This window comes from Mangrovimonas spongiae, assembly GCF_003944795.1.
Lineage (GTDB): Bacteria > Bacteroidota > Bacteroidia > Flavobacteriales > Flavobacteriaceae > Mangrovimonas > Mangrovimonas spongiae.
Genome location: NZ_RWBG01000006.1, coordinates 57,672 through 115,342 on the forward strand (window position 1 = coordinate 57,672; position 57,671 = coordinate 115,342).

58 protein-coding genes (2 of these 58 cut by a window edge) are annotated in these 57,671 nt (G+C 33.6%); 27 read left to right on the forward strand and 31 right to left on the reverse strand.

The annotated features are described in order from the left end of the window. Nucleotides 1–928 carry the 5' portion of a serine hydroxymethyltransferase gene (locus EJA19_RS12240; RefSeq protein WP_125468667.1) on the reverse strand. Its footprint begins 344 nt before the window's first position, so the window shows 928 of its 1,272 coding nt (coding positions 1–928); it begins with the start codon at nt 926–928; its stop codon lies beyond the left edge, outside the window. Nucleotides 929–1,038: 110 nt separating this feature from the next. Here EJA19_RS12240 and fahA point away from each other — a divergent pair, with 110 nt between their 5' ends. Next, complete coding sequence (gene fahA / locus EJA19_RS12245; RefSeq protein WP_125468668.1) at nt 1,039–2,331, forward strand: fumarylacetoacetase; 1,293 nt, start codon at nt 1,039–1,041, stop codon at nt 2,329–2,331. 59 nt (nt 2,332–2,390) lie between these two features. On the opposite strand, the gene EJA19_RS12250 is transcribed toward fahA, so the two are convergent. Beyond that, nucleotides 2,391–2,852: a VOC family protein gene (locus EJA19_RS12250; RefSeq protein ID WP_125468669.1), complete on the reverse strand. Its 462-nt coding sequence runs from the start codon at nt 2,850–2,852 to the stop codon at nt 2,391–2,393. An 80-nt stretch (nt 2,853–2,932) separates the two neighbouring features. After that, nucleotides 2,933–3,319, reverse strand: coding sequence for a bacillithiol system redox-active protein YtxJ (ytxJ, locus tag EJA19_RS12255; protein WP_125468670.1), 387 nt, complete (start codon nt 3,317–3,319; stop codon nt 2,933–2,935). A gap of 132 nt (nt 3,320–3,451) precedes the next feature. Between ytxJ and clpB the strand changes: the two genes are divergently transcribed. The 7 genes from clpB to EJA19_RS12290 all read left to right on the forward strand — a co-directional run bounded on the left by clpB (nt 3,452) and on the right by EJA19_RS12290 (nt 10,032). Continuing rightward, nucleotides 3,452–6,061 carry an ATP-dependent chaperone ClpB gene (gene clpB, locus EJA19_RS12260; protein ID WP_125468671.1) on the forward strand — a complete coding sequence of 870 codons (2,610 nt, stop codon included), beginning with the start codon at nt 3,452–3,454 and terminating at the stop codon, nt 6,059–6,061. A gap of 287 nt (nt 6,062–6,348) precedes the next feature. Continuing rightward, on the forward strand, nt 6,349–7,011 hold the full coding sequence (gene deoC, locus EJA19_RS12265) for a deoxyribose-phosphate aldolase (protein ID WP_125468672.1): 663 nt from the start codon (nt 6,349–6,351) through the stop codon (nt 7,009–7,011). An 81-nt stretch (nt 7,012–7,092) separates the two neighbouring features. Beyond that, complete coding sequence (gene deoC / locus EJA19_RS12270; RefSeq protein WP_206075178.1) at nt 7,093–7,761, forward strand: deoxyribose-phosphate aldolase; 669 nt, start codon at nt 7,093–7,095, stop codon at nt 7,759–7,761. A 3-nt stretch (nt 7,762–7,764) separates the two neighbouring features. Then, the gene (deoD, locus tag EJA19_RS12275) at nt 7,765–8,463 is read left to right on the forward strand and encodes a purine-nucleoside phosphorylase (RefSeq protein WP_125468674.1); all 699 of its coding nucleotides are present in this window, start codon (nt 7,765–7,767) and stop codon (nt 8,461–8,463) included. Between the two features lie 54 nt (nt 8,464–8,517). Then, nucleotides 8,518–8,976, forward strand: a complete 459-nt coding sequence (gene smpB, locus EJA19_RS12280) for an SsrA-binding protein SmpB (RefSeq protein WP_125468675.1) — start codon at nt 8,518–8,520, stop codon at nt 8,974–8,976. Between the two features lie 4 nt (nt 8,977–8,980). Then, nucleotides 8,981–9,520 (forward strand): hypothetical protein, encoded by a 540-nt coding sequence (locus EJA19_RS12285; protein ID WP_125468676.1) that lies wholly within the window; start codon nt 8,981–8,983, stop codon nt 9,518–9,520. Next, a complete protein-coding gene (locus EJA19_RS12290) occupies nt 9,466–10,032 on the forward strand; it encodes a DUF1648 domain-containing protein (RefSeq protein WP_125468677.1) in 567 nt (188 codons plus the stop codon). Before EJA19_RS12285 ends, EJA19_RS12290 begins: the two co-directional genes overlap by 55 nt. Here EJA19_RS12290 and EJA19_RS12295 read toward each other — a convergent pair. Next, a complete protein-coding gene (locus EJA19_RS12295; RefSeq protein WP_125468678.1) occupies nt 10,029–10,670 on the reverse strand; it encodes a protein-L-isoaspartate(D-aspartate) O-methyltransferase in 642 nt (213 codons plus the stop codon). The two genes, EJA19_RS12290 and EJA19_RS12295, sit on opposite strands and share 4 nt — an antisense overlap. Before the next feature lie 136 nt (nt 10,671–10,806). Here EJA19_RS12295 and EJA19_RS12300 point away from each other — a divergent pair, with 136 nt between their 5' ends. From EJA19_RS12300 to miaA, 7 genes are all read left to right on the forward strand, one after another. Beyond that, nucleotides 10,807–11,766 (forward strand): Gfo/Idh/MocA family protein, encoded by a 960-nt coding sequence (locus tag EJA19_RS12300; protein WP_125468679.1) that lies wholly within the window; start codon nt 10,807–10,809, stop codon nt 11,764–11,766. A 60-nt stretch (nt 11,767–11,826) separates the two neighbouring features. Beyond that, nucleotides 11,827–12,714 (forward strand): 3-hydroxybutyryl-CoA dehydrogenase, encoded by an 888-nt coding sequence (locus EJA19_RS12305; RefSeq protein WP_125468680.1) that lies wholly within the window; start codon nt 11,827–11,829, stop codon nt 12,712–12,714. A 94-nt stretch (nt 12,715–12,808) separates the two neighbouring features. Then, on the forward strand, nt 12,809–14,047 hold the full coding sequence (locus EJA19_RS12310; RefSeq protein ID WP_125468681.1) for a DUF1015 domain-containing protein: 1,239 nt from the start codon (nt 12,809–12,811) through the stop codon (nt 14,045–14,047). A 14-nt stretch (nt 14,048–14,061) separates the two neighbouring features. Further along, nucleotides 14,062–14,718 carry a YggS family pyridoxal phosphate-dependent enzyme gene (locus tag EJA19_RS12315; RefSeq protein WP_125468682.1) on the forward strand — a complete coding sequence of 219 codons (657 nt, stop codon included), beginning with the start codon at nt 14,062–14,064 and terminating at the stop codon, nt 14,716–14,718. Between the two features lie 59 nt (nt 14,719–14,777). After that, nucleotides 14,778–16,139 (forward strand): 3'-5' exonuclease family protein, encoded by a 1,362-nt coding sequence (locus EJA19_RS12320; RefSeq protein WP_125468683.1) that lies wholly within the window; start codon nt 14,778–14,780, stop codon nt 16,137–16,139. Between the two features lie 44 nt (nt 16,140–16,183). After that, nucleotides 16,184–17,050 (forward strand): ion transporter, encoded by an 867-nt coding sequence (locus EJA19_RS12325; RefSeq protein ID WP_125468684.1) that lies wholly within the window; start codon nt 16,184–16,186, stop codon nt 17,048–17,050. After that, a complete protein-coding gene (gene miaA, locus EJA19_RS12330; RefSeq protein WP_240640291.1) occupies nt 17,001–17,960 on the forward strand; it encodes a tRNA (adenosine(37)-N6)-dimethylallyltransferase MiaA in 960 nt (319 codons plus the stop codon). The genes EJA19_RS12325 and miaA overlap by 50 nt, the downstream gene beginning before the upstream one ends. Nucleotides 17,961–18,019: 59 nt before the next feature. Here miaA and EJA19_RS12335 read toward each other — a convergent pair whose 3' ends face one another. The 16 genes from EJA19_RS12335 to EJA19_RS12410 all read right to left on the reverse strand — a co-directional run bounded on the left by EJA19_RS12335 (nt 18,020) and on the right by EJA19_RS12410 (nt 37,215). Continuing rightward, nucleotides 18,020–18,733, reverse strand: coding sequence for a response regulator transcription factor (locus EJA19_RS12335; protein ID WP_125468685.1), 714 nt, complete (start codon nt 18,731–18,733; stop codon nt 18,020–18,022). A 4-nt stretch (nt 18,734–18,737) separates the two neighbouring features. Beyond that, nucleotides 18,738–20,249 carry a sensor histidine kinase gene (locus EJA19_RS12340; protein WP_125468686.1) on the reverse strand — a complete coding sequence of 504 codons (1,512 nt, stop codon included), beginning with the start codon at nt 20,247–20,249 and terminating at the stop codon, nt 18,738–18,740. A 113-nt stretch (nt 20,250–20,362) separates the two neighbouring features. After that, nucleotides 20,363–20,953, reverse strand: coding sequence for a dephospho-CoA kinase (gene coaE, locus EJA19_RS12345; RefSeq protein WP_125468687.1), 591 nt, complete (start codon nt 20,951–20,953; stop codon nt 20,363–20,365). Beyond that, nucleotides 20,950–21,918 (reverse strand): YbbR-like domain-containing protein, encoded by a 969-nt coding sequence (locus tag EJA19_RS12350; protein ID WP_240640292.1) that lies wholly within the window; start codon nt 21,916–21,918, stop codon nt 20,950–20,952. Before EJA19_RS12350 ends, coaE begins: the two co-directional genes overlap by 4 nt. Next, the gene (locus tag EJA19_RS12355) at nt 21,915–22,922 is read right to left on the reverse strand and encodes a glycosyltransferase (RefSeq protein WP_125468688.1); all 1,008 of its coding nucleotides are present in this window, start codon (nt 22,920–22,922) and stop codon (nt 21,915–21,917) included. Before EJA19_RS12355 ends, EJA19_RS12350 begins: the two co-directional genes overlap by 4 nt. Before the next feature lie 110 nt (nt 22,923–23,032). Continuing rightward, on the reverse strand, nt 23,033–24,850 hold the full coding sequence (locus EJA19_RS12360) for a T9SS type A sorting domain-containing protein (protein ID WP_125468689.1): 1,818 nt from the start codon (nt 24,848–24,850) through the stop codon (nt 23,033–23,035). Nucleotides 24,851–25,062: 212 nt separating this feature from the next. Next, nucleotides 25,063–26,472, reverse strand: a complete 1,410-nt coding sequence (locus EJA19_RS12365; protein ID WP_125468690.1) for a T9SS type A sorting domain-containing protein — start codon at nt 26,470–26,472, stop codon at nt 25,063–25,065. Between the two features lie 235 nt (nt 26,473–26,707). After that, nucleotides 26,708–29,713: a T9SS type A sorting domain-containing protein gene (locus EJA19_RS12370; RefSeq protein ID WP_125468691.1), complete on the reverse strand. Its 3,006-nt coding sequence runs from the start codon at nt 29,711–29,713 to the stop codon at nt 26,708–26,710. Between the two features lie 181 nt (nt 29,714–29,894). Further along, nucleotides 29,895–30,713, reverse strand: coding sequence for an enoyl-ACP reductase FabI (locus EJA19_RS12375; RefSeq protein WP_125468692.1), 819 nt, complete (start codon nt 30,711–30,713; stop codon nt 29,895–29,897). Between the two features lie 41 nt (nt 30,714–30,754). Continuing rightward, a complete protein-coding gene (gene recN, locus EJA19_RS12380; RefSeq protein ID WP_125468693.1) occupies nt 30,755–32,407 on the reverse strand; it encodes a DNA repair protein RecN in 1,653 nt (550 codons plus the stop codon). Nucleotides 32,408–32,446: 39 nt separating this feature from the next. Further along, a complete protein-coding gene (gene porD / locus EJA19_RS12385; RefSeq protein ID WP_125468694.1) occupies nt 32,447–33,334 on the reverse strand; it encodes a type IX secretion system protein PorD in 888 nt (295 codons plus the stop codon). Then, nucleotides 33,327–34,538, reverse strand: coding sequence for a bifunctional phosphopantothenoylcysteine decarboxylase/phosphopantothenate--cysteine ligase CoaBC (gene coaBC / locus EJA19_RS12390; protein WP_125468695.1), 1,212 nt, complete (start codon nt 34,536–34,538; stop codon nt 33,327–33,329). The genes porD and coaBC overlap by 8 nt, the downstream gene beginning before the upstream one ends. 9 nt (nt 34,539–34,547) lie before the next feature. Continuing rightward, nucleotides 34,548–34,877, reverse strand: a complete 330-nt coding sequence (locus EJA19_RS12395; protein ID WP_206075177.1) for a DNA-directed RNA polymerase subunit omega — start codon at nt 34,875–34,877, stop codon at nt 34,548–34,550. An 11-nt stretch (nt 34,878–34,888) separates the two neighbouring features. Continuing rightward, a complete protein-coding gene (locus tag EJA19_RS12400) occupies nt 34,889–35,701 on the reverse strand; it encodes an outer membrane protein assembly factor BamD (RefSeq protein ID WP_125468697.1) in 813 nt (270 codons plus the stop codon). 115 nt (nt 35,702–35,816) lie between these two features. Further along, nucleotides 35,817–36,695 carry a 4-hydroxy-tetrahydrodipicolinate synthase gene (gene dapA, locus EJA19_RS12405; RefSeq protein ID WP_125468698.1) on the reverse strand — a complete coding sequence of 293 codons (879 nt, stop codon included), beginning with the start codon at nt 36,693–36,695 and terminating at the stop codon, nt 35,817–35,819. Then, the gene (locus EJA19_RS12410) at nt 36,688–37,215 is read right to left on the reverse strand and encodes a DUF6913 domain-containing protein (RefSeq protein ID WP_125468699.1); all 528 of its coding nucleotides are present in this window, start codon (nt 37,213–37,215) and stop codon (nt 36,688–36,690) included. The genes dapA and EJA19_RS12410 overlap by 8 nt, the downstream gene beginning before the upstream one ends. A 62-nt stretch (nt 37,216–37,277) precedes the next feature. On the opposite strand from EJA19_RS12410, the gene EJA19_RS12415 reads away from it, so the two are divergent. Next, nucleotides 37,278–38,039, forward strand: coding sequence for a 5'-nucleotidase C-terminal domain-containing protein (locus tag EJA19_RS12415; RefSeq protein WP_125468700.1), 762 nt, complete (start codon nt 37,278–37,280; stop codon nt 38,037–38,039). Between the two features lie 3 nt (nt 38,040–38,042). Then, nucleotides 38,043–38,960: a bifunctional metallophosphatase/5'-nucleotidase gene (locus tag EJA19_RS12420; RefSeq protein WP_125468701.1), complete on the forward strand. Its 918-nt coding sequence runs from the start codon at nt 38,043–38,045 to the stop codon at nt 38,958–38,960. Here the strand turns inward: EJA19_RS12420 and EJA19_RS12425 are convergent. The 5 genes from EJA19_RS12425 to EJA19_RS12445 all read right to left on the reverse strand — a co-directional run bounded on the left by EJA19_RS12425 (nt 38,957) and on the right by EJA19_RS12445 (nt 44,086). Then, nucleotides 38,957–39,712: a hypothetical protein gene (locus tag EJA19_RS12425; protein ID WP_125468702.1), complete on the reverse strand. Its 756-nt coding sequence runs from the start codon at nt 39,710–39,712 to the stop codon at nt 38,957–38,959. The two genes, EJA19_RS12420 and EJA19_RS12425, sit on opposite strands and share 4 nt — an antisense overlap. A gap of 165 nt (nt 39,713–39,877) precedes the next feature. After that, nucleotides 39,878–40,600 (reverse strand): hypothetical protein, encoded by a 723-nt coding sequence (locus EJA19_RS12430; protein WP_125468703.1) that lies wholly within the window; start codon nt 40,598–40,600, stop codon nt 39,878–39,880. 107 nt (nt 40,601–40,707) lie between these two features. After that, nucleotides 40,708–42,708, reverse strand: a complete 2,001-nt coding sequence (gene ligA, locus EJA19_RS12435) for an NAD-dependent DNA ligase LigA (RefSeq protein WP_125468704.1) — start codon at nt 42,706–42,708, stop codon at nt 40,708–40,710. 14 nt (nt 42,709–42,722) lie between these two features. Next, complete coding sequence (prmC, locus tag EJA19_RS12440) at nt 42,723–43,598, reverse strand: peptide chain release factor N(5)-glutamine methyltransferase (RefSeq protein ID WP_125468705.1); 876 nt, start codon at nt 43,596–43,598, stop codon at nt 42,723–42,725. Next, nucleotides 43,595–44,086 (reverse strand): GNAT family N-acetyltransferase, encoded by a 492-nt coding sequence (locus EJA19_RS12445; RefSeq protein WP_125468706.1) that lies wholly within the window; start codon nt 44,084–44,086, stop codon nt 43,595–43,597. Before EJA19_RS12445 ends, prmC begins: the two co-directional genes overlap by 4 nt. Nucleotides 44,087–44,109: 23 nt before the next feature. Between EJA19_RS12445 and ribD the strand changes: the two genes are divergently transcribed. Genes ribD through EJA19_RS12465 form a run of 4 tightly spaced genes read left to right on the forward strand, consistent with a single transcriptional unit; the run spans nt 44,110 to nt 47,188 of the window. Then, a complete protein-coding gene (ribD, locus tag EJA19_RS12450) occupies nt 44,110–45,114 on the forward strand; it encodes a bifunctional diaminohydroxyphosphoribosylaminopyrimidine deaminase/5-amino-6-(5-phosphoribosylamino)uracil reductase RibD (protein WP_125468707.1) in 1,005 nt (334 codons plus the stop codon). Then, nucleotides 45,107–45,718, forward strand: a complete 612-nt coding sequence (locus tag EJA19_RS12455) for an HAD family hydrolase (RefSeq protein ID WP_125468708.1) — start codon at nt 45,107–45,109, stop codon at nt 45,716–45,718. Before ribD ends, EJA19_RS12455 begins: the two co-directional genes overlap by 8 nt. A gap of 3 nt (nt 45,719–45,721) precedes the next feature. After that, nucleotides 45,722–46,573 (forward strand): EamA family transporter, encoded by an 852-nt coding sequence (locus EJA19_RS12460; protein ID WP_125468709.1) that lies wholly within the window; start codon nt 45,722–45,724, stop codon nt 46,571–46,573. Further along, complete coding sequence (locus EJA19_RS12465) at nt 46,574–47,188, forward strand: IMPACT family protein (RefSeq protein ID WP_125468710.1); 615 nt, start codon at nt 46,574–46,576, stop codon at nt 47,186–47,188. It begins immediately after the preceding gene. Here the strand turns inward: EJA19_RS12465 and EJA19_RS12470 are convergent. Then, a complete protein-coding gene (locus tag EJA19_RS12470) occupies nt 47,185–47,580 on the reverse strand; it encodes an acyl-CoA thioesterase (RefSeq protein ID WP_125468711.1) in 396 nt (131 codons plus the stop codon). The two genes, EJA19_RS12465 and EJA19_RS12470, sit on opposite strands and share 4 nt — an antisense overlap. 184 nt (nt 47,581–47,764) lie before the next feature. Here EJA19_RS12470 and dnaA point away from each other — a divergent pair, with 184 nt between their 5' ends. The 4 genes from dnaA (at nt 47,765) to EJA19_RS12490 (ending at nt 51,830) form a co-directional block, all read left to right on the forward strand. Then, nucleotides 47,765–49,192 carry a chromosomal replication initiator protein DnaA gene (gene dnaA, locus EJA19_RS12475; protein WP_125468712.1) on the forward strand — a complete coding sequence of 476 codons (1,428 nt, stop codon included), beginning with the start codon at nt 47,765–47,767 and terminating at the stop codon, nt 49,190–49,192. A gap of 1 nt (nt 49,193) precedes the next feature. After that, the gene (locus EJA19_RS12480; RefSeq protein WP_170160060.1) at nt 49,194–49,646 is read left to right on the forward strand and encodes a low molecular weight protein-tyrosine-phosphatase; all 453 of its coding nucleotides are present in this window, start codon (nt 49,194–49,196) and stop codon (nt 49,644–49,646) included. A gap of 70 nt (nt 49,647–49,716) precedes the next feature. Further along, complete coding sequence (locus tag EJA19_RS12485) at nt 49,717–51,114, forward strand: PQQ-dependent sugar dehydrogenase (RefSeq protein WP_125468713.1); 1,398 nt, start codon at nt 49,717–49,719, stop codon at nt 51,112–51,114. Then, on the forward strand, nt 51,114–51,830 hold the full coding sequence (locus EJA19_RS12490) for an SAM-dependent methyltransferase (protein WP_125468714.1): 717 nt from the start codon (nt 51,114–51,116) through the stop codon (nt 51,828–51,830). The genes EJA19_RS12485 and EJA19_RS12490 overlap by 1 nt, the downstream gene beginning before the upstream one ends. Before the next feature lie 6 nt (nt 51,831–51,836). Here EJA19_RS12490 and EJA19_RS12495 read toward each other — a convergent pair whose 3' ends face one another. From EJA19_RS12495 to dapF, 5 genes are all read right to left on the reverse strand, one after another. Continuing rightward, nucleotides 51,837–52,526 carry a peptidoglycan-binding protein LysM gene (locus EJA19_RS12495; protein WP_125468715.1) on the reverse strand — a complete coding sequence of 230 codons (690 nt, stop codon included), beginning with the start codon at nt 52,524–52,526 and terminating at the stop codon, nt 51,837–51,839. 108 nt (nt 52,527–52,634) lie between these two features. After that, nucleotides 52,635–53,543 carry a DUF2279 domain-containing protein gene (locus EJA19_RS12500; RefSeq protein WP_125468735.1) on the reverse strand — a complete coding sequence of 303 codons (909 nt, stop codon included), beginning with the start codon at nt 53,541–53,543 and terminating at the stop codon, nt 52,635–52,637. A gap of 5 nt (nt 53,544–53,548) precedes the next feature. Next, on the reverse strand, nt 53,549–54,592 hold the full coding sequence (gene mltG / locus EJA19_RS12505) for an endolytic transglycosylase MltG (protein ID WP_125468716.1): 1,044 nt from the start codon (nt 54,590–54,592) through the stop codon (nt 53,549–53,551). 3 nt (nt 54,593–54,595) lie between these two features. Next, nucleotides 54,596–55,117, reverse strand: a complete 522-nt coding sequence (locus tag EJA19_RS12510; protein WP_125468717.1) for a GNAT family N-acetyltransferase — start codon at nt 55,115–55,117, stop codon at nt 54,596–54,598. Beyond that, on the reverse strand, nt 55,111–55,884 hold the full coding sequence (dapF, locus tag EJA19_RS12515) for a diaminopimelate epimerase (protein ID WP_125468718.1): 774 nt from the start codon (nt 55,882–55,884) through the stop codon (nt 55,111–55,113). Before dapF ends, EJA19_RS12510 begins: the two co-directional genes overlap by 7 nt. A gap of 147 nt (nt 55,885–56,031) precedes the next feature. On the opposite strand from dapF, the gene EJA19_RS12520 reads away from it, so the two are divergent. Beyond that, the gene (locus tag EJA19_RS12520; RefSeq protein WP_125468719.1) at nt 56,032–57,441 is read left to right on the forward strand and encodes a trypsin-like peptidase domain-containing protein; all 1,410 of its coding nucleotides are present in this window, start codon (nt 56,032–56,034) and stop codon (nt 57,439–57,441) included. 139 nt (nt 57,442–57,580) lie between these two features. Then, a protein-coding gene (locus EJA19_RS12525) for a glyceraldehyde-3-phosphate dehydrogenase (RefSeq protein ID WP_125468720.1) crosses the window boundary here: on the forward strand, nt 57,581–57,671 show its beginning. It continues 1,358 nt past the right edge of the window; the window shows 91 of its 1,449 coding nt (coding positions 1–91); it begins with the start codon at nt 57,581–57,583; its stop codon lies off the right edge, out of view.

Below are 57,671 nucleotides of genomic sequence, written 5' to 3' on the forward strand. Positions count from 1 at the left end.
CCACAAAAGCTTCGGCCATAGCTTTGGCATTCTTTTGTACTTGCAATGTATAATGCATAAAATCATCGGTTAATGCTTCGCCAAAAGCAATAGCTTTAGCCGCAATAATATGCTCTAATGGTCCACCTTGATTGCCAGGAAATACAGCAGAGTTTAATAATGTTGACATTTTCTTCAACTTGCCACTCTTAAGCTTAAGTCCAAAGGGGTTTTCAAAATCTTTTCCCATCATAATCATACCACCTCGTGGTCCACGAAGTGTTTTATGTGTTGTAGTTGTTACAATATGACAATGTGGTAACGGGTCGTTTAAAATACCCTTAGCAATTAATCCTGCTGGGTGAGAAATATCGGCCATTAAAATAGCACCTACCTCGTCTGCTATCTCACGAAAACGTTTAAAATCCATATCTCTAGAATAAGCCGATGCCCCTGCTATAATTAATTTAGGGCGCTCCTTTTTAGCAACTTCTTCTACATGATTATAATCGATTATCCCTGTTTCTTTTTTTACACCGTAAAATACCGGATTGTAAAGTTTTCCTGAAAAATTAACAGGAGAACCATGCGTTAAATGGCCACCATGAGATAAATCGAAGCCAAGAATGGTGTCGCCTGGTTTTAAACATGCGGCAAAAACCGCCGTGTTAGCTTGACTTCCAGAATGAGGTTGCACATTTACATATTCTGCGTTAAAAAGCGCTTTAGCCCTATCGATAGCTATTTGCTCTACAACATCTACAACCTCACAACCGCCATAGTAACGTTTTCCTGGATAACCTTCGGCGTATTTGTTGGTTAGTACAGAGCCAGCAGCTTCCATAACTTGGTCGCTTACAAAGTTCTCTGAGGCTATTAATTCAAGACCATGTAATTGTCTTTCGTGTTCTTCTTGTATTAAATCAAAAATTTGTTCGTCGCGTTGCATTTTTATGGTATTCGTTAAAAATTCATCAAAAATAGTAAATCCATTAGTTTAATACATCAAAAAACATATATTTGAATAGAATTTATAATTAAAAAACCAAACAATTAGTTATGCAAATTTCAGCTAACAACCCTAATAGAAAATCATGGCTTCATGTAGATAAGAACTCAGATTTTCCCATACAGAATATTCCTTTTGGTGTTTTTTTAACACGTGACGATATTATAACCATAGGTACAAGAATTGGTGATACGGCCATAGATCTTGGTGCTTTACACCAACTTGGTTACTTTGATGGTATTCCTTTAACCGATGATATTTTTTTACAAGATACCTTAAACGATTTTATTGCAGACGGAAGAAAAACATGGCGCTCGGTTAGAAACCGTATTGCCGAAATTTTTGATGAAGACAATGATGCTTTAAAAAATAATAAAAAGCATAAAGAAATTGTGCTTTTTAGACTCGATGAAATAGAAATGCAATTGCCTGTACAAATTGGTGATTATACCGATTTTTATTCTAGCATAGAACATGCTACCAATGTTGGTACTATGTTCCGTGATCCTGACAATGCTTTATTACCAAATTGGTTACATATTCCGGTAGGTTACCATGGTAGAAGTAGTTCTATAATTCCATCGGGGATACCAGTACATAGACCACAAGGGCAAACTATTCCTACTGACAGTGATACGCCTGTTTTCGGTCCCTCAAAATTAGTAGATTTTGAATTGGAAATGGCATTTATTACTACTGATGCTAACGATTTAGGAGAACCAATTCCTGTTGATGAGGCCGAAGAGTACATTTTTGGGCTTGTACTATTTAATGATTGGTCTGCTAGAGACATACAAAAATGGGAATATGTTCCTTTAGGCCCATTTTTAGCTAAGAACTTTGCCTCTTCAATTTCACCATGGATTGTAACTTTAGATGCTTTAGAACCCTATCGTGTTGAAAGCCCTAAGCCGTTAAAACCGCAATTACCATATTTACAATATAAAGGAAAAAAGAGTTTTGACATTAACCTTGAAGTAGCCTTAAAACCCAAAACAGCTAAAGAAAATGTTATTTGTAAGTCTAACTTTAAATATATGTATTGGAATATGTCGCAACAATTAGCACACCATACTGTTAATGGTTGCCCTGTAAATTCTGGTGATATGATGGGTAGCGGTACTATTTCTGGTTCAACACCAGACTCTTTTGGATCGATGCTTGAGCTTACATGGAAAGGTAGCAAGCCTTTAACTTTAGAAGATGGTACAGAGCGTAAGTTTATTAATGATTATGATACGGTGATTATGCGCGGATATTGTGAAAAAGACGGAACACGAATTGGTTTTGGCGAAGTTTCGACACAATTACTTCCTGTTTTTAATCCAAAGAAGAAAAAATAATACAATTACTTTTAAAGTAAATAAAAAACTCCCACAAAAAGTGGGAGTTTTTTTTATAATTATTTATTCTCTTTTTCAAATGTTTTGTGTGTAGAGAGCTCGCAACTTACCATCCAATTAATCCCAAACTTATCGGTCAACATCCCAAAATAAGACTCCCAAAAAGTTTTAGCCAATGGCATGGTTATGTTTCCACCTTCAGAAAGTGCATTAAAAATTCTATCGGCTTCTTCTGTATTATCAACATTAACAGAAACAGAAAAATTATTTCCTTGCTTTAATTTTTTAGCCCATTCGCCACCAGAATCGCTTCCCATAAGCATGGTCTCTTTACTAATAGGCAAAGAGATATGCATAATTTTAGCTTTCATTTCTTCTGGTATTGGCGGCATTCCTTCTTGAGGAGGCATTTCTCCAAAGGTACCTACGTAAGGATACTCGCCGCCAAAAATCGATTTATAAAAATCGAAGGCTTGTTTACAATTACCATTAAAGGTTAGGTAAATGTTTACTGTTGTCATGTTTTTATTACTTTTAATTTTATTATAAATTATCTTTAAAGCACAATCTGCTCCATGAAGTCTAAAGTGTAATTAAAACTCTAAACAAAAGTTTTTAAATCTAAGTCATTTATTTGTCCATGACTAGCATGTTTAATCACTTCACCTCCTTTAACAATTAACAATTGAGGAGATTCATGTTGAATGTTAAATTTAGTAGTAATTTGATTTGAAATATCTCTATACTTCAATAAATCTAAATAATACAAATCTACATTTATATTTATAGGAAATTCTTTTTCAAATTGCCTTTTAACCATACTACTTATTCCGCACCTTGTAGAATGTTTAAATATAATTTGTAACTTATTATTTGACGCTTCTTCTAGCAAATTAAGTTGTTCTTTGTCTACTAAATTCACCCAGGGCAACTTTGAGTTCTCCTCAGTTTCGTGAGTACCACCAAACAACTTGTTAAATATTCCCATAATTATTATCTTTTATAAGCTGAAAATAAACACCGTCAAAAAGTCACCTAAAATTTATTTTAAACAGACAAAACGTCATTTAAATTTAATTGGTAAGATAATTGACTATATGCTTTTGTAAATATAAAACTTATGAACTTTAACAATTATACAATAAAATCACAAGAAGCCATACAACAAGCGCAACAGATTGCGCAAGGTTATGGTCATCAACAAATAGAAAACGAGCATCTTTTTAAAGCTATTCTAGAAGTTGATGAAAACGTGCTACCATTTATTTTAAAAAAATTAAATGTCAACACATCTATATTAAAACAGGCTTTAGATAAACAATTAGAAAGTTTACCAAAAGTCTCTGGAGGTGAAATTATGTTGTCACGCGAAGCTGGTAAAACACTTAACGAAGCTTCTATTGTGGCTAAAAAAATGAAAGATGATTATGTCTCAATCGAGCATCTCATTCTTGCTATTTTAAAATCTAATAGTAAAATAGCTCAGATGTTAAAAGACCAAGGTGTTACCGAAAAAGGTCTTTCTGCTGCTATCGATGAACTTCGTAAAGGCGATCGTGTAACTTCTCAAAGTCAAGAAGACACATACAATGCGTTAAGTAAATACGCCAAAAACCTTAACCAATTAGCAAAAGACGGAAAATTAGATCCTGTTATTGGCCGAGATGAAGAAATAAGACGTATTCTTCAAATTTTATCACGTAGAACCAAAAACAACCCCATATTAGTAGGAGAACCAGGAACAGGAAAAACTGCTATTGCCGAAGGTTTAGCGCATAGAATTGTTGATGGCGACATTCCAGAAAATCTAAAAGAAAAACAAATTTTTGCTTTAGATATGGGTGCTTTAATTGCTGGTGCCAAGTACAAAGGTGAGTTTGAGGAACGCTTAAAATCTGTCGTTAAAGAAGTAACAACTAGCGAAGGTGACATTGTACTATTTATAGATGAAATTCACACATTGGTAGGCGCCGGAAAAGGCGAAGGCGCCATGGATGCTGCTAACATTTTAAAACCAGCATTAGCTCGTGGCGAATTAAGAGCAATTGGAGCCACAACATTAGATGAATACCAAAAATACTTTGAAAAAGACAAAGCATTGGAACGTCGTTTTCAAAAAGTTATGGTAGACGAACCCGATACCGAAAGCGCCATTTCAATTTTACGTGGTATAAAAGAAAAATACGAAACGCACCATAAAGTTCGCATTAAAGATGATGCTATTATTGGTGCTGTAGAACTATCGGAACGCTATATTACCAATCGTTTTTTACCAGATAAGGCTATCGATTTAATGGATGAAGCGGCGTCTAAACTTCGCATGGAAATTAATTCTAAACCTGAAGAATTAGACGTCTTAGACCGAAAAATTATGCAGCTTGAAATTGAAATTGAAGCTATAAAACGTGAAAAAGATGAAACAAAATTAAAATCGTTACGCTCTGAGTTAGCAAACCTTAAAGAAGAACGAAAAGAAATTTACGCCAAGTGGAAAAGTGAGAAAGAAGTTGTTGACAATATCCAAAATACCAAACAAGATATTGAAAACTACAAGCTAGAAGCAGAACGTGCCGAGCGTGAAGGAGATTACGGTAAAGTAGCCGAAATTCGTTACGGTAAAATTAAAGAAGCTCAAGAAAACCTTGACAAACTTCAAAAAGAATTACAAAAAAATCAATCGGGTAATTCACTTATAAAAGAGGAAGTTACCTATGATGATATTGCCGAAGTAGTTGCCAAATGGACCGGTATCCCAGTAACTAAAATGTTACAAAGCGAACGTGAAAAACTCTTAAAGTTAGAAGACGAGTTACACAAACGTGTTGTAGGACAAGACGAAGCCATTGTTGCTGTAAGCGACGCCGTAAGACGAAGTCGCGCTGGTTTACAAAACCCAGACAAACCCATAGGAACCTTTTTATTCCTTGGTACCACTGGTGTTGGTAAAACCGAATTAGCCAAGGCACTTGCAGAATATCTCTTTGACGATGAAAGTGCTATTACCAGAATAGACATGAGCGAATACCAAGAACGTCACTCTGTAAGTCGTTTAGTTGGTGCGCCTCCAGGATATGTTGGCTATGATGAAGGTGGACAACTTACCGAAGCCGTAAGAAGAAAACCCTATTCTGTAGTATTGCTTGATGAAATTGAAAAAGCACATCCAGATACCTTTAATATCTTACTACAGGTTTTAGATGAAGGTAGATTAACAGACAACAAAGGACGTGTTGCAGATTTTAAGAATACCATTATTATTATGACATCCAATATGGGCAGTCATATTATTCAAGAAAAATTTGAAGACACCAAAGACGTTGATGCTGCTATGGAATTAGCTAAAATTGAAGTTCTTGGATTATTAAAAAAATCGGTAAGACCAGAATTTTTAAATCGTATTGATGATACTATTATGTTTACGCCACTTACAGCCGATAACATAAAAAGCATTGTTGAGCTTCAATTAAAAGGGATTACCAAAATGATTGCCAAACAAGGCATTACATTTGACGCTACACCAGAAGCGGTAGGCTATTTAGCCAAAAAAGGTTATAATCCAGAATACGGAGCAAGACCTGTTAAACGTGTTATTCAAAAAGAAGTTCTTAACGAGTTAAGTAAAGAAATTTTATCTGGTAAAGTAACAACAGATAGTATTATACTCTTAGATGCGTTTGATGAAAAGCTTGTATTTAGAAACCAAGATAATCTCGTATCTGAAGAGTCTTAAACTTTCGTTAAAGAACAATATGATAATAAATTAAACGTTTTTCATTTAGTTGGTTAGTTAGTTGAAAAAAGGCAACACTTAATCCTTAAAACTTACAAGGAAAGTGTTGCTTTTTTGTTTTCACATTTTTTTTAACATTTCATAAAAATGCGCTTTAAACATCTAACTATAAACAAAATACAGATTGTGTGAAGTATAAAAAATTGAAAAACATATCCCATTCATCTAAAAAATTTCCAAAAAAGAACCGTTTATCGTATTTTTGAAACACTTTAACCCACAGCCCCATGAAAATTAATAGCTACATAGATCACACTCTATTATCCCCTACTACATCAAAAAAAGACATTTACACTTTATGTGAAGAAGCTATAGAACATCGCTTTTTTTCTGTCTGTATAAACAGCAGTTACGTTCCTCTAGCCAAACAGCTTCTATCGAGAAGCAATGTTAAAGTTTGCGCAACAGTTGGCTTTCCTCTTGGTGCCATGAGTACAGAAGCCAAAGTCTCTGAAGCCAAAAAAGCTATTGAAGATGGCGCCGATGAAATTGATATGGTTATGAATATTGGTATGATGAAAAGTAACAATTTTGTCTCGGTATATAAAGATATTAGAGATATAAAATTGGCCATAAACAATAAACCTTTAAAGGTTATTATTGAAATTAGTGAGCTTTCTAAAAACGAAATTATAAAAGCCTGTCAAATTTGTATTGATGCTAAAGCCGATTTTATAAAAACATCTACTGGTTTTTCAAAAAGTGGTGCAACACTTACAGCTGTAAAAATGATTAAAAAAACTGCCAAAGGAAAAATTAAAATTAAAGCTTCTGGCGGCATTAAAGATTACGAAACAGCTTTAAAATATATAGAAAGTGGCGCCGATAGAATTGGAACATCATCAGGAATTAACATTATTTCAGAAGGCACTATATTAGAAGCTAGTTAACAACAAAAAACATCTTAATTTTAAGCCTCTTTAAGAGGCTTTTTTTATAACTTTGATATACTAATCTTATATCAATTGTCTATAAAAACGTTAAATCAATATATCGACCACACTCAATTAGCTTCAAACACAAAATTTAGCGACATTAAACGTATTTGCAACGAAGCTATATTATATAATTTTTATGCGGTTTGTATTCCTTCGTATTATATAAACGAAGCCAAAAAATTACTATCACATAGTCACGTAAAAATATGTACTGTAATTGGCTTTCCTTTAGGAAACACACCTACAGCTGTTAAAACTTTTGAAGCAAAACAAGCTATTGAAGATGGTGCCGATGAAATTGATATGGTTTTAAATATCGGACTTTTAAAAAGTGGCAAATTACTTGAAGCTACACAAGACATAAAAAGTGTTAAAAATGCCATCGGTAATCATGTGCTTAAAGTTATTATTGAAATCAGTGAGCTTACTGACACCGAAATAGTACAAGCTTGTAACATCTGTCTTGAAGCTAATGCCGATTTTATAAAAACCTCAACAGGTTTTTCAAAAGGGAACGCCACGATTAATGCGGTAAAACTGATTAAAAAAACGGTAAAGAACAACGCGAAAATTAAAGCCTCTGGAGGTATTAGAGACTACAATACTGCTCTAGATTTTATTAAAGCTGGTGCTAATAGAATAGGTACATCGTCTGGCGTTGCTATAATCACAAATAAAGAAAACACAACCCATAATTACTAAGTCATGAGTGTACATATTGAAGCAAAACAAGGCGATATAGCCGAAACTATTCTGCTCCCAGGAGATCCTTTAAGAGCCAAATGGATTGCAGAAACATTTTTAGAAAACGCTTTTTGCTTTAACCGAGTGAGGAATATGTTTGGTTATACTGGAAATTATAAAGGAAAACGCGTTTCTGTTATGGGAACAGGTATGGGCGTTCCCAGCATTTCTATTTATGCTCACGAACTTATAAACGAGTACAATGTAAAAAATTTAATTCGGGTAGGTAGTGCTGGATCTTACCAACAACATGTTAAAATTAGAGACGTTATTATAGCTATGGCTGCATCGTCTAATTCTGGTGTAAACGAATTACGTTTTGGTGGCGCAGATTATGCTCCTACTGCTAGTTTCGAGTTATTCGATAAAGCGGTTACCTCTGCAAGAAAACAAAACATTCCCTTTAAAGCTGGAAATGTTTTTACCAGTGATGAGTTTTATGCCGACAACTTTGAAGCCTACAAAAAATGGTCGAAATTTGGTGTGCTTTGTGTTGAAATGGAATCGGCTGGATTATATACCGTTGCAGCTAAACACAATGTTAACGCCTTATCCATACTCACAATTTCAGACTCTCTAGTAACAGGAGAAAGAACAACATCGGAAGAACGTGAAACTTCTTTTAAAAATATGATAAATATTGCATTAGACTTAGCATAATACTACGTATAATCTTACTTTTATCTCCTATTTAAAAATTGTAATTTTGCCACTATGCAAAAACAAATTCATATAAAAAATAGAAAAGCTAAGTTTCAATATGAAATTTTAGACAAATATACTGCTGGTATTGTTTTACAAGGCACAGAAATAAAATCCATAAGAAATGGAAAAGCGTCTATTGCTGAAAGTTTTTGTGAATTTAACGAGCAAGGCGAACTATTTGTTATTAACATGACGATTGAAGAATATCTTTATGGCTCGCATTACAATCATAAACCTAAAGCCGAAAGAAAATTACTACTTAACAGAAGAGAGTTAAAAAAACTAGAAAAAGAAGTAAAAAATACGGGCCTTACAATTATTCCTTTAAGTCTTTTTATTAATGATAATGGGTTAGCAAAAATGGTTATCGCTTTGGCTAAAGGTAAAAAGCTTTACGACAAACGTGAAACTATTAAAGACCGCGAAAGTAAAAGACGCTTAAACCGTATTAATAAAAGTTTTAATTAAAAGAATGAGACACTATATATTCCTATTCATTTTTATTACAAGCACCATATTTAGCTTTCAATCATACGCACAAAACGATACAGATACGCTAGATTATTCCAAAAATGTTTCTACATTGGATAAGACCATACTGTCTTTATACAATGTTATTTCAGGTGAAAAAGGTGAAACTCGTAATTGGGAACTTTTTAAACACCTTTTTAAGCCCAATGCTAAGTTAATTCCTTCAGGAAAACGCAACGATTCTATTTACGGCGTAAGATATCTCTCTCCAGACGATTACATAAACACTTCTGGACAGTGGCTTGTTGATAACGGTTTTTTTGAAAAAGAAATTCATAGAAAAAAAGAACAATTTGGCAATATAACCCATGTGTTTAGCACCTATGAAGCTTACAAAAGCAAACAGGACGAAACCCCTTTTATGCGTGGTATCAATAGCATTCAACTACTGTTTGACGGGACACGTTGGTGGATTATAAATATTTATTGGACACAAGAAACACCAGAAAAACCTATTCCAAATACATATTTACGCAATTAATGTTTTTTGATGATCGCCCAAGAATTAAGCTTACTAAAACCAAACTAGATATATTTTTAGAATATTTAGCTTTTGGACTTCTTGTTGTTTCTACGGTTTATGCGATTTATCATTATGGCAATCTTCCAGAGAAAATTCCTATGCATTTTAATCTCAAAGGCGAGGTAAACCGCTACGATAGTAAAGATTCTATTTGGATAATAAATCTAATAGGCTTTGCAGTAGTTTATGTTATGTACTATCTCACTAAGTTCCCACACACCTTTAATTACCCACAAAAAATCACGCCAGAAAACGCAGAAAAATTTTATAGCGATGCCGTTAAAATGATGCGCTATACCAATGCTGCCATGGGATTACTTTTTGCTTTAATAACCTTTGAAATTGTTCAAATTGCATTAAGTAACTCTTTAGCTATGTTGCCTGTTGTAACAGGAATAATTATTACAATAGTTGTTGTAATAACGGTTGTTCCTATTATCTATTTAATAAAAAACTTTAAAAAACATTAGTTTTTATCTTCAAGCATGGGTACGAATCTAAAGTCGCCAAACTCGTGTTTTTCAAAATCCTTGGCTCCTTTTCGTATAAACAAAGTCATGGTTTGCACTTCATCACCAATAGGAATGACCAATCGGCCACCTATTTCTAACTGTGCTAACAACGGTTTAGGCACAAAAGGAGCTCCAGCAGTTACAATAATACCCTTAAATGGTGCTTCTTCTGGTAAACCTTTATAGCCATCGCCAAAAATGAGTTTTTTTGCTCTGTAGCCTATTTTAGATAAAAACTTACTCGTTTTTTTAAACAATTCGTGTTGACGCTCGATACTATACACCTTCGCTCCCATTTTACACAATACCGCAGTTTGATAACCACTTCCTGTACCTATTTCTAGGATTTTATCTCCAGGCTGAATTTGTAATAACTCGGTTTGAAATGCTACCGTATAAGGTTGCGAAATAGTTTGATCTGCCGCAATAGGAAATGCCTTATCTTGATAAGCATAATCCAAAAAGCCAGAATCCATAAAAAAATGTCTTGGAATATCGCCAATGGCCTTTAAAACATTTTCATCAGTAATGCCTTTAGCTTTTATAGTTTCAACAAGTTTATTGCGAAGTCCTTGATGTTTAAGTGTATCTTTCAAAAGTTGGTTGGTTTATGTTACAAAAATAACCATAAACCAGCGAAGTTGAAAGCATAAAACCAGAAACCATTTCATTTGTTTTTCAACTTCTTTTTTCGCCTTAAAAAACCTATTTTTGTGGAAAACAAACTTATTTATGTTAAAAGCTGGAGTATTAGGTGCTGGGCACTTAGGAAAAATACATTTGCGATTGTTAAATCAATCAGATAAATATGAATTAGTAGGGTTTTATGATGCCGATGAAACCAATGCTAAAAAAGTTGCCGAAGAGTTTGGATACACCTATTTCAATTCCATCGATGCATTAATTGATGCTGTGGATATGGTAGACATTGTTACACCAACCCTTTCGCATTACGATTGCGCTAAACAAGCCATTGCAAAAGGTAAACATATTTTTATAGAAAAGCCCATTACCAACACTGTTGAAGAAGCCGAGCACATTCGAGAGCTTTTAGCACAACACGATATTCGTGGACAAGTTGGGCATGTAGAACGGTTCAATCCGGCATTTATGGCAGTAAAAGACAATATTCAAAACCCAATGTTTATCGAAACGCATCGTTTAGCAGAATTCAACCCTCGTGGCACAGATGTTCCAGTGGTTTTGGATTTAATGATTCACGATATCGATATTATTTTAAGTGTGGTTAAATCTAAAGTAAAAAGTGTTTCTGCCAGCGGTGTCTCGGTGATTAGTGAAACGCCAGATATTGCCAATGCGCGCATAGCGTTTGAAAATGGCTGTGTAGCCAATTTAACCGCTAGTAGAATTTCACTAAAAAATATGCGTAAATCTAGATTTTTTCAAAAGGATGCCTACATTTCGGTTGACTTTTTAGAGAAAAAATGCGAGGTCGTAAAAATGAAAGACGCCCCTGAAAATCCAGGTGATTTTGATATGATTCTCCAAAATGCCGAAGGCATAAAAAAGCAAATCTATTTCGATAATCCCGAAATATCTAGCAATAATGCCATCTTAGATGAGCTAGAAACCTTTGCCCACGCCATAAATACCAACACAAAACCAATAGTAACACTTCACGATGGTACCGAAGCGTTACGTGTTGCCACTATGATTGTGGATCAACTTTAAAAACTAAAATCAAATAATAATCAATAGTACCGTTATTACGGTAAAACATAATTTTTTTTAATGAAAAATATAGCAGTAATAGGTGCAGGAACTATGGGTAATGGTATTGCTCATACATTTGCACAAAGCGGATTTAATGTACAATTAATAGATATTAGCGAAGAGGCTCTTAACCGAGGTTTAGCAACCATTACCAAGAATTTAGACAGAATGCTTGCCAAGGAAAAAATTTCCGAAGCCGATAAAAATGCAACGCTTGGTAATATTACCACTTTTACCAGTGTTGAAGACGGTGTAAAAAAATCGGATCTTGTTGTAGAAGCAGCCACAGAAAACGTAGATTTAAAATTAAAAATCTTCAAACAATTAGATGAGGTTTGTTCAGAAGACACCATTTTGGCCACAAACACCTCTTCTATTTCTATCACGCAAATTGCAGCTGTAACTTCTCGTCCAGCTCAAGTGATTGGCATGCACTTTATGAATCCTGTTCCAATTATGAAATTGGTAGAAATTATACGTGGTTATAATACAACAGATGAGGTTACCAACACCATTATGGAACTTTCTAAAACCTTGGGCAAAGTTCCTGTAGAAGTTAATGATTATCCTGGATTTGTAGCTAATCGTATTTTAATGCCAATGCTAAACGAGAGTATTGAAACACTTTATAATGGCGTTGCTGGCGTAAAAGAAATTGACACCGTAATGAAATTAGGAATGGCTCACCCAATGGGACCTTTACAATTAGCCGATTTTATTGGGTTAGACGTTTGTCTTTCTATTTTAGAGGTGATGTATGAAGGCTTTAAAAACCCCAAATATGCACCTTGCCCATTATTAGTTAATATGGTGAGAGCTGGAAAATTAGGTGTGAAATCTGGTGAAGGATTCTACGATTATTCAGAAAGTCGAAAAGCTGAAAACGTTTCTAAGCAGTTTGTATAAAAGTGAGTAGTAGATAGTAGCTAGTTTGACTGTAATTCTTTTGCTAACTACTATTGACTAGCTACTAAATACTGATTACTAACTACTAAAATCAATGGCAAAAATAAATCCATTTAAAGCAGTTAGACCAACACGAGATAAAGTTAGTCTTGTGGCTGCTCGCTCGTATCAGAGCTACACTAAGGATCAGCGTGAAGCTAGACTTAGGGACAACCCGTTTTCATTTTTGCATATTGTAAATCCAGGCTATCGTTTTGATAAAGAAGTTTCTGGAAAAGCAAGGTATGGTTTAGTAAAAAACAGGTACTTGGAATTTAAAGAAGAAGGAATCTTTACACAAGATCAAACCTCTTCGTTTTACATCTATCGTATTGTAAATCGTGATGGCGATATGTTTAATGGTATCATTGCAGCCGCTAGTGCCGAAGACTACGAAAACGATGTTATAAAAAAACACGAGGATACCTTAGCATTTAAAGAAATTGTTTTTAAAGACTATCTAAAAACCGTTGGATTTAATGCCGAACCTGTGCTACTTACCTATCCCAACAACGATATTATTGATAATATTATTACTAAAGTACAACAGAAACGTGCTGAATTTGAGTTTACCACAACCTACCGCGATACGCATTATTTATGGTTAGTTAACGATATAGAAATGGTAAAAACTATTCAACAACAATTTGAAAACATTCCAACCATTTACATTGCTGATGGACACCATCGTTCGGCATCGTCGTATTTGCTTTATAAAGATTTAAAAAATAGTAACCCCAACCATTCTGGAGAAGAAGGCTATAATTTTTTTATGAGTTATTTAATTCCAGAATCGAATTTAAAAATCTACGAATTCAATCGTTTAGTAAAAGATTTAAACGGCTTAAGCAAAGAAGAGTTTCTTATTAAACTAGACGAATATTACCGCATAGAAAACCGTGGTAAAACACCGTATAAACCTTCAAAAGCGCATCATTTTAGTATGTATTTAGATGGAGAATTTTATTCGTTATATTTAAGGAAGTCGCAATACACATTCGAGACATCTTTAGAGGCATTAGACGCCCAATTATTATACAAAACCATCTTAAAACCTATTTTGGATATTCACGATTTAAGAAACGACGAACGTATTTCATATAGCCACGGCAAAAACGATATTGTTGAAATGGTAAATAAGATTGACAATAAGACGTATAAAGTTGGGTTTGGTATGGTTCCTGCAACTATAGAGCAAGTAAAGCAAATTGCCAACGATGGTTTAAAAATGCCACCAAAAAGCACTTATGTATTACCTAAGTTACGAAGCGGCGTGACCATTTATGAATTTTAAAACAATTGGCTTAAATGAACATTCAACAAAACCTAAAACACATTCTCGATAGTATTCCAAAAACAGTGACTTTGGTTGCGGTTAGCAAAACCAAACCCAATAGCGATATTATGGAAGCCTACAAGGCTGGACAACGTGATTTTGGAGAAAATAAAATCCAAGACATGGCTGATAAAGCCGACGCCTTACCAAAGGACATCCGTTGGCATATGATTGGTCATGTGCAACGTAACAAGGTAAAGTATATGGCCGAGTTTGTACATTTAATTCACGGTGTGGATAGTTTAAAACTGTTAAAAGAAATTAACAAACAAGCTAAAAAACACGACCGCATCATTGATTGCCTATTGCAAATAAAAATTGCCAAAGAAGATAGTAAGTTTGGTATGGCTGCGACTGAAGCAAAAGACATCCTTCAATCTGAAGCATTTTTAGAACTAGAAAATGTACGCGTGGTTGGTGTTATGGGAATGGCCACATTTACCGATGACGAAAATCAGGTGAAAAATGAATTCGATCGATTAAAATCCATTTTTGACACATTAAAAAATCAGAATCCAGAATTTAAAACTATTTCAATGGGAATGAGTGGTGACTACCCTATTGCCATTGAGTCTGGTAGTAACATGATTCGTGTAGGAAGCTCTATTTTTGGTGCTAGAAACTATTAGCGAGTCATGAAAACATTAAACAATAATTTAAAAATCAATAATCTTTAGCATAAACATATTTGTACGCAATTGTAGACATAGAAACCACAGGTGGTAAATATAACGAAGAAGGTATTACCGAAATTGCTATTTATAAATTTGACGGTCATGAAATTGTCGATCAATTTATAAGCCTTGTTAACCCAGAACGGGACATTCAGCCTTTTGTTGTTAACCTTACAGGTATTAATAATAAAATGCTTCGAAATGCCCCTAAGTTTTATGAAGTTGCAAAACGTATTGTTGAAATTACAGAAAATTGCATTATTGTAGCACACAATGCCAAATTTGATTACCGCATTTTAAAAACCGAATTTAAACGCCTTGGTTTTGGTTATAAGCGTAAAACACTTTGTACCGTAGAACTTTCAAAACAACTTATTCCAGGTCAGAATTCCTATAGTTTAGGAAAACTTTCAAGGTCTTTAGGTATTCCTGTTAGTGATAGACATCGTGCTAGTGGCGATGCTCAAGCCACCGTAAAGTTGTTTAAAATGCTACTACATAAAGATTTAGAAAAGTATATTATTAAAGATGCTATCCGTGTTGAACCTAAATCTCAAATTGAACCCACTTTAAAACGTATTATAGACGATTTGCCAAATAATACCACGGGGATTTATTATATTCATAATGACAATGGCGACATTATTTATATTGGGAAAAGCAAAAATATTAAAAACAGAATTAGTCAACATTTTACAAATACCTCACCCAAATCGAAAAAAATACAACTTCAAACCGCTGCGGTTACTTACGAAAAAACTGGTAGTGAACTTATTGCCTTATTAAAAGAAAGCGAAGAAATAAAACGCAACAAGCCTTTATTTAATAGGGCTTTACGTAGAAATATTTTTACGCATGCTTTATATCATTTTACAGATAACAATGGATACATTAACTTAAAACTAGATAAAGCTGATAATGAAAATGCCATAACCACCTTTACAACAAGGCAAAGTGGGAAACAATTTTTATTTAAAGCTACAGAAGAGTTTAAGCTTTGTCAAAAACTTACAGGACTTTACCCTACAACGTCTAATTGCTTTAATTACACCATTAAAGAATGTGAAGGCGCTTGTATTAAAGAAGAATCGCCTGAAGATTATAACAAACGCGTAAATCAGCTCATTTCCAAATACAGTTACGACACTAAAAACATGTTAATTATTGACCGTGGAAGACATGCTGGTGAAAAAAGTGTGGTTTATATTAAAAATGGTATTTTCGTAGGACTTGGTCATTTTGATCTTAATTATCAAATAACAAACATAGAGGTTTTAGAATCTATCATTACACCAATGGAAAATAATAGAGATTCGCAACATATTATTCAAAACTATTTAAGGAAGAACAAAAAACTAAAAATAGTGTCACTTTAAACATTAACTTAAGCTACTTTTATTTTTAGTACTTTTGATTTTATATGAAGAAAGAATCTTCACATAACTGGAAAGAAAAGCTTCACGAAATTATTTATGAAGCCGATACACCATCAGGAAAGCTATTTGATATTATTCTACTAATAGCTATTCTTGCAAGTATACTTTTAGTTATGCTAGAAAGTGTAGAAAGTTTCGACCAAAAACATCATACTCTTTTAAACATCTCAGAATGGGTTATTACCATTCTTTTTAGCATAGAATACATTTTACGTATCATTACTGTAAAAAAACCCATTAAATACATTACCAGTTTTTATGGAATTATAGATTTACTATCAACCATACCCAAGTACTTATCCTTAATTTTTGCTGGCACACATGCTTTAGTTGCGTTACGCGCATTAAGATTATTAAGAGTGTTTAGAATATTAAAACTTGCACGATACCTAGGCGCTTCAAATCAATTAGCCTCTGCAATAAAAGCTAGTCGTGCAAAAATATCGGTGTTTTTATTTGCGGTTTTAATAGCATCGGTCATTTTTGGAACAATTATGTACTTGGTTGAAGGTGCCGAAAGCGGTTTTACTAACATACCCAAAAGTGTGTATTGGTGTATTGTAACACTTACCACAGTCGGTTTTGGAGACATTGCTCCAGTTACACCTTTAGGCCAATTTATAGCCGCTTGTATTATGATTATGGGGTATGGAATAATTGCTGTTCCAACAGGAATTGTTTCTGCAGAATATACTAAACAAACTAATGATAATAACAAAGCACCTTATATTCCTTCACACCCTGTAGAGTCTGACGTTAATTCACAATCTTGTCATAGCTGCCTATCTGAAAACCATAAAGATGGCGCAAAATATTGTTATAAATGCGGCCATAAATTACATTATGACTAAACAAAAATACCTCATCGCCGTAGTTGGTCCAACTGCCATTGGAAAAACAGTACTTAGTATAAAATTAGCCAATCATTTTAATACCGAAATTCTATCAGCAGATTCAAGACAGTTTTTTAAAGAAATGCAAATAGGCACAGCTGCACCTACACCAGAAGAACTTTCAAAAGCTAAACATCACTTTATTCACCATAAATCTATTACAGATAATTATAGTGTTGGTGCTTTTGAAAATGATGCCATAGCCTTATTAAACAATTTATTTAAAACTAAAGATATTGTTGTCCTGGTTGGTGGTTCTGGTTTATATGTTGATGCCGTAGTACAAGGTTTAGATGATTTTCCTAAAGTAGATACTAGTATTAGAGAAACCCTAAACAATACCTTAAAAAAAGATGGTTTAGAGAAGCTACAAGAGCAGCTTAAAAGTGTCGATTTAACTTCCTATAATACAATTGCTATTGATAATCCGCATCGTGTTATTCGTGCGTTAGAAATCTCTTTAGGAACAGGAAAACCGTATTCTTCATTTTTAAATAGAAAAAAAAACAACCGAAATTTTAATACTATTTATATAGGTTTAACTGCCGATAGAGAAATTATTTACAACCGGATAAACAAACGTGTTGACATTATGGTTGAAGAAGGTTTGATAGACGAAGCTAAAACACTTCATCCCCAAAAAATATTAAATGCGTTAAATACGGTTGGATACAAAGAACTATTTAAGTTTTTTGAAGGAGATTGGACCCTAGATTTTGCAATATCAGAAATCAAGAAAAATACCAGACGATTTGCTAAACGACAATTAACCTGGTACAGAAAAAAACCTAATATTCATTGGTTTGATTTTGAAACTAAGCCAGAAATCATATTTCAGAAGATAGAACATATCTTCTCGAACAAATAGCGTATACTAAAAAAGCCCACTTTAAAAGCGAGCTTTATTTTAATTTATTTTTGGGTTTATTAAGCCTCTTGATTAACGACCAATCTAAAGCCTTCGCCATGAATGTTTAAAATTTCAACATTCTCATCTTGCTTTAAATATTTACGCAATTTGGCGATATAAACATCCATACTTCGCGATGTAAAATAGTTATCGTCTCTCCAAATTTTAGTTAATGCTAACTCACGTGGCATTAAATCGTTTTCATGTAATGCTAAAAGGCGTAACAAATCGTTTTCTTTAGGCGATAATTTGGTTTGCTCGCCGCCATCGTAAGTTAAGAATCTTAGTTTGGAGTTTAAATGAAACTTACCTATTTGAAACTCAAACTGCTTACTATCTGCCACAGATTCTGTAGCTTTACGTTGCATGATGGCTTTAATTTTCATTAGCAGGACTTCACTATCAAAAGGTTTATTTAAATAATCGTCTGCTCCTACTTTATAACCTTTTAAAACATCTTCTTTCATGGCTTTAGCCGTTAAGAAAATAATAGGCACATCGGTATTTTTCTCTCTAATTTCTTTAGCAAGTGTAAATCCATCTTTGTAAGGCATCATTACATCTAAAATGCATAAATCGAAATCGTCTTTTTTAAACTTTTCGAAACCTTCCATTCCATTTTTAGCATGGGTTACTTGATAATCGTTCATTAACAAGTAATCCTTTAAAATGGTTCCAAAATTTGGATCGTCTTCTACTAATAAAATTTTCTTTTGTTCTTGTTCATTCATAGCTTTACGATATTAATGGAAGTTTTATAATAAAGGTACTTCCTTTGTCTTTTTCACTTTCTACTGATATATGACCTTGATGGTCATCTACTATTCGTTTTACATAGGCTAATCCTAACCCGTGTCCTTTTACATTATGTATATTTCCTGTATGTTCTCTATAAAACTTTTCAAACACACGTTTTTGAGCGGCTTTACTCATACCACTACCTTGATCTTTTACCCTTAAAATAATGTTTGTTCCTACGTTTTCGGTATACACATCTATTTTTGGGGCTTCTGGCGAATATTTTATGGCATTATCTAAAATATTCACAATAACATTAGTAAAATGGGTTTCGTTTGCTAAAACAGAAGATTTATCGGCATTTAAATGGGTTTTAATAAATCCTTGTCTATCTTCTACAATTAACTCTACATGTGTAATAGCATCTTCTATTAAGTCGTGCAGTTTTACACGTTCCTTACTAATGTTAAGTTCGTTTTTTTCTAGTTTAGATATCCTTAATACATTTTCAACATGCGCATGCATACGTTTATTTTCGTCTTTAATCATGTTTAAATAACGCATGACTTTGTCTTTATCATCTATAATTTTAGGATTTTTTATGGCATCTAACGCTAAATTTATAGTTGCTATTGGCGTTTTAAATTCGTGCGTCATGTTATTAATAAAATCCGATTTTATTTCGGAAATCTTTCGCTGTTTTAATAATTGCATTAAGGCACTTGTGTAAGCGATAACTATAATTGAGGTGAAAATTATAGATAACAACGTCATTTTTATTATTGATGAATGTAAAAATTTATTCCTATTAGGAAAGTTAACCAATAATTGATAGTTGTTTAAATCGTTTTCATTTTGAAAAATAGGCACACCAAAGGTCGATGCTTTTTGAAGCTCGAAATCGTCTGTCTGTACTTTTGTTGCTAAATTATTACTGTAAATAGCAAATTCGTAATCTAATGTTACGCCATCATCGGCTAATTTCTTTTTAAGAAACCTGTTTATTTCTGCTTTTGATACGCGTTTATGAATGGGCACTCTATAGGATAAATCTTTGTAAGCATCGTCGTAAAAGACTTCTTTGCTACGTGTTAGATTTCCTATATCAAGCATCATGGCATCAATATTATTGCCTCTTATTATATTGGTTTTTCGCTCACTTAATACTTTTATAATATTAATACTATCTAAACCTATGTCAAAGATCGAGGATGAGAGTTTATAGTTTTCTTCTAAAACACTATTTCTATAAATTAAAACATCGTCTGAGCTAGGATCATCGGTTTTAAAATATAATTCTCTGTAGCCCGTGGTATCAACCACAACACCATCTGAGAACATTTTTTCAAACTTAACCATGTGCTCTCTAAACTCGCGATCCTCTATGGCTTTTGAGGTATAAGTAAGCGCCTTTTTTACATTAAATGTAAACTGCTCTTCCTCGTTTTTTATAGAGTTATTAATATAATAGGCTTGTACAAATATGATGCCTATTAGCGATAAACTCATTAATAACACGAGTATGATGAATAACTTTCTGCTCATCAGTCAAAATTAAGATTTTAACATTTAGTCTCTGTAGCATTTAACCTTACATTAACAAAAATGTTAAAATTTGCGGATTACCCTATTAAGTTAAGAATTTTAGAGTGGGTTTCGTGGACTTGCTCTCGTGTTTTTTCAAATGTTTTATTAACAATTACAAAATTGGAAAGCTCTATTTTTTTTTCGTCGCTCCATTGGTTCTCTACAATAGATTGCACTTTTTCTTTGGTGGTATTATCTCGTTTTAACACTCTTTCTACACGCGTTGACAGTGGTGCGGTTACTGTTATAATGTAATCGCATTGTTTATAGCTTCCAGACTCGAATAAAATAGCTGCTTCTTTTAAAACATAAGGAGCATCTTGTTCCTCTACCCAGTTTTTAAAATGTTGGGCGACTCTAGGATGCACAATGGCATTCATTTTTTCTAACTTAGACTTGTCGTTAAAAATTTCTTGAGATAAATATGTTTTATTTAGCTTCCCTTCTTTGTAAGCGTTTTCACCAAATAATGCTATTAACTCTTGTTTAATAATTTTAGAATCATTCATTAAACGCTTTGCTTCATCATCTGCTATGTAAACAGGTATTCCATATGCGTCTTGAAAAACTTTTGCTACAGTTGTTTTTCCGCTTCCTATACCGCCTGTTATTCCTACTATAATCATTGTACTATAATAAAATCTATTTGTGCTTGATCTACCTTAACGTGTCTTACTTGTTCTGGCTTTCTAGTAACTTTAGGGATTAATGCTGTTTGATTTTCATTAATTTGATTATAGTCGCAAACCACCAAAAAATCTTTCGCTTTTATCTCTTTAAAGTGTGTTAAGCTCGTATAATACGATATGTTTACCTTTTTTGGAAAGTACTTAAGCGTGATGTTTTCTGGAACATTAATAATACTTACGGGTACTTTTAAATGTCCTTCGGTAAATTTATCTACCTCTATATTAATACTTGTGCTACTATTTGAAAAAATCAAGTTATCATTAGAATTATTTGGCAACTTAAGCTTAACTTTTTTCTGTTGGTTGTTTTTTACATCTAATAAAGTTACCGAATCTGTTTCGATGGCGTGTATTTTATCTACTAAAACTTGGGGACCAATAACTTTAATTGAGTCTGGATTTAAAACAATAGGTTTAAATAAATCGTACCCAGGGCTAAAACTAATCCTTGAATTTAGTTTTATAGGTATCTTCTTTACTTCATTTTTATCAAATCGGAACTTTAAGGTATCTGGGGTTACATTTAACAGCTCTATATCTTTATCAAATTGCTGATTTAATTTTGAGAAAAAAGCCGATTTACTCCAAATATATAAACTATCGGTTTGTGTTATATCATTTTTAAAATTGACATTAACTTTTGGTCTGGATAAATAATATTGTAATAAATTAAAGCCATTAGTTTTTAATGTTATTTCCAGAGCATGTGAACTATCGTTAACAATTACATAGGCCTCTGGGACCTCTTTTTTAGTTATATTAAATGTTATTGTTTTGGTATAGGTATTTGATAGCTTTAAAAGTAAAAGCGTGATAAAAGACAACACTACAAACAGTAAAAACACATTAATGCGTTTACTTTTTATGGCAGAGATTAACTTTGTTTGTATTATTCTTATCATACCTTAAAAAACAAATTAGGAAAGACACGTTCTGGCGATTTAGATAGTACACTTACCAACCAAGTTGATTTTAAAAAGCCTAAGCCATAACCAAAAAACTGAATACATATAGCTAAGATTGCTAAAACAGCAACACCTATATGCTTTGTTTTAACTAAAGCAAGAACAAAAGCGAATACAAAATAAATACCGTACAAACTTAGCAGACTATAAACCCCTAAAAAAGCTAAAATTATAGCTAATAACACCCCTAACATGAAACACGTAGGCAACCAATAAGTTAATTTGCTTGTTTCAGGATAACGTTTATTAAGTATTGGTCTAACAAGGCCAAACTTATTGACTTGCTTATAAAACTTACGCCATGATATACGTCGTTTATGGTATACAAAGGCTTCGGAGATTAATTTAGTATCAAAACCTAAACGCCAAAGTCTTATTGTTAAATCAGGATCTTCGCCAGGATGGATGTTTCCAAACCCTTTAGTTTTTAAAAAGGCCTCTTTTGAGAGCCCCATATTAAAACTCCTAGGCTGAAATTTATTTACACTTCGTTTATGACCTCGTATTCCTCCTGTAGTTATAAATGATGTCATTGAAAAATCTATGGCTTTTTGAAGTATAGAAAATGACTCATGTGCAGCATCTGGTCCACCAAAACAATGTATAAAATGTGTTTTTAAACTCTTATCAACAGCCGTTAAATAGTGGCTTGGTAAAATACAATCGGAATCTAAAATAATAAAATAATTCCCTTTGGCTTTTGCCATACCATAATTTCTAGAATCGCCTGGACCACTATTTTCTTTATAATAGTAAGAAATATTTAAACGTTCTTTGTAAGTGGTAATAACCGCATCACTTTTATTGTCAGAACCATCTTCTACAATAACAACTTCAAAAGGAATTTCGGTTTTAAAAGCGGTAAAACTCTCCAAAAGCTCTTTTATTTCTTCTGGCCTATTATAAACTGGTATAATAAAAGAATATGTGATTTCTGACATAAAAACAAAGGTAATTAAAGTAATAGTAATTTCTTCTACTAAATACTAAGAAGCACAAAAAAAGCCCCTCATTTTTGATTGGCTTTTTTTTATTTATAAAAGTCTTAAAGTTACCTCTTAATAACTCTAAGGGTTTTAGTTATTTCCCCTACAATCACTTTTACAAAGTAAGCGCCAGCTTGTAATTCGCTCATGTTTACTTCGTTTGTTACTGTATTAGGTGTTATTCTTATTATTTCTTGCCCCAGCATATTATACACAGACACCTTGCTTATATTGCTTTGTGCTTTTATACTTAACATATCGTTTACGGGGTTAGGGTAATATGTGAACAACTGCTCTTTTTCAATGTCTGTATTTGACAAAGCATCTGATGACCATAGTTTTACATTAAAGTCTTTTCCTAATGTATTTGATGTATCTCCATACTGATAGATTCTAAAATAATAGGTTTCGCCTGGAGTTAAACCTGTAAGCATAGCTTCTTCAGGGTTGCCTGCATCAGCACAACCTATGTTAACTAATGCGCCGCAAACTCCGGAATAAACCTGAATAACTATATCAAAAAATACTGTTTCATCATCTACTGTTATGTTTACATTACCAGTTAATGCTTCAAACGCATACCACACATCATCGTTAGCTGTTCCTGAAAAACTGTTACAAGATTCAGCTGCTAAACCAGAATTAGTTGCTCCTTCGATTGTGCCTGAATTTGGAGTAGCCGATTCAGCATTAGGTATGTTTATTTCTTGTACTAAAATTTCAGCATTAGCACAATCATCATTTGCTAGTGGTGACGAAACTCCTAGGCAAAACAAAACATCTCCAAAATCGTTATTTCCCCAATCATAAATACGTAAATAATAAGTTGCTCCAGAAGTTAATCCTGAAAAGCTATGTGATGCTGATGTTGTGCACCCTTCTTCTATTAAGCTACCACATGTCCCACTATATAATTCTACTTGTGTTGTTGAAAAATCTGAAGCGTTTCTTGTGTAATTAACCATACTATACCCCGTAGGAACAGTAAAAGAATACCAAATATCTCCTCCTGAATATGTTGCTGTAGCACAGCTTGCTTGTGCCACACCTGAATTTGTAGCTTCATTATTACTTGCTGTAATTTCTGGCCCACAAGTATCTATACCTATTGTTACAACTTCTGCATTAGCACAATCATCATTTGTTGGGGGCTCCGATAATGTTACAAAAGAATATGCTACCCAAGCACTCACATCTCCTCCACAATCGGCTTGATAATACACATAATATACTGTTTCAGACATTAAAGACTGTAACATATTATTGTACTCTGGTGTGCTAGATATCGTATCTGCACCATCTTCTTCACCATTACCTGGTGTAAAATCTGTATCTGCTTTCCATTCTATATACCAAACTGTTTCTGTATCACCAGCAGTCCAAGATAAATCGGCAGAACTTGTCGTAACATTACTAGCTTGCATTCCTCCTGGCGCTAGACAACTTGGTGTTTGATAAGTAACTTCTAGATCAATATCAAAATAAACTGTATCGATATAATCATCTATATTGACTGATGTAATTGTTATCGTGGTAAAGCCTGTAACGTCTAAACCATTAAAATCTACATCGCAGCCATTTGTTATAGAAACGCCATCAGATGTTCCTCCTGTAACTTCTAGATTAAATGCATACCAATCATCACACCATCCTGTTCCTCCTGTTGGACTATCATAATGGCTTGTAAATGTTCCTAAAAAAATAGATTGAATGGGTTGCCCTTGGTTTACAGTTATGTCGGTATTAGAAATACTTAAGACTGTTGGAGCGTCATCGCTTCCATTTGTTGCAAAGTTTTCTGTAGATTGGGATTGAGCACTACTCTGCCATGAAAAGCATACATAACATAAGGTAATACATAAATACCACGTATTTTTTTTCATGAGACTATATTTTTATTAATAACTGACTGACTATTAAGTTATTAATTTTTTTTGAGATTATAATGATAGTCTCCTTCGCAATCGTTAAAACATATTTTTTTACCGACTAAAGAAAATGATTTCCTTTATAGCTTTGACAAACTTCTTTTTATTGTATAAAAAAAAGGTGCCCTTAAAAAGACACCTTTTAATAGTTTTATTATATAGAAATATTATTTCTTAATAATTCTAATAGTTTCTGTTGTTCCGTTTACAGTTACTTTTACAAAGTATGCACCAGCTTGTAATTCGCTCATGTTTACATCATTTGATACTGTATTAGGCGCTGTTCTTATTACTTCTTGACCTAACATGTTATACACAGATACTTTGCTTATGTTACTTTGTGCTTTTAAGCTTAACATATCGTTTACTGGGTTTGGATAGTATTTAAAGCCTACAAACTCAACTTGCCCTACACTTAATGTTGCACTATACGCTGATACTTGGAAATTAATTGTGGCATTGTCTCCATATTCGAACACTCTTATATATAATGTCTGATCGGCTAAACCATCTGCAGGAACAATATCAACTAAAGAATATAAGCCATCATCTGAACCATCATCATTACATCCAACCTCTGTAAACGATCCAATTGCCCCAGAGTAAATAGACATTCCTGAGTCACCTCCTCCACCTGTTGGATCTGCATTAGTTTCGATAGTTAAATTACCATCAGATGGTACAGATACCATATACCAAATGTCGCCTCCTTCATAGGAAGAACAACTTGGATCTGGTATAGTAGCGTCTGCTACTTCTGAAGCGGTAGCACCTCCGTTTGTTTGGCCTGCTAAAGCATTGGTAGCAAAATCCGGACCAGGTGTTAGCATTATTGCTCCAGCTGGGTCATCATTTGCTGGTGGTGGTGGTGTAGCCTCTGTTGTAAAGCTCCAAACATCGCAGCCTGTTGCTTCTGTTGATGCATTTACAGGAATAGCTGCCCAATATAAAGTTACTTCATAAGCATTTATAGTAACATCCATAGAAGTAGTCGTAACGGTTCCTATTAACCCAGGATTTGTCCCAAACTCATCATCATATTCATAAATATTATAAGCTGTTGGTGTTGGTCCTGTAGTAGGTGCCATCCAAGATAAAGTTGTATTTCCTACAGTAACATCTGTAGCCCCTACAGCTGGGGTTGGAGTTGTTGCACAGTCAGGTGCTGGGGCTGGTGCGCCATCGTTATTTGTTATTGTTGTTATATGGCAAGTAAAATCTCCTTGAGCTTCACATCCTGCACTAACCGCCCAATGTGCTTCTACATTTGTTGCAGTTGCTGTCCAAGTTAATGGTGACGCTCCATAAGCTAATACTGTAGTTCCATCTGCACTATCAATAATGGTTATATAACCACCATCAGCATCAAAAAGGTACTCATCGCCAATATTTAAATTTTGTATGGCTGAATATTCTCCAAACCAGTTACAATCACTTATTTCCTCTACTGAACCATCATTGAATAATATTAATGGATCAGCTGGATATTGATTACCATCAAAATCGCATTGTGACATACTCTGCCACGAAAAAGCAACACAACATAACACTAAAAGGTAAAATGTAGTTTTTTTCATAATTAATTGGTTTAAGGTTAAAAAATTGATTAATTGATCATAAATTAACAACAAAAAATGAGGTATTTCTTTTTTTTAACAAAAATCGACAAGATGTATTTTTCATCGATAAAAAACACATCTTACTAATATGCAGTATATTACAAATCATCATTTCACTACCTTTTTTAAGCATAGCATAAAAAAAGCCACTCATTTCTGAGTGGCTTTATAAAACTTATAGTTTCCTAAGAATTTATTTCTTAATAATTCTAATAGTTTCTGTTGTTCCGTTTACAGTTACTTTTACAAAGTAAGCACCAGCTTGTAATTCGCTCATGTTTACATCGTTTGATACTGTATTAGGTGCTGTTCTTATTACTTCCTGCCCTAACATATTATACACAGATACGTTGCTTATATTGCTTTGTGCTTTTAAGCTTAACATATTGTTTACTGGGTTAGGGTAATATGTAAATAATGCATCTGAACTAAAGTTATCTACACTCATAGTAGCACATGATACTGAAGCATCCCATCCATCAAATGTAACAGACCCATCAGACGTAAATGTAAACGTTAAACATCCAGAAGGGTTGGTTGCTGTTATGGCTTCACCTGTTAAATCAGCTGTACCATCTGCAGCTTCTTGCCAGCAAAAACCTGTACTTGTTGCTCCAGGGTTTAAACCTAATGATTGCGGCGTTATTGGTGTTCCAGTATTGTCTGATCCATCATAAATATAAAGTGCATCATAACAATCACCATCTCCATCTCCTTCAACAAGGAAACTATTAAACGTTACTGTAACAGCATCCCCTGCTACATCTGGGCAAATTGTTACTGTATAATTCTCATCATTAGAATAAGACGATGAATCTCCTCCAGTATCATAGAAGTTTCCACCACAAACAGGAGGGCAAACACCTTCTGTATAAGTTCCTATTTCAAAATCACAATTAGAGTCCGAGTGTTCTGCTGTTAAAGTGATTGAATCTCCAAAGTTATAAGTTGTAGGTAATGTATTAACTCCTGCAACTACTGGATAAGATGTTGTTCCATCATTAACATGAGTAATATCGCCTAAAGAGGTTACATCTACATCAATAGTAAACGTACTAGAACCACAATCGTCAGTTACTGATGCAGAAGCTTCACCTGTTGTACAAGACAAATAGTATCCACATAAATCAAACGTTCCTATATCATCATTACCATAATCCCAAACTCTTAGGTAGTAAGTTTCTCCTATAGTCAAACCTGTATAGTCTTTTGGCCAACCATTGCCACAAGTACCTACTTCTACTAATGATCCTGGTACTCCTGAATAAAGTACACCTGAAACACTAAACATACCTACTATATTGGTAATATTTAAACTTAAATCTGCAGATGGAGCTGTAAATTGATACCATAAGTCTCCATTTCCTGCAGAAGGGCTCCATTGACTAGAACAACTTGGATCACCTTCTCCTGAATCGGTAGTAGATTCATTAGAAATACCTGTTATTGTATTAGCACCACAAGCTGTACCTTCATCTAAAGTTAATGTAATCGCTCCTGAAGGAAGATCGTTTGCTGGTGGTGGCGGTGGTGTACCTATACAAACATCAAAAGCTGAATCCTGACCAGCGGTTGAAGTCCATGTGAAAACTTGCACATAATAAGTGTTTCCTGGTGTTAAACCAGTTAAATCTGTAGTATTACCATCATTACACTCTAATGCAGCACCTAAGGCTCCACAACCAGACGTTGCATCGTAAACAGCATGATACATATCTGTAGTAGAACCAGAAATATTGATTAGAGACACACGGTGTGCAGCGTTAGTAGCCACAAAACTATACCATACATCATCATCTTCTGTTCCTCCACAATTATCAATACCAGAGTCTGTTGCTCCTGATACAGTTCCACTAGTTACTGTACCACATCCATAATCTGTATTAACCGTAAGCGTTTCTGCTCCTGAACAATCGTCGTTTGCTGGTGGGCAAACATAAGTATAAGTTCCCAATGTGTAATCACATTCAGCATCACTATGTACCACATCTAAAGTAACATCGGTTCCCGTAGCATAAGGCCCAAAGGTCATTGAAGCTGCTATAGGCTGAGGTGTTGTCCCATCAGTAATTGTTGTTGCATCTCCTAAATCAGATACTGCAACATCAATCGTAAATGTAGACGCTCCACAATCTTCAACTATAGTTGTTGTAGCGACAGCTGGAGCGCATGTCGAGCAAGTAACATCAAAATTAAGTGCTGGAGATCCAGAACCTGCATCACAACTAACAGAACCATCTGAATCTATTCTTACAGTTATTGTATCACCTGTAGCTATCGCTGATATTCCTGTGGCATCATTACCATAGTTAGTATCGCTCATAAACAATACAGCTGCAGAAGTATCTGCCCCATCATAAATAATGATATCATCGCAACAATCTTCAAAATACCCTTCAATAAAGTCAACTCTAAGAGAACTTCCATCAGAAGATGTAAACGTCCATGTTGTATCGTCATTATCTAAATAACAATACGTCGTATTAATTGGTGTTCCACATGTTACTATCTGTGGACAATCAGACTCAAAATCTCCTAAAGGAAAATCACATGCTGAATCAGAGTGCTGTACAGTTAAGGTTACAGTATCTCCAACAGTATAAGGCCCAGCTGTTACTGTTCCTGCAATAATTGGGAAAGTATTAGTTCCATCTGAAACAACTGTTCCATCTCCAACTGTAGAAACTACGACATCTACTGAAAATTCATTGCTGTTTCCACAATCGTCAACCACTGTAGAGCTATCTACTACAGCTGTTGCACATGGTGGAGTAGGAACGGTAATCATAAAAGACGCTTCTAATTCTTCTGGGGTACCTTCACAATCAGAATTAAGATCAGTATCTTCTCCATCATCTGGAGAAACACCTCCATTATCTCCAAGAACATTACCATAAGCTGTTACAGAAATAAGTGTTCCATCCCAACTATCATCATACTGATCGTAACAGTTTACATAATATACACCCGGTGCAATATTAATATCTTCATTTATTAACCCAGCCCCATCACATTGGGTACCATTTCCTTGCCCCCAAACTTGAGTACCAGCACCATCTGGTTCAGTTGTTATATTGACCCATTTTTCAGTTTGCCAAGACCCTCCAGAGGTTGTTATATTAATAACACTTTGCGCCATTCCTTGCCACGAAAAGGCTAGAGCAAAAAGCGCAAATAAATAAAATGTAATTTTTTTCATTTAGTTAAAAGTTTTTGTAGTTAATAATTAATTAATTGTTTGTTAAAATATTGATAATTTTAAACAATATAACATCCCTACGTGTGTTATCGACAAAAAGCGTATTTATTCGATGAAAATACGGTAATAAAAAAGGGAAACATTATGTTTCCCTTTTAATTTTATGCAAAAAAATGATTAATTAAGCATCTTTTGTAAAGGCTTCCATAACCTCGTTACTTACACCTACATTAGAGAATCCACCATCGTGATACAAGTTTTGTAAGGCTACCATTTTGGTAAGATCGCTAAACATGGTTACTATGTAATTGGCACAATCCATGGCACTGGCATTTCCTAGTGGCGACATTTTATCGGCATAACTAATAAACCCATCAAATCCTTTTACACCTTGCCCTGCTGTTGTAGGCGTTGGTGATTGTGAAATTGTATTGACGCGCACTTGTTTTTCTTTACCAAAAAAGTACCCAAAACTTCTGGCTATACTTTCTAATAGCGCTTTATTATCGGCCATGTCGTTATAATCTGGAAAAACGCGTTGTGCTGCCATATAAGTTAAAGCTATAATGCTTCCCCAGCTGTTCATCGCATCTTTTTTGTATAGGGTTTGCATGACTTTATGAAACGAAGTAGCCGATACATCGGTTCCTTTTTGAGTCCAGTCATAATTTTGGTCGGTATAATGTCTGCCTTTTCTAACGTTAATAGACATTCCAATAGAGTGTAGCACAAAGTCTATTTTTCCACCTAAAATTTCCATAGACTTTTCTATTAAGTTCTCTAAGTCCTCTAACGATGTGGCATCAGCTGGAATAACTTGCGCACCTGTTTGCTCGGCTAGTTTGTTTATTTGCCCCATACGCATGGCTACAGGAGCGTTTGTTAATACAAACTCACCACCTTCTTCATGTACGCGAAGTGCTGTTTTCCATGCGATAGAGTTTTCATCTAATGCACCAAAAATGATTCCTTTCTTTCCTTTTAATAAATTATATGACATAGTCTTGTTGTTGATTCGTTGTTTAAATTTCAAAGATAGTATTAATTCAATAATTGTTTGGCATGTGCTAGGGCAGAATTTGAAATTTCTACACCACCAAGCATTTGTGCTATTTCTACAATACGATCGTCGTGATTTAATTGTATTAAATTCGTGGTTGTTTTGTCTTTTTTTGTGTCTTTAAACACTTTAAAGTGCGTATGGCCTTTCGCAGCTACTTGCGGTAAATGCGTTATTGAAAACACTTGCATGTTCTGGCTCATTTTAAGCATAATCTCGGCCATTTTGTTAGAAACTTCTCCAGAAACACCAGTATCTATTTCATCGAACATAATAGACGGCAGCTGTACGTAATTAGACAATACATATTTAATAGATAGCATAATTCTAGACAATTCCCCACCAGAAGCTGCTTTTTTAAGCTCATTAAATGCCATGCCTTTATTTGCAGTAAATAAAAATGATAGTTCGTCCTTACCGTTTGGCAAAAAAGTTTCTGTAGGTTGTACCTGAATTTTAAATTGAGCGTTTGGCATACCTAATTGCCCTAAAAGTGCTTGTAATTGTTTTATTAACCCTGGAATGGCTTTCGCTCTTTTTTGATGAATGTCTTCAGAAAGCTTGTTTAAGGTTTCGGCTTTTTGTGCAATGTCCTTTTCTAAAGCTTCTATATGTTCATCTAAACTTTCACCTTCTAATACTTTTTGAGCTAAGTCGCTTTTAATTTCGATAAGGTCATCAACATCATCAACCAAGTGTTTTTTTAAAAGGTCGTTAATAACTTGTAATTTGTCGTTTACCAGTTGTAGTCTATTAGGATCTGTTTCTAAATTTTCCTGAAAAGCTTCAATCTCTGAAAAAATATCATCTACTTCTATGATAACTGATTGGATGCGTTCGTTAACATTTTTATAGTTTTCTGAAAACTGTGATAAGCTTTGAAAGTTACTTTTTAAATCGTTTAACATACCTAAAACGCTCGCTTGATCGTTATCTAGCAGTTGATGTGAGTGCGACAACCTTTCTTGTATTTCTTCTACATTATTTAGCGTTTCATATTCTTCTTCTAAAGCTTGTAATTCGCCTGAAACCAAATTGGCTTCTTCTAACTCATTTAATAAAAATAGGTTGTAATCATGCTCTTTTACGGCTTCCGACTTTTGTAAAATCTTCTCCTCCAACATCTTTTCAAGATCTTTATAATGTTTTAATTGCTCTTGATACAATGTGATGTTTTTGGTGTTTTTTGCCAAAGCATCGATAACTTGAAACTGAAAATCGTTGGTAACTAGTTGCAAGGTTTCATGTTGTGAATGAATGTCGATTAGTTGATTTCCTAAAACTTGAAGACTGCTTAAATTAACTGGAGAATCGTTAACAAAGGCTCTAGATTTGCCTGATGGCAATATTTCTCGTCTAATAATGGTTTGCACATCGTAATCTAAGTCTTCCGATTTAAAAAGTGCCTTTAAGTTTAAATGTTCTAAATTAAACTCTGCTTCGATAATACATTTTTCTTCAGGGTTTTTAATAGCACTTAAATCGGCACGTTTTCCTAATATTAACGATAAGCCACCTAATAATATAGATTTTCCGGCTCCTGTTTCACCAGTAATTATTGTAAATCCTTGCGTAAAATTGACTTCGAGATTTTCAATTAAGGCGTAATTTTTTATGGAAAGTGATGTTAGCATTACACTAATATAATTATAAACCGTAAAACACTAAAAAATTTAAAACTTTATATTACGCCATTTGCTAGAATGCATTGGCGCTACTCTATTTAAAGTACTCATAAGCTCTGTGATTTCTACACTTGGACCATCGGTAAAAATGTCCTCAATTTCATCGGCTTTAGCATCAAAAAAGGTACGTAGTAAATAAGAGTTTGGGCGTCTTTTATGAAGTTCGTTAAACCTATTTAAAGCCGAAGCTATAGTTGCTTTTGCTTTTTTTACATCGTTATGCATATTATCTAGCCCTTCCCTATGGTAAGCATACATAACATCGCGATACTCTTTATAGGTTGACGATCTAACATTATCTATTAAAGCAAATCTAGATTGCAACCCATCTTCTAATCGCCAACCAGCCGAGCCTTCTTGTTGCGAATAATTTACAATAGTTTGGGCTTGTTTAAAATATTCATCGCCTCCATTAGGCTTAAACGTATCTGCATCAATACCTAAAACCATATAAATGTGAAAAGCTAATACCGAGACTAAGTTGGATTGAAATTGGTTAGGATTGTAAATTAAGTTTTGAAATTCTAGATACTTAAATACAAAATCTTTATCGTTTACATTGTAAACAGGCGAGCCATACGTTGAACCATAAATTGGTCTTGAAGATTGTACTTGTATAGTTGCCTTGTAATTATCGTTATTATACTCTGTTATATTTATAAAAATACCACAATCTATTCGTTCTTGTGGTGCAAATGTTTTATTGGTCCATGCAGTATTATTTACAAACTCTGTAAGTTGCTTCTCAAGGGTTTTAAAAATTTGAAGATTTTGGTTACCTGTTTGTTGCGCGTTAACAACCACGCTACAATTGAGTTCTTGAGACGTAACAGATAAAGAAAAAAACAGTAATAAAACGGTAAGTATTTTATTCATTAAGTTGACTTATTATTTCGTTTAAAATATCTACAGCAACATCTGCTTTAGATTTTAATTCAAACTCAGAAATACGTTCTTTATTATCGATAAGGGTGATTTTATTTGTTTGCGATTTAAAACCTGCTCCTTTATCGTTTAACGAATTTAATACAATTAAATTTAAATTTTTCTTTTTAAGCTTTTGTTTTGCATTTTCTAGCTCGTTATTGGTTTCTAAAGCAAATCCTACCAGAAATTGGTGCTGTTTAATTGCTCCTAACGAGGCTAGAATATCTTTATTTTTAACCAATTCTAACACTAAATCATCGGTGTTCTTTTTTATTTTCTGATTGGCAACGTGTTTTGGTCTGTAGTCTGATACGGCGGCAGAAAGAATAGCAATATCACATTTGGCAAAATACTTATGTGCTTCTTGATACATCTCTTGAGCACTTATCACAGGAATAACCTGAATAAGATTATGCGTGACACTTTGGTTTGTTGGTCCTGTAATTAAAATAACGTTAGCCCCTAAATTTGCTGCTGCTTTGGCTATTTCAAACCCCATTTTACCACTAGAATGATTTCCTATAAATCGTACAGGGTCTATGGCTTCGTAGGTTGGACCAGCTGTAATTAAAACTGTTTTTTCTTTTAAAGGCAGTTTGCCTAAAATATCATTTTCTATAAACGAAAGAATATGTTCGGGTTCTGCCATTCTACCTTCACCTACTAATCCGCTAGCCAATTCACCACTTTCGGCAGGAATTAGAATGTTACCAAAGTCTTGCAATTTATTTAAGGACGTCTTGGTTGAGGCGTGTTTATACATATCTAAATCCATAGCAGGCGCAAAATATACAGGGCATTTTGCTGATAGATATGTTGCTAGTAATAAGTTATCGCAAGTCCCATTAGCCATTTTAGACATGGTATTGGCTGTAGCAGGGGCAATTACCATAAAATCTGCCCATAAGCCTAACTCTACATGGTTATTCCAAGTGTCGTTATCATCGTCTTCATTGGTAAATGAAGAATGTACAGGGTTTTTGGAGAGTGTAGATAATGTTAATGGTGTAACAAAATCTTTCGCGGAAGGTGTTAAAACAACTTTTACATTGGCTCCGGCTTTTATAAAAAGCCGAACCAATGTAGCTGTTTTGTAAGCGGCTATTCCAGCACTTATGCCTAATAGAATGTTTTTACCGCTTAAAATAGACATATATCTAAATTATTCTTTAGTATCGCCTTCTGTATTTCTGTAGTAGATTTTATCGTCTAACCACTCTTGTACAGCTAAAGCATGAGGTTTTGGTAATCTTTCATAAAATCTAGACACTTCAATCTGCTCTTTATTTTCAAAGATTTCCTCTAAGCTATCATTATAAGTAGCAAACTCCTCAAGTTTTTCAATTAACTCTTTTTTAATCTCTGAGTTAATTTGATCTGCTCTTTTAGCAATAACAGAAATGGCCTCGTAAATATTATTTGTTGGGGCATCAATTTCATTTCTGTTATAAGTAACTGTGCTTGCAGGCGCTTTAATTTTCTTTACATCCATTATGTTGAAATTTAGCTTTTGGTATTGTATTTTTTCAATTCGTTATTAATATCCACTATCATTTTATCGGCTTCTTCAATATATTCAGATTCTGAATAGCTTTTTTTGAAAGAACTATAGTATGTTTTGGCATTTTCTAGACGTTCTTGTTTTTTAGATTCGATACTATTCATGGCCAGGTTATACGCCGAATCTAACTTGTAATACAAGGCATCTTCTCTTAGGCTTGATCCTGGAAAATCGAAAATAAAATTATCAAAAGCTTTTATTGGAGCTTCGTAATCGCCTGTATAACCAGCAATTTTATTGTATTGTTTGGCTATTTCAAAAGCTTTAAGTTCTAATTTATAGTCTAATTCTTTTACTAACTTGTTAGCTTCTGGTAAATATTCAGACTCTGGATATAAGTTAATAAATTGCTGAAACTTATCTATCGCATCTTTTGTATCTATTTGTGCTTTTGAAAACACTGGCGATAACATATATGTGCTTTTAGCACTTAAAAAAGCGGCTTCTTCTACCTTTTCACTCTCAGGGTAAGCCGATACAAACCTATCAAAGTGATAGCCCGCCAAATAATACTCGTCCATTTTAAAGTAAGCCATAGCATTTAAGTATGTTAACTTTTCTGCTTGTGGTTTTCCTCTGTAGCTAGGAATAATTTGCTCGAAAAGCTTATTGGCTTTGGCATATTTCCCTTTATCGTACAGGGCTTCCCCTACTTTAAATTTTTCTGAAACCTCTTCAGACTTTAATGCCTTTTGGTATTCGCTGCAAGAGGTTAAAATTGTGAACGTTATAAATATGTAAAAAAGTTTCTTCATTGTTAAAAAACAGACTGCAAAGCTAATTTATTATTATGGATTTTAAAAATATTTTTCTTGGGCTAAGTTAAAGTTTAAACCGTGGTATAAATAGGGTTTAAATTTAATTTAACGTTTAGAAGGTTTTTACATAATGGGCGATTTGTTCTTTTAATCCATTTGTTGCTTGAACTAAAGGTAATCTAACATCTGGTTTGCACAAGCCTTTTTCTGCTAAAACAGCTTTTATACCTGCTGGATTATTTTCGGAGAAAATATATCCCATAATATCTGTTAACTTAAAATGTAACTTGTAAGCCTCATCAACATTACGCTTTAAGCCTAATTGAATCATTTTAGCAAATTCTTTAGGAAATGCTTGACCTATTACAGAAATAACACCAGACCCGCCAGCTAAAACAATTCCCAATGCAAGATCGTCGTCGCCAGAAATAATTGAAAATCCATCAGGTTTGTTTTTTATTAGCTCTAAATACTGTTGCACATTATTTCCTGCTTCTTTTACGGCAATAATATTTTCAAAATCTCTGGCCAACCTTAAAGTTGTCTCAGGCAACATATTAGAGGCTGTTCTTCCTGGTACATTATAAAGAATAATAGGTTTTGGAGACGCTTTAGAAACGGCTTTAAAATGTTGATATACGCCTTCTTGAGTAGGTTTACTGTAATAAGGAGATACCGAAAGTATGGCATCGACATCATTTAAATTTGTTGAGGTGATTTCCTCGATAACCGATGCTGTATTGTTACCGCCTATGCCTAAAACAATAGGCACGCGTTTATTTGTTACTTTTACTACCGTCTCTAGAATAGCTTTCTTTTCTTCTCTAGAAATCGTAGCACTTTCTCCCGTAGTTCCACTTACTACTAAGTAGTTTGTGCCGTTTTCAATATTGTAATCAACAAGTTTTGAAAGTGCATCAAAATCTACACTTAAATCTTCTTTAAACGGTGTTATTAAAGCAACACCTGTACCTTCAAATTTGTTAGTCATGTTGTATTTTATTTAGTACTTTTAGGTATTTATGTAATTCGGTTTTAAAACTTTCTAATTGGTTTAGATTGGTTTTTATTATTAAATCATTTAAACGTTCGTCTTGCTGATAAACACCAACTTTAAATTTTGCTTTTGAAGCTGCTGTTATGTAACGTAACTCTAAAATATCTTGGGTGTAAAAGCTAATTAAAATATCAAAATTAGTATCGATAAATGTTTGTAATTCTGTATTAATGACTTTTCCATTCCAAGAAAAATCTTTGGGGTTAAAACAGGTATCCCAAGAATAAGTTACCTCTTTATTTTTTGGCGTAAATGCAATAACTTTTAATTTGTTTGGCTTAACCCCAACAACATTATTTAAAGATTTTAAACCTTCAAAATCTATACTTTCATCGGCATTAAAAATAATTCCCATTTTTTTAATAGGACTCTCTTCAAAACTATTGTTAGGAGATTTTAAAATTAAATTTAACTGCTTTTTAATAGATTTTTCTTTAAAACCCTTTAAAATCATGCTATCTTTATACTTTGTACAAAAGTAGTTAAAACTAATCACAAAAGATTGTTAAATAACCTATGAAATTTACACCTATTTGCTTCTTTTTGCTATTCATATCTGTATTTAGCTGTAAGCAAGAAAATAAGCACTTAACACGTATTGAAGGGAAACTCCTTCCTATTACAGACAGCTTAGTTAAAAATGCTGAAATTGAAGATATGATTACACCATACAGAAATCATATTAATAAAGATTTAGATAGTGTAATAGCTTATGCTGTAGACACCTATTCAAAATCTGATGGAGAGCTAAATACCGCTATTGGAAATTTATTTGCCGATGCCATTTACGAACAAGCTAACCCTGTCTTTAAGCAAAGAACAGCTAAAAATATTGATTTAGTTTTAGTTAACCACGGTGGTATTCGCGCTATAATTTCTAAAGGTAATATTACAAAACGAACCGCTTTTAATATTATGCCTTTTGAAAATAGCATAGTTGTTGTGGCTTTAAACGGAAAAAATGTAAAGCAACTTGTAAATTACTTAACCAAAGCTAAACGAGCGCATCCTATTTCTGGTTTAAAACTTACGGTTGATGCCAACTATAATTTAAAAGAAGCTCTTATTAACGGTAAACCTTTAGATACTTTAAAAACCTATTATGTGGCCACAAACGATTACTTATATAATGGTGGTGATCACATGACATTTTTTAAACCTAACGATTCGCTTTATGTACTTGATTATAAAATAAGAAATGCCCTTTTAGACTATTTTTATAAAAAAGATACCATAAACCCAACTATTGACGACCGATTTATTAAACTTGATAATTAATTTATGAAACGTAGAGATTTCATTAACCAAGCAGCAGCAGCAACCACATTAGTTTCACTTGGCGGATTAGGGTTACAATCCTTTTCTTCGGCTGCAAAAACGACTAAAATTACTATTCTACATACCAACGATGTACATAGCCATATTGATCCTTTTGGCCCAAACGATGGTAGAAATCCTAATAAAGGAGGTGTTGCAAGACGTGCTAGTTTAATACAATCGATAAGGCAAGAAAACCCAAACACCCTGCTCCTTGATGCTGGCGATATTTTTCAAGGTACACCATACTTTAATTATTATGGAGGTGAACTTGAGTTTAAACTAATGAGTAAGTTAAAATATGATGCTGCCACAATAGGAAATCATGATTTTGATAACGGGATTGATGGATTATATGCCCAATTACCACATGCTAAGTTCGATTTTCTGTCTGCCAATTACAACTTCTCTAATACCGTTATGGACACACATGTTAAGCCTTATAAGGTCTTTAAAAAAGAACATTTAAAAGTGGGCGTTTTTGGATTAGGGATTCAACTTAAAGGATTAGTTGATAAAGCCATGTATAAAGAAACTGAATATCTTGATCCTATTGAAATTGCTCAAGATATGAGCCGTATTTTAAAAACCGAAGAACAATGCGACTTGGTTATATGTTTATCACATTTAGGGTATTATTATGGAGACAACTCTACAAAAGTAAGCGATCTTGTTGTAGCTAAAAACACAAAGGATATCGACTTAATAATTGGCGGACATACACATACTTTTTTACCGAAACCTACAGTTACCAAAAATAGTGAAGGAAAAAATGTACTGGTTAATCAAGTAGGATGTTATGGTATAAACTTAGGACGAGTAGACTTTTTCTTTGATAACGATAAAAACAAAAGTGCCGACGGTGCTTCTATAATTGTTTAAGTCAATGCATTTTCTCTTAAGGTTATCTCGCTGTAGCTCTCTTGTTTTTGTTTCACCTTTATCTGGTTTTCAGAAACGACATAACCAAATAAGAAAAATATTCCAAATACGTGTAACACACGCTCTAAAACGGCAAAACTCCAATTATAAATATAATAATTTGTAATGTAGAACAGCACATCTGAAAACACAAAACAGAGTGCCATAACTAAAAATATTATGGATTGTTTGGTGTCTTTAGTTAAGTAAACCACAAAAGAGACTAAAGATAAAACGGTAAGCGATACACTTTTTAATATAAACAAATTAACCTCAGCTATATCGGTAATATTAGCCTTTAATATTAAAAATAATTCGTATAAAAAGTATGAGTTTATAAAGAAAACTACAAAAAGATAAACACCTATAACTTTATCAATTTTTATAGACTTCAATTTTGATAATACAAGGACCATCAAACTTAAATAGCTTAAGAAATATGATAGGTTTGCATATTTAATAGCCTGACTCCCACTATAAAGAGCAGAAATAGAATCACCTAAAAATGAAAACACAAAAAATATAATTAATGCTTTATTTACAGAATTATTCTTGATAAACAAATACATTAAAAATGCAGGTATTAATAATGGTTTAAAAAAGCGCAGTATGGTGTCGTTACTATTTAGCAACGCAAAAATATTAAGCAATAATACAGTTACAATAACACACAAAGAAAACGTATTGTAACTTGATTTAAGCCAATTTCTCATGGTAGATTAGTATAAGTAGGTATAACAAATATATACTTTTATACCGATAGATTAATGCATTTCATCGATTATAATGTTAAATTTTCATTATAATCTAAAAAAGAACAATCATTTAAGAACGCATTAAAAGGCTTTTAAAATAAGTAAGTTAATCTTTTAAGTATACTAAACTTGAGTTGTTAATTTAAAGGTGTTTTCATTTTTCGCTTTAGAATAAAGGTAATAAAACCAAAAAGCACCAATAAACAATAAACCAGAAACAACATAAAGCAAATACTTTTCACTTATGTAATAATAAGCGACTTGTATAACCTCTGAGAACACAATACTTAGCGAACCAAAAAACATAAAAAGGGATTTTTTGTTATCCTTATTAAAATAAGACAACAACGATATGGCTAATAATACCAACATAACAATATTATACAAGAACTCTATATAGAAAATATAAGAACCAAATGTGTAAGGTTTAACTATTGTTAGCAAAACATATATTATGTAGGCATTTAATAACCCTAAAATAATTAAGTGAATTTTATAGTTGGTTAAAATTCTTTTAATATCAATAGTTTTGTAGACGTGATATATTAAACAACAATACGCAGCAATATAAAATAGATTCCCAACAGTATAATACATATCAAACTGAAAATCAGTCACTAAAAAATACTCAATAAAACTAGTTATTTCTGAAATTGAAAATAGAATTAAAAACCACGAGAAAAACTTTGGTTTTCGAGTTACGTTAATAAAATAAAGTAATGTTATACTTGGTACAATTAAAGACTTAGCTACCTTAGATAGCATATACTCATCATAAAAATCGAGCAACAAAAATAGCACGACTAGTATTACAATTAGTCCACCTAAAAGATTCGATTTATTCATAAATAGCGTTTACATTCTGAAACAAATATACACATATTTTGCTATTTATCGATAAAAAACACCTTTAATCCGATTTTTTTGCGCTAAAAAACATTTTTTGTAAGAATTTACTTTATTTTTTGTAAAAACTCATCCTCTGTTATAATAGGAATTTCTAGTTTTTCTGCTTTTGTTCGCTTACTTGGCCCCATTTTGTCACCAGCCACAACAAAAGAAGTTTTAGAAGATATTGAAGACGAGACTTTCCCGCCATTATCTTCAATTAACTTTTTAAGCTCGGTTCGTGATACGGTTTCAAATACACCTGACACAACAAATGTTTCACCTTCTAGCTTATTGGTTTGATTGGCTAAGGTTTCGGCTGAAAGTTCCAATTGCACACCAAAACGTTTTAAACGCTCAATAATCAATTGGTTTTGCTCTGAATTGAAAAAGTCGACAACACTTTCAGCAATCTTCTCGCCTATTTCATCAACATTTACAAGATCGTCTTGACTAGCGTTTGACAAAGCATCTATAGATTTATAATGTTTGGCCAACTTTTTCGCCACAGTTTCACCTACATACCTAATCCCTAGAGCATACAATACACGTTCAAAAGGAATTTGTTTGGATGCCTCAATACCATTAACCAGATTTTCAGCACTTTTTTGTGCCATCCGCTCCAATGGCAAAACCTCTCCTACCGTTAGCTCGTACAAATCTGAATAGTTACTAATAAGACCTGCATTAACCAATAAGGCCACTGTTTCACCACCCAAACCTTCAATATCCATTGCCTTTCTGGAAATATAATGTTGTATGCGTCCAATAATTTGCGGAGGGCATCCATTATAATTAGGGCAGTAATGCTGTGCTTCACCTTCTTGTCGCACTAATGCTATATCACATTCTGGACAATGTGTAATATATTTTGTTGGCTGGGAGTTTTCTGGCCGTTTAGTAAAATCGACAGCAATAATTTTTGGAATAATCTCACCGCCTTTTTCAACAAACACCTCATCGCCTTCTCTTACATCTAACTTAGCAATTTGATCTGCATTATGTAACGAGGCTCTTTTTACGGTTGTTCCCGCCAACTCTACAGGCTCTAAGTTAGCCACTGGTGTGATGGCTCCTGTGCGACCTACTTGATACGTAATTTCATTTAATCGTGTTGAAACTTGCTCTGCCTTAAATTTATAGGCCATTGCCCAGCGCGGTGCTTTGGCTGTATAACCTAGCTCCTCTTGTTGATAAAAACTATTCACCTTAACAACCACGCCATCAATTTCATAAGGGAGTTCGTGACGATGCTCGTCCCAATAATTTATATACTCTAGAACCTCGTCAATGGATTTTACTAAACGCGCTTCACTTGGTACCTTAAATCCCCAATCGCGAGCTTTTTGTAACCCTTCAAACTGTGTATCTACACCTAAATGGCGACCTTTTAAGCTATATAACAAACATTCCAGTGGACGTTTGGCAACCTCGGCACTATCTTGAAGTTTTAAGCTTCCAGAAGCTGTGTTTCGTGGGTTACGATAAGGTTCTTCGCCTGTTTCAATTCTGGCTTCATTCATTTTAAGAAAACCGTCTATGGGCAACACAATTTCGCCGCGAATTTCAAATTTATCTGGATAATCACCACGCAACTGTAATGGCACCGACTTAATGGTTTTTACGTTGGCTGTAACATTATCACCTTGAAACCCATCGCCTCGTGTTACCGCTTTTACCAAGGTTCCATTTTCGTAAGTTAAATTCATTGAAGCGCCATCATATTTCAACTCACAGGTATACATTACGTCACCATCAACCAACTTTTTAATACGTGTTTCCCAATCTTCTAAATCTTCTTTGGAATATGAATTATCCAAGGAGTACATTCTGGATTCGTGAACCACGGTTTTAAAGTTCTTGGTCACTTCACCGCCAACGCGCAAACTTGGAGAATTAGCATCGTAAAACTCAGGATGTTTGGCTTCCAGTTCCTGAAGTTGCTTCAATTTCATATCAAAGTCATAATCACTTATAATTGGATTATCCAGCACATAATAATTGTAATTATGCTCTCGTAATTCGTCGCGAAGTTGTTGTATTTGTTGTTGTATGTTTTGACTCATTGAGATTGTTGTGGTTATTGTAATTCTGCTTTTAACATTCGGTTGTTACCAAACATATCTTGCCGTAATTCTATGTGTTCAAACGGATATGCTTTGACCATTTGTTGCATTTCTGCGCCAAGATATTGATTTATTTCAAAGAATAATTGCCCGTTAGGTTTCAACTTATCAACAGCCAATTGTGTTATAACTTCATAAAACACAAGCGGATTGTTATCTTCTACAAATAGTGCCAAGTCGGGTTCGTAATCCAGAACGTTTTTTTTCATATCCTGTTTTTCCAATTCACGCACATATGGCGGATTAGATACAATGATATCGAATTTAGACGCATCACCTAATACCGAAAGGCTTTCGTCTTTATTTAAAATATTAGCTTTTAAAAACGATACGTTTACTTGATTTATTTCAGCATTTTGTTGAGCAATTTTTAAAGCTTCCTCAGAAACATCCAAAGCAAATACTTGAGCTTTTGGCAACTGCTTGGCCAAGGAAATAGCAATACAGCCTGTTCCCGTGCCGATGTCTAGGATTTTTAATTGAGATTCTTCACTTCGTTCTGAATGACATTTAATAATCCATTGCACTAATTCTTCGGTTTCTGGTCGCGGAATTAAGGTGTGTTGGTTTACTTTAAATGGCAATCCAAAAAACTCGGTTTCACCAATAATATGCTGAATGGGTTCTTGGTTTTTCAATCGACTTAACGCCTCAAACAACGGCTGTTCTTCGGTTTTTGTTAACGCAAATTGAGGTTCTAAAGCCAGAGTTAATCTGTTACATTGAAAGTAATGTTCTATCAACCAATAAAAAAAGCTATCAACTTCATCTGAGCCATAAATAGCATCGAGCTCGTTATGATATATATAGTGAATTTCTTTAAGAATCATAATGTCTTAATCATCCAAACATTACACGAATAATGACCTGTGTTCCCCAATGGTTTGTCCAAATGTGTAAACCCTGTTTTAGCATACAGTTTTGTAGCTGATGTCATATAAGGCAAGGTTTCAAGATAACAGTGCTCAAATCCTAATGCTTTAGCTTTTTCTAAGCAGGTTTGCATCATTTTGCTGCCTAAACCCGTACCGCGCGCTTCGGGTAAAAAGTACATTTTTTGCAACTCGCAAACGTTACCTTCAACAGTATCTAAAGGTGCAATTCCAGCACCACCAATAATTTTTCCATCAACATCAATTACATAATATTTGGATTTTGGATTACTATACGTTTCCGTCATACAATCCAAGGCAGCATCTTCATAAGCTGTCCCTACTTTTGGTGCTCCCAACTCAACAAGAACCTCACGAATTACCGTAGCTATCTGTTTATCATCGGCCTTAGTAATTTCTCTTATAACTATATTATCTTTGCTCACTTTAAAATGGTATTTTTACCGCTGTGAAGATACACGAAAAATACATAAAACGCTGTATAGAGATTGCCAAAAATGGCCTAGGCACCACTAGACCAAATCCTATGGTAGGTTGTGTTATCACGCATAACAATCATATTATTGGTGAAGGTTTCACGAGTCCTTATGGTGGAGCACACGCCGAAGTAAACGCCATTACATCTGTTAAAGACCAATCGCTTTTAAAAAAAGCGACACTTTATGTGACTTTGGAACCTTGTAGCCATTATGGAAAAACACCGCCTTGTAGCGATTTGATTATTGAAAAGGGTATTCCAAATGTAATTATTGGCACAGTGGACACTCATAACAAAGTTGCTGGAAAAGGTATTGAGAAACTGAAAAATGCTGGTTGCAATGTTACTGTTGGTATTCTTGAGCACGAATGCCAGAAGCATCACAAGCGTTTTTTTACTTTTCATAACAAACAACGCCCATATATTATTTTAAAATGGGCGCAAACTGAGGATGGCTTTATTGCTCCAAAAACCAAAACCGAGCAAAAGCCTGTTTGGATTACCAATACATATTCCCGCCAATTAACGCATAAATGGCGCACCGAAGAACACGCTATACTTGTAGGGTACAACACCGTAATGGCGGATAACCCCAATTTAACGGCTAGAGATTGGGCTGGTCAACATCCTATTCGTGTTGTGGTTGACAAAACCAACACACTACAAAAAGACTTAAATATTTTTAATTCGGATGCTGAAACTATAGTGATTTCAGAAAGTGATATCAATGTTAACCAACCTATTGCCAAGCAGATTTGCAATGCACTCTATGAACGTGATATTCAGTCGGTAATTATAGAAGGTGGCAGTAAAACACTTCAAACATTTATAGATGATAATTTATGGGATGAAGCCCGTATATTTACAGGAAATGTGCAATTTAAAACAGGTATAAAAGCTCCTGAGTTTTCTGGAACTCTGATTTCACAAGAAAATATATTCACAGATACTTTAAGAACCTACACCAATGATTAAAACCCTCATTTTCGATTTTGGCGATGTCTTTATCAATCTAGATAAAAAAGGTGCTATGCAAAATGCGCTTACTATTTTTGAAGTTGACACCTTTCCTGATGAATTAAGCCAGATGAACCATCGTTATGAAATGGGTTTAATAAGTACACGTGAGTTTTTAAATTTTTATATGTCTAAATTTCCCAAACTAGACGAAACCATTATTTTAAATGCTTGGAATTGTATTTTAAAAGATTTTCCTAAACATCGACTAGAGTTTTTAAAACAACTTAGAAATGATGGTAATTTTGACATTATTCTGTTAAGCAACACCAATGAACTTCATATAGATTGGATAAAAAATGAAGTTGATTTTTTCGAAGACTTCAAGCAATGTTTTCATAAGTTTTACTTGTCTCACAAAATCAATTTAAGAAAACCGAATGCTGATATTTATGAGTTTGTTTTAAACCAGAATAAGCTTAACCCCAACGAATGTTTATTTGTTGACGACCTTGAAGAAAACACCAAAAGCGCCGCAAAACTTGGCATCAACACTTGGAACATTAATCCAGAAACCGATGATGTTACCCAACTTTTTGAAGTAAACAACCACTTATTTTAACCTATGTATTTACTCTTTAGCATTTTATGCTCAACACTCATTTTTGTGATTTTTAAATCCTTGAGCAAATACAACATTAACACCTTACAGGTTATTGCCATAAATTATTTTGTGGCGTGTTTTATTGGATTAACTGCGTTTCAAGGTAATATTACTGTAGAAAATACGCTACAATCCGATTGGTTTTTAGGCGCCGTTTTTTTAGGGTTTCTATTTATCAGTATCTTTTTTGTTATGGCCATGACGGCACAAAAAAATGGTGTTTCGGTAGCCTCGGTGGCTTCAAAAATGAGTGTAGTAATTCCTATTGTTTTTGGTATTTATGTTTATAATGAAGGCACTGGATTGCAAAAAATAATTGGTATTACTCTGGCATTGATTGCTGTATATCTAACTTCTGTAAAATCGGCTTCAGAAATTAACTTCAAGAAAAATTTACTGCTTCCTGTTATTCTTTTCTTAGGCTCTGGGACGATAGATACGTCTATAAAATATATTGAAACCACTTATGTGCCAGACAATGGCATTCCTCTTTTTTCGGCTTCTATTTTTGGCATTGCTGCTATTCTAGGTTTATTAACTTTAACCATTAAAAAAGAGTTTAAGATAACCACAAAAGCTATTATTGGTGGTTTTTTACTAGGTATTGTTAATTATGGTTCGATTTATTTTTTACTAAAAGCATTGGACCACGAACTTTTTGAAAGCTCAACCTTATTTACTGTTAATCATGTAGGTATCGTAATGCTTTCTACCTTAGTTGGATTATTTATCTTTAAAGAACATCTTACAAAAAAGAATTGGATTGGCATTGTATTGGCCATAATTGCTATAATTTTAGTAACATTGGCATAAATGAAAGATACTTACAAAACCATTACCAAACCTTCAGCAGAAGTTTTATTTAAAGATAAAAACAGTAAATTTTTTGGCTACGCCTTTCCTGTACATTCTGAAAACGATGTAAAACAATGCTTGGAAACCATAAAAAAGCAACATCACTCGGCAAGACATTGGTGCTATGCCTACCAAATTGGCACCGAGGAACACAGTCTGTTATTTAGAGCCAACGACGATGGCGAACCCAATAACAGTGCAGGAATGCCCATATATGGACAAATTCAATCGTTTGAAGTTACTAATGTATTAATTATAGTTGTACGCTATTTTGGCGGCGTTAAGCTAGGTGTCAGCGGTTTGATAAACGCTTACAAAACATCGGCACAAATGGCTATGGAAGCTTCAAAAATTGTAACCAAAACCATAAACAAAACGTTTTTGGTTAGTTGCGACTACAAAAACCTAAATACCGTCATGCGCGTTATTAAGGAGCGCAACTTAAATGTTGTTGACCAAAAATTGGAATTGGATTGCCAAATAACACTTTCGGTAAGGTTAAAAGAATCGGAAGACGTCTTTGATACTTTTAAACGCTTACATGAAATTTCTATTAAAGAAATTTCGTCTTAAGTTAATTTTTCTAAAATATAATCAGGACATTTCATTGGGCGATTTGTTGTCATATTAATAAATGCTAAAACCGTATTTCCAGTCGCTAAAATATCATCATTTTCATTTAAAATTTCGTAATCAAACTCAATCTTTACCGACGGTGTTTTTTTTAGTTGTGTTCTAACTTTAATAACCTGGTCGTAAACTATTGATTTTTTAAACTTTACCGCCATAGAAATCACAGGTAACATAACCCCTTCATCCTCCATTTGCTTGTACGAAATGCCTTTTTTTCTAAGCCACTCTGTTCTACCTATTTCAAAGTATAGCGCATAATTTCCATGGTGAACAACCCCCATTTGGTCTGTTTCACCGTATCTCACTCTTATTGGTATTTCATCGAAAAACATATGTTGTTTTAATTATTTTTTTGTAGTTTAGAAGACGCTCTCAACATGCAAAAAAAATTCTTAAAATTCAATAGCTGGCTATTTTTTTTTTTAGAATTTTGTTCACATATTTGTCGAGCTATAAAATCAACGGGGAATTCTACTTCTCTACAATAACTAACTTAATAAAATTTCTAAAGTAAGAATGAATGTGACTGCGCAATCGGTATGGAGTAACTGTCTAGAATTCATAAAAGATAATATCCAGCCTCAAGCATATAAAACTTGGTTTGAACCGATTAAGGCAGTAAAGCTTACCGATAAAGCTTTAAGCATTCAAGTACCTAGTAAATTTTTCTACGAATGGTTAGAAGAGCATTACGTAAAAGTTTTAAAAGTTGCCCTTACTAAAGAATTAGGTGAAAATGCCAAATTAGTTTACATTATTAAAATGGAAAACACCTATGGTAATAAACAACCTTTTACCGAAAAAATACCAAGCTCTAACAGAAGTGCTGTAAAATCTCAAGATGTTGATATTCCGCTTAACAATAAAAATCCGGAATTAAAAAATCCGTTTATAATTCCTGGGATAAGAAATGTTAAAATTGAATCGCAACTTAATCCAAACTATAATTTTGAAAATTTCCTAGAAGGCGATTCCAACAGATTAGCACGAAGTGCTGGCTTAGCTGTAGCAGCAAAACCAGGAGGAACATCGTTTAATCCTTTATTAGTTTTTGGAGGCGTTGGTTTAGGCAAAACCCATTTGGCCCACGCTATTGGAGTTGATATAAAAGATAAGTACCCAGAAAAAACAGTACTTTACATTTCAGCTGAAAAATTTACACAACAATATATTGACTCGGTAAAAAAGAACAATAGAAATGATTTTATTCATTTTTATCAAATTATTGATGTTCTAATTATTGACGATGTTCAATTTTTATCAGGAAAAACAGGAACGCAAGATGTGTTTTTCCATATTTTTAATCATTTGCACCAAAATGGGAAACAGGTTATTTTAACAAGTGACAAGGCTCCTGTTGATATGCAAGATATTGAGCAACGTTTATTATCGCGTTTTAAATGGGGACTTTCGGCCGAGTTACAAAGCCCAGATTTTGAAACCCGTGTTTCTATCTTAAAAAACAAACTATATCGTGATGGCGTTGAAATGCCAGAAGATATTGTGGAGTATGTTGCCAAAAATATTAAAACAAATATTCGTGAGCTTGAAGGCGCTATTATTTCACTAATTGCTCAATCCTCTTTCAATAAAAAAGAAGTTAATATTGAATTAGCAAAACAAGTTGTTGAGAAGTTTGTTAAAAATACCAAGCGCGAAGTCTCTATAGATTATATACAAAAAGTTGTTTCAGATTATTTCCAAATGGATATTGATACGTTACAATCTAAAACCAGAAAGCGTCATATTGTTCAAGCAAGACAATTAGCCATGTTTTTTGCCAAAAAACTTACTAAAGCGTCTTTAGCAAGCATTGGTTCTCAAATAGGAAAACGTGATCATGCCACGGTTTTACATGCTTGCAAAACAGTAGATAACCTATCCTCTACAGACAAGCAATTTAAAAAATACGTGGACGATTTAACCAAAAAACTGACCGTTTAAAATGACTAAAATACTAATGGTTTGTTTAGGTAACATTTGCCGATCGCCATTAGCCGAAGGCATTTTAAAATCTAAACTACCACAAGATAAGTTTATAGTAGATTCTGCTGGAACTTCAAACTACCATATCGGGGATGCACCTGATATTAGATCTATTGAAGTTGCCAGAAAATACGGCTTAGATATTACCTCGCAAAAAGGCAGACAATTTACAGTAAAAGATTTTGATATTTTCGATTATATCTACGTTATGGATGAATCAAACTATCATAATGTGATTAATCTCGCAAGACATGAAAGCGATAAAACTAAAGTTAACATGATTTTAAACGAGATTTATAAAAATCAAAATCATTCCGTTCCAGATCCTTATTATGGCGGTAAACAAGGATTTGACAATGTTTTTAAAATGCTTGATGAAGCCTGCGACATCATTGCTTCAAAAATAGTATAAGTAACCTAACAAACTAAATTTCAATTTTTTAGTTCTTTTTTTGTAATTTAACAATACAAAATTGTTAATTATGAAAACCTCTACCCTATTAATTATTACATGCCTTTTTGTGTTTAACTTTAGTTTTTCACAAGATATTGAACTTGAGCTTTTTGCTAGTGGACTATCAGACCCTATAGGTATTAAACATGCAGGCGATAATCGTTTATTTGTGTTAGAAAGAAGTGGTACTATTAAAATAATTGACCAGAATGGTACGGTTAACAATACATCTTTTTTAGATATAAGTAACATTATTTCTAGTGGAGGAGAAAGAGGTTTGCTTGGCTTAGCCTTCCATCCTAATTATAGTAGCAATGGTTATTTTTATGTCAACTACACCAACAGCAATGGCGATACTGTTATAGCAAGATATACAGTATCTACAAATAACCCAGACATAGCAGATAACAATAGTGGTACAATATTACTTACAATAAGTCAGCCATATTCAAATCATAATGGTGGCGATTTAGCCTTTGGTAATGATGGCTATTTATATATAGCTACAGGTGATGGTGGTTCGGGTGGCGACCCTGGAGATAGAGCTCAAGATTTAAGTACTTTACTTGGTAAACTATTACGTATTGATGTGGATAATGGTACGCCTTACGGAATTCCAAACGATAATCCTTTTGCAAACGATGGCGACAATACTACATTACCAGAAATATGGGCGTATGGGTTAAGAAATCCATGGCGTTTTTCATTTGATAGAGCTACAAACGATTTATGGATTGCCGATGTAGGCCAGAATAATATTGAAGAAATTAACATGGTATCGTTAACCAATGCTGGTGTAAATTATGGTTGGCGATGTTACGAAGGTAACGACACTTACAACACAACAGGAAACTGTCCAGACATCTCTACACTAACATTCCCAATTGCACAATATACACATTCTGGAAATGGCCCTTTTAAATGCTCGATAACGGGTGGTTACCGGTACAGAGGTCTTGAACAACCTAGTATGACTGGTTGGTACTTTTTTGCCGATTATTGTAGTAACGAAATTGGTATTTTATCTTATGATGGGGCGAATTGGAACATGACATTTACCGAACAATTTGACGGCAATAATTGGACTGCTTTTGGGGAAGATTCTAGTGGCGAAATCTACGTTGCAGGTATAAGTTCTGGAAATATCTATAAAATTATAAATAACGATTTAAGTGTTGAAGAAAATCAATTTATAAATGTTGCTATTTACCCTAACCCTACTTACGACAGCATTACTATTTCAAGCAATTATAGCAAACCTTATCAAGTAAATATGTATTCTATTTTAGGAAAAAAAGTCTTTACTAAAGAAATTCAAGAAAAGAATAAAAAAATATCGGTTGAAAATTTACAAAGTGGCTTATATTTGGTTGAAATTATTTCTGATTCCAATAAAAAACAGCTTCAAAAGTTAATTATAAAATAATGTCCCAAAACAAAGGAAAACTCTATTTAATCCCAACAACTTTAGGCGATAACGCCCCTTTAGAAGTTTTACCCATTTCTGTAAAAAAAATTATTGAAATTGTACAAATCTACATTGTTGAAAATGAAAAAACAGCCCGTAGGTTTATAAAAAAAATTAAGCCTGGTAAAAAACAATCTAGTCTTACCATGTTTCAGCTTAATAAATTTACAGATCCCATAGATTTACCTTCATTTTTAGAGCCTTGTTTGCAAGGTGAAAACGTTGGCATACTCTCGGAAGCTGGCTGTCCTGGTATTGCAGATCCTGGAGCTGATGTTGTAAAAATTGCTCATGAAAAAGGTATTCAAGTGGTTCCTTTGGTTGGTCCATCTTCTATCCTTTTGGCATTAATGGCTTCTGGAATGAATGGCCAAAATTTTGCGTTTAATGGTTATCTTCCTATTGATAAAAAAGATAGAAGAAAGGAACTTAAACGTTTAGAGCAATTAGCTTATAAACACAATCAAGCACAATTATTTATTGAAACGCCTTATAGAAATAATAAAATGCTGGAAGATATATGCCAATCGCTTAACAACGACACACTTGTTTGTGTAGCTTGCGATATTACGCTACCAACCGAGTATATAAAAACAAAAACTGTAAGTGAGTGGAAAAAAAATAGCGTAGACCTACATAAAAGACCTACACTATTTATTATTTACAGAAACTAGCTTTCGTTAAGCTGTTTGTTTTTCTAATTTAACTTTTGCCTTTTTATTAGGAGAAATATTTGAGGTATCGTAACCTGAAAATTTCTTTAAATAATAATCTATCGATGTTCCAAAAGCATCAGAAAACCCATGACGGCCATAACTTCTTAAATACTTCTTTACATTTCCAGGTCCAGCTAAATGCGCTGCTGCCAAAATACCAGATTCGGTTATAAGAATACCATTAATTGTTTTTCCTTTAAAACGCTTAATATCTCTTCTTAACACCCATTTGTTGCGAGATGCATTAGCTATAAAGGCTTTTTCCTGTAATTCTGGCGTATTTAAAAATACAACTGGGTTATAAATACCAATTAATTTTAAAGTTTCCTTTCCAAACTGGTATTTTCCTAAGTAACCAAAATCGTTAATAGTAAAATAATCTCCTCTAGATTCTTTAAACCCTAAAGCTTCTTTAAAAGCAACAAAAGATTTTCCTAATTCTGGTGTATATACTTTAACGGGCTCGTGAGCAGGTAAAATTTCTAAACCTGTTTCGGTTTCATTATTAACATTATCAATATTTTCTTGAACATTGTGTAATGCTATAGCGTTTGATGTGTTTGAATTTAATTTCTTGTTCAAACAAAACGCTCCTACTAACAATAATGATATTGTAAGTAAAAGAGCAAAATGACTTCCAATATTTTTAATCATAACTTTAAATTTTCAAGGCTTAATTATAATTTAATTGTAGCCTTTAAATTTCAGCGTGCAAAGATACGCATTTTTTTTAAATACTGAAAATTAGTCGATTAAGTGTTCTTAAAAGTAGATTCCGTGCAGTTTTATGCCGTTTTTATCGTTAAACTCCATAGTTGGCAGCGGTACTTTTATCGTATTTAAAATACCGAATATCGATTTTAAAACGTGAGATTTTGTTTGAATTCTACTTAAGTCTATGTCCAAACTCAATAAGTATTGGCGGGATCTATTTTGATCTGGAAAGTCATTATTTATATTATTAATTCCTGTTAGCATGCCATCGCCACTATACCCCAAAGCAATGTTTAACCATTTAGGTATTGTTTTCGATTTTGTAAACGATTGTATATTAAAACTCAGCCAATAGGTTTGCCCGTTATAATCTTTTAAAAACGCTTCTGTAAAGCCATGTCCTAATTTATCAGGATTCATTTTAGCGTATTTTGTTTGATGAAATGAATACTTCATCACAATGCGTTGTTCATCCCATAATAATTCTTGTCCAACATATAACCCTGTTCCTGCCGCATTTGCTGCCATATCTCCCCAAGAAAAACCCCATTCTTTTGAAAATCCATCAAAAACCTCCACAGCTGTTAAAAAAGTAACCCCTAAAGTAGCCCCATAAATTAATTGGTCTTTCTTTGATACACCACTCCACTGTAACAAATCTGCACCTAACTGCCCTAATTGATAAGATGAATACACATGGCCTAACTTATCCATTTGTAACCATTGATTGTTATCGTTTGTTATATGAAATTTAGATTTTGGATAGTCTTTATACCATAATTGATTTAATCCCAATAAAGTTACCGACGCCAATGACGCTTCTGTAATAACAACAGCATTTCTTCTAGAAGTATGAAGTGTATCGCTAGGTGTAAAAAATAACTCCAAATTGGATGGTGTTTGTGACCAACATGAAATTGATAGTAGACATACTAAAAAAACAACTCTAAATTGTATCAATGTTACTTATTTATACCTTGAGACGATAAATACCTGTGGTATGCTCTTGCATTTGCATTATGCTGACTTAACGTTTTAGCAAATTTATGATACCCTAATCGCTTGGCATCGGCAACAAAATACACGTAATTATGTTTTTCATAATTTAAAACAGCATCAATGGCTGTAATATCTGGCATAGCAATTAAACTTGGTGGCAAGCCTAAATATTTATAGGTATTGTATGGCGACTCTATTTCTTTATGCTTATTTAATACGCGCTTAATAATCGTATCCTGATATTCTGGTAATTGATAAGCAGCATATTTAAGTGTGGGATCGGCTTGTAATGGCATTCCTATTCGTAAACGGTTCATATAAACACCTGCTATACGAGGTTGCTCACTCGCTTGTTTAGATTCTTCATGGACTATAGAACCTAATGTCATAACCTCTTTGGGCGTTAAACCAATAGCTTTAGCTTTGTTTACTCTAGTAGTATTCCAAAAACGGTTGTATTCTTTTAACATTCTATCTCGAAAAGTTTCGGCAGACGTATTCCAAAATAACTCATAGCTATTAGGGATATACATACCTAAGGCAGATTGTTTATCAAAATCATTCTTTTTAAGAAACACACTATCTGTCATTGCTTGTAAAAGCGATAGGCTATCGGCTTCTATTTGCTGAGCTATCCTTCCTGCAAGTTTTGGCAAACTTTCTTGATTATTAAACGATACACGAACGGGTAGATTTTTGCTTCTTATGGAATTTATAATATCGTTGTTATTCATCCCTTTTTTTATAGCATATTTACCTGCTCTAATATTTGTTGTATATTTTTTTTGCTTGGCAAGGGCATCAAACTTATCAATATCAATTAGTAAGGGTTCTAATTGTTCTCTTACCTGATTATAAGTAGCATTTGTAGGGACATAAATATATGCTTCTTCGTTATTAAATGCTGTGTTTGGTTTTAACATTACCGAATATACGTAGTATGAAAAAACGGCAATAACAATAAGTCCAATTAGGGCAACAGCCCATAAAATTTTTTTAATATACATCGCTTAAAATAGTAACTGTAATAAGTATTCGTTTTTATATTGATTGTTAACCAAGTTCCAGTCTTTTTTTATGCCTACAATGTTAAAATTGTATTTTTTAAATAAATTTAAACTCGTCGTATTTTCTTCTGAAACATTACAATACACTTGGTGTAATCCTAAATGGATTTTACAATAGTTTAGTAGCAAGGACAAAGCTTCACTACCGAAACCTTTGTTTCTATCATGACATGATTTTATCAAAATGCCAATACCTGCTTTATTATTTTTGGGATCAAAATCAAACAAATCGATTAACCCGATAGCTTGATTATCATAATTTGAAATAAGTAACCTTAATTGCTTTACCTCATAAATATCCTTATGTGCATTAGCCAAATAATCTTTTATAAGATATTGTGAATAAGGTGTTTGCGTGTTGCTTAATTCCCAGATAGTTTCATCATTTTCGATTTCATAAATAAAATCGAGGTCTTCGGGCTCTAAAGCTCTTAAAAAAATATGTTCTCCTTTTAATGTTACCATTCGCCTTTAAAAACTTGCTTTGCAGGGCCAATTAACCACACATTATCATAGCCGTTATCCACTTTATTGAAAGTTACTTGTACTTGGCCACCTTCTACATTAAGGGTAATAAGGTTTTTTTCGGTTTCACCAATATAATTCATGGCTAAAGCTACTGCTGTAGCTCCAGTACCACAGGATAAGGTTTCGTCTTCAACACCACGCTCATAGGTGCGTAGCCTAAATGTGTCATCAGATATTTTTGAAACAAAATTCACGTTACTTCCTGCTTTTCCATATAAATCGCTGTAACGAATTTTAGCGCCTTCCTGTTTAACATTAAAATCTGCTACATCATTTACACAAGTTACATGATGAGGCGAGCCTGTATCTAAAAACACAAAATCATTATTTGCTTCTATTTTAGTAACATCTTGCATCTGTAATTTAACCACATCATTTTCTATACGAGCATGATGTAAGCCATCTACTGCTTCAAAAGTGGTGCTGTTTTCTATCATTCCAAGAAATTTTGCAAAAGCTACCAAACAACGTCCACCATTACCACACATGGTACTTGGATTACCATCAGAGTTGTAATACACCATCTTAAAATCTGCTGTATCGTGGTTCTCCAATAAAATTAAGCCATCGGCTCCAATACCAAAACGTCTGTCACATAGTTGTGCCACAAGTTTGGTATTATTTTTGTCGAATTGTAACTGACGATTATCAATCATTACAAAATCGTTTCCTGTTCCTTGATATTTATAGAATTCAACTGCCATAGATTTGGCAAATATAGAAATATTAAGCGGTTTTTTATGATGTTAAAACACGTTAAATAGTGCGTTAAAAATCGTTAAACAAAAAACATGACACTCAATAAATAATTAATTTTAATCGTTAAATAATTAAAATAAAATCTAAAACACATGAAAAAGTTAGCTAGTTTAGTTTTAGTATCGGCTTTAGGTGGCATTATCACCCTTTCAGCCTACAAGTTTTTTATTGAAAAAGAGTCAACAAGTGCTGTTACTCAAACCGAAGAAACATCAAATTTTTTACCAACAAGCAATACTATTACTAATGCATATAATATTGCAGAATCTCCAGATTTTGTTGAAGCCGCAGAAAAAACGGTTCATGCAGTAGTTCATGTTAAAAATACAGCAACCGTTTCTGGACCAACTACATTACAAGATTTAATGTTTGGCAGAAGTTCACAACGTACACAAGTAGGTACAGGGAGTGGTGTTATTATTTCTCCAGATGGCTACATTATTACTAATAATCATGTTATTAATGGCGCTTCGCAAATATCTATCACCACAAACGACAATAATATTTATGAGGCTGAATTAATTGGCACGGATAAAAAAACGGATATTGCGCTTTTAAAAATTAACGCCCAAGACGATTTACCCTTTATAAGATTTGGCGACTCCGATCAAGCTAAAATTGGCGAATGGGTATTAGCTGTTGGTAACCCTTTTAACTTAACATCAACAGTTACTGCTGGAATAATTAGTGCTAAATCGCGTGATTTAACAGGGCAAAACTATCAATCATTTCTTCAAACAGATGCAGCAGTTAACCCAGGAAATTCGGGTGGCGCACTAGTAAATGCCAATGGCGACTTGGTGGGTATTAATACAGCTATCTCTTCGCAAACAGGCTCTTACATTGGGTATTCATTTGCTGTACCAAGTAATATTGCCCGTAAAGTAGTAGAAGACATTATGGAATTTGGCAATGTACAGAATGGAATTTTAGGCGTTTCTGGTATTTCATTAAATAGTAAATATGCCGAAGAATTTGGTGTATCAACTTCTGAAGGATTTTATGTAAGTGACGTTGAAGAAGATTCTGGTGCCGATGCCGCAGGAATAGCTAAAGGCGATGTTATTAAAAAATTGGACGATATTGAAATTTCTAAATTTGCCGATTTAAAAGGTTATTTAAGTACAAAAAGACCTAACGACATAGTCCATGTTACCTTATTACGAGATAATGAAGACCTAGAAATTGTTCCAGTTACACTTATTAAAAATCAAACAGCTGTTTTACCTATAGTTGGTCGTGTAAAAAATGCTAATGAGAAAGATTTAAAGAAGTTTAAACTATCTAAAGGCATAAAAATATCGGAACTTAACCCAAGATATGCCCGTAATTGGAAATCAAATGGTATAGAAGAAGGTAGCATTATTACAGCCATAAACGACAACGATGTTAACGATGTTGATACAGCAAAAAAAATTATAGAAAACAAAGCTTATAACGAACCATTAAAATTCGAAATTATTAATAAACATGGTGATAAAGAAACCGTATATTGGCGATAAGTAATTGCTATTAAAAAGAGAAAGAAACCCTTCGGAAAAACGAAGGGTTTTTTATTTGTTAAAAAACTTTACGAAAACGTTTGAAATATATTACTTTTGCACAAAATTTAAAATAAAACAACACACTAAACTTTTAAAAATGAGTCTTAACGGAACTTATGAAAGCGAATTGGCTTTTCAAGCAGACAGAAGAAGAGCTACGGTAGAATTTATTAAAATTGTAAGCGATC

Bases quoted from the DNA above. Each gene is read 5' to 3' on its own strand.
- fahA (WP_125468668.1), top strand. From the start codon at position 1,039: ATGCAAATTTCAGCTAACAACCCTAATAGAAAATCATGGCTTCATGTA.
- EJA19_RS12250 (WP_125468669.1), bottom strand. From the start codon at position 2,852: ATGACAACAGTAAACATTTACCTAACCTTTAATGGTAATTGTAAACAA.
- ytxJ (WP_125468670.1), bottom strand. From the start codon at position 3,319: ATGGGAATATTTAACAAGTTGTTTGGTGGTACTCACGAAACTGAGGAG.
- clpB (WP_125468671.1), top strand. From the start codon at position 3,452: ATGAACTTTAACAATTATACAATAAAATCACAAGAAGCCATACAACAA.
- deoC (WP_125468672.1), top strand. From the start codon at position 6,349: ATGAAAATTAATAGCTACATAGATCACACTCTATTATCCCCTACTACA.
- deoD (WP_125468674.1), top strand. From the start codon at position 7,765: ATGAGTGTACATATTGAAGCAAAACAAGGCGATATAGCCGAAACTATT.
- smpB (WP_125468675.1), top strand. From the start codon at position 8,518: ATGCAAAAACAAATTCATATAAAAAATAGAAAAGCTAAGTTTCAATAT.
- EJA19_RS12285 (WP_125468676.1), top strand. From the start codon at position 8,981: ATGAGACACTATATATTCCTATTCATTTTTATTACAAGCACCATATTT.
- EJA19_RS12300 (WP_125468679.1), top strand. From the start codon at position 10,807: ATGTTAAAAGCTGGAGTATTAGGTGCTGGGCACTTAGGAAAAATACAT.
- EJA19_RS12305 (WP_125468680.1), top strand. From the start codon at position 11,827: ATGAAAAATATAGCAGTAATAGGTGCAGGAACTATGGGTAATGGTATT.
- EJA19_RS12310 (WP_125468681.1), top strand. From the start codon at position 12,809: ATGGCAAAAATAAATCCATTTAAAGCAGTTAGACCAACACGAGATAAA.
- EJA19_RS12315 (WP_125468682.1), top strand. From the start codon at position 14,062: ATGAACATTCAACAAAACCTAAAACACATTCTCGATAGTATTCCAAAA.
- EJA19_RS12325 (WP_125468684.1), top strand. From the start codon at position 16,184: ATGAAGAAAGAATCTTCACATAACTGGAAAGAAAAGCTTCACGAAATT.
- miaA (WP_240640291.1), top strand. From the start codon at position 17,001: ATGGCGCAAAATATTGTTATAAATGCGGCCATAAATTACATTATGACT.
- EJA19_RS12335 (WP_125468685.1), bottom strand. From the start codon at position 18,733: ATGAATGAACAAGAACAAAAGAAAATTTTATTAGTAGAAGACGATCCA.
- EJA19_RS12340 (WP_125468686.1), bottom strand. From the start codon at position 20,249: ATGAGTTTATCGCTAATAGGCATCATATTTGTACAAGCCTATTATATT.
- coaE (WP_125468687.1), bottom strand. From the start codon at position 20,953: ATGATTATAGTAGGAATAACAGGCGGTATAGGAAGCGGAAAAACAACT.
- EJA19_RS12350 (WP_240640292.1), bottom strand. From the start codon at position 21,918: ATGATAAGAATAATACAAACAAAGTTAATCTCTGCCATAAAAAGTAAA.
- EJA19_RS12355 (WP_125468688.1), bottom strand. From the start codon at position 22,922: ATGTCAGAAATCACATATTCTTTTATTATACCAGTTTATAATAGGCCA.
- EJA19_RS12360 (WP_125468689.1), bottom strand. From the start codon at position 24,850: ATGAAAAAAAATACGTGGTATTTATGTATTACCTTATGTTATGTATGC.
- EJA19_RS12365 (WP_125468690.1), bottom strand. From the start codon at position 26,472: ATGAAAAAAACTACATTTTACCTTTTAGTGTTATGTTGTGTTGCTTTT.
- EJA19_RS12370 (WP_125468691.1), bottom strand. From the start codon at position 29,713: ATGAAAAAAATTACATTTTATTTATTTGCGCTTTTTGCTCTAGCCTTT.
- EJA19_RS12375 (WP_125468692.1), bottom strand. From the start codon at position 30,713: ATGTCATATAATTTATTAAAAGGAAAGAAAGGAATCATTTTTGGTGCA.
- recN (WP_125468693.1), bottom strand. From the start codon at position 32,407: ATGCTAACATCACTTTCCATAAAAAATTACGCCTTAATTGAAAATCTC.
- porD (WP_125468694.1), bottom strand. From the start codon at position 33,334: ATGAATAAAATACTTACCGTTTTATTACTGTTTTTTTCTTTATCTGTT.
- coaBC (WP_125468695.1), bottom strand. From the start codon at position 34,538: ATGTCTATTTTAAGCGGTAAAAACATTCTATTAGGCATAAGTGCTGGA.
- EJA19_RS12395 (WP_206075177.1), bottom strand. From the start codon at position 34,877: ATGGATGTAAAGAAAATTAAAGCGCCTGCAAGCACAGTTACTTATAAC.
- EJA19_RS12400 (WP_125468697.1), bottom strand. From the start codon at position 35,701: ATGAAGAAACTTTTTTACATATTTATAACGTTCACAATTTTAACCTCT.
- dapA (WP_125468698.1), bottom strand. From the start codon at position 36,695: ATGACTAACAAATTTGAAGGTACAGGTGTTGCTTTAATAACACCGTTT.
- EJA19_RS12410 (WP_125468699.1), bottom strand. From the start codon at position 37,215: ATGATTTTAAAGGGTTTTAAAGAAAAATCTATTAAAAAGCAGTTAAAT.
- EJA19_RS12415 (WP_125468700.1), top strand. From the start codon at position 37,278: ATGAAATTTACACCTATTTGCTTCTTTTTGCTATTCATATCTGTATTT.
- EJA19_RS12420 (WP_125468701.1), top strand. From the start codon at position 38,043: ATGAAACGTAGAGATTTCATTAACCAAGCAGCAGCAGCAACCACATTA.
- EJA19_RS12425 (WP_125468702.1), bottom strand. From the start codon at position 39,712: ATGAGAAATTGGCTTAAATCAAGTTACAATACGTTTTCTTTGTGTGTT.
- EJA19_RS12430 (WP_125468703.1), bottom strand. From the start codon at position 40,600: ATGAATAAATCGAATCTTTTAGGTGGACTAATTGTAATACTAGTCGTG.
- ligA (WP_125468704.1), bottom strand. From the start codon at position 42,708: ATGAGTCAAAACATACAACAACAAATACAACAACTTCGCGACGAATTA.
- prmC (WP_125468705.1), bottom strand. From the start codon at position 43,598: ATGATTCTTAAAGAAATTCACTATATATATCATAACGAGCTCGATGCT.
- EJA19_RS12455 (WP_125468708.1), top strand. From the start codon at position 45,107: ATGATTAAAACCCTCATTTTCGATTTTGGCGATGTCTTTATCAATCTA.
- EJA19_RS12460 (WP_125468709.1), top strand. From the start codon at position 45,722: ATGTATTTACTCTTTAGCATTTTATGCTCAACACTCATTTTTGTGATT.
- EJA19_RS12465 (WP_125468710.1), top strand. From the start codon at position 46,574: ATGAAAGATACTTACAAAACCATTACCAAACCTTCAGCAGAAGTTTTA.
- EJA19_RS12470 (WP_125468711.1), bottom strand. From the start codon at position 47,580: ATGTTTTTCGATGAAATACCAATAAGAGTGAGATACGGTGAAACAGAC.
- dnaA (WP_125468712.1), top strand. From the start codon at position 47,765: ATGAATGTGACTGCGCAATCGGTATGGAGTAACTGTCTAGAATTCATA.
- EJA19_RS12480 (WP_170160060.1), top strand. From the start codon at position 49,194: ATGACTAAAATACTAATGGTTTGTTTAGGTAACATTTGCCGATCGCCA.
- EJA19_RS12485 (WP_125468713.1), top strand. From the start codon at position 49,717: ATGAAAACCTCTACCCTATTAATTATTACATGCCTTTTTGTGTTTAAC.
- EJA19_RS12490 (WP_125468714.1), top strand. From the start codon at position 51,114: ATGTCCCAAAACAAAGGAAAACTCTATTTAATCCCAACAACTTTAGGC.
- EJA19_RS12495 (WP_125468715.1), bottom strand. From the start codon at position 52,526: ATGATTAAAAATATTGGAAGTCATTTTGCTCTTTTACTTACAATATCA.
- mltG (WP_125468716.1), bottom strand. From the start codon at position 54,592: ATGTATATTAAAAAAATTTTATGGGCTGTTGCCCTAATTGGACTTATT.
- EJA19_RS12510 (WP_125468717.1), bottom strand. From the start codon at position 55,117: ATGGTAACATTAAAAGGAGAACATATTTTTTTAAGAGCTTTAGAGCCC.
- dapF (WP_125468718.1), bottom strand. From the start codon at position 55,884: ATGGCAGTTGAATTCTATAAATATCAAGGAACAGGAAACGATTTTGTA.
- EJA19_RS12520 (WP_125468719.1), top strand. From the start codon at position 56,032: ATGAAAAAGTTAGCTAGTTTAGTTTTAGTATCGGCTTTAGGTGGCATT.